40 protein-coding genes are annotated in these 42,113 nt (G+C 67.4%); 20 read left to right on the top strand and 20 right to left on the bottom strand.

Annotation, left to right across the window (positions count from 1 at the left end):
- Positions 1-809: 809 nt before the first annotated feature.
- On the bottom strand, positions 810-2,279 hold the full coding sequence (locus tag AB0I81_RS62205; protein ID WP_360679795.1) for an aldehyde dehydrogenase (NADP(+)): 1,470 nt from the start codon (positions 2,277-2,279) through the stop codon (positions 810-812).
- Between the two features lie 236 nt (positions 2,280-2,515).
- Here AB0I81_RS62205 and AB0I81_RS62210 point away from each other — a divergent pair, with 236 nt between their 5' ends.
- The 3 genes from AB0I81_RS62210 (at position 2,516) to AB0I81_RS62220 (ending at position 5,639) form a co-directional block, all read left to right on the top strand.
- Positions 2,516-3,640: an enolase C-terminal domain-like protein gene (locus tag AB0I81_RS62210; RefSeq protein ID WP_360679799.1), complete on the top strand. Its 1,125-nt coding sequence runs from the start codon at positions 2,516-2,518 to the stop codon at positions 3,638-3,640.
- A 202-nt stretch (positions 3,641-3,842) separates the two neighbouring features.
- Complete coding sequence (locus tag AB0I81_RS62215) at positions 3,843-5,060, top strand: hypothetical protein (RefSeq protein ID WP_360679802.1); 1,218 nt, start codon at positions 3,843-3,845, stop codon at positions 5,058-5,060.
- An 81-nt stretch (positions 5,061-5,141) separates the two neighbouring features.
- On the top strand, positions 5,142-5,639 hold the full coding sequence (locus AB0I81_RS62220) for a DUF402 domain-containing protein (protein WP_360679805.1): 498 nt from the start codon (positions 5,142-5,144) through the stop codon (positions 5,637-5,639).
- 41 nt (positions 5,640-5,680) lie between these two features.
- Here AB0I81_RS62220 and AB0I81_RS62225 read toward each other — a convergent pair whose 3' ends face one another.
- Positions 5,681-6,322 (bottom strand): response regulator transcription factor, encoded by a 642-nt coding sequence (locus AB0I81_RS62225; RefSeq protein ID WP_360679808.1) that lies wholly within the window; start codon positions 6,320-6,322, stop codon positions 5,681-5,683.
- Positions 6,319-7,587, bottom strand: coding sequence for a histidine kinase (locus AB0I81_RS62230; RefSeq protein WP_360679811.1), 1,269 nt, complete (start codon positions 7,585-7,587; stop codon positions 6,319-6,321). The genes AB0I81_RS62225 and AB0I81_RS62230 overlap by 4 nt, the downstream gene beginning before the upstream one ends.
- Positions 7,588-7,655: 68 nt before the next feature.
- Between AB0I81_RS62230 and AB0I81_RS62235 the strand changes: the two genes are divergently transcribed.
- Both AB0I81_RS62235 and AB0I81_RS62240 read left to right on the top strand, forming a co-directional pair.
- Positions 7,656-8,420 carry an ATP-binding cassette domain-containing protein gene (locus AB0I81_RS62235; protein WP_360679814.1) on the top strand — a complete coding sequence of 255 codons (765 nt, stop codon included), beginning with the start codon at positions 7,656-7,658 and terminating at the stop codon, positions 8,418-8,420.
- Complete coding sequence (locus AB0I81_RS62240; protein WP_360679817.1) at positions 8,417-9,196, top strand: ABC transporter permease subunit; 780 nt, start codon at positions 8,417-8,419, stop codon at positions 9,194-9,196. Before AB0I81_RS62235 ends, AB0I81_RS62240 begins: the two co-directional genes overlap by 4 nt.
- Before the next feature lie 403 nt (positions 9,197-9,599).
- Here the strand turns inward: AB0I81_RS62240 and AB0I81_RS62245 are convergent, their stop codons facing one another.
- Positions 9,600-11,285, bottom strand: a complete 1,686-nt coding sequence (locus AB0I81_RS62245) for a ribonuclease J (RefSeq protein WP_360679819.1) — start codon at positions 11,283-11,285, stop codon at positions 9,600-9,602.
- Between the two features lie 54 nt (positions 11,286-11,339).
- Positions 11,340-12,257: a 4-hydroxy-tetrahydrodipicolinate synthase gene (gene dapA / locus AB0I81_RS62250; protein ID WP_360679821.1), complete on the bottom strand. Its 918-nt coding sequence runs from the start codon at positions 12,255-12,257 to the stop codon at positions 11,340-11,342.
- A gap of 1,374 nt (positions 12,258-13,631) precedes the next feature.
- Here dapA and AB0I81_RS62255 point away from each other — a divergent pair.
- The 4 genes from AB0I81_RS62255 to AB0I81_RS62270 all read left to right on the top strand — a co-directional run bounded on the left by AB0I81_RS62255 (position 13,632) and on the right by AB0I81_RS62270 (position 17,044).
- Entirely contained in the window at positions 13,632-14,348 is a 717-nt protein-coding gene (locus AB0I81_RS62255) for a GntR family transcriptional regulator (protein WP_360679823.1), read from the top strand.
- A 667-nt stretch (positions 14,349-15,015) separates the two neighbouring features.
- Positions 15,016-15,144: a hypothetical protein gene (locus AB0I81_RS62260; RefSeq protein WP_360679826.1), complete on the top strand. Its 129-nt coding sequence runs from the start codon at positions 15,016-15,018 to the stop codon at positions 15,142-15,144.
- A 176-nt stretch (positions 15,145-15,320) separates the two neighbouring features.
- Positions 15,321-16,223 (top strand): tyrosine-type recombinase/integrase, encoded by a 903-nt coding sequence (locus AB0I81_RS62265; RefSeq protein ID WP_360679829.1) that lies wholly within the window; start codon positions 15,321-15,323, stop codon positions 16,221-16,223.
- Between the two features lie 239 nt (positions 16,224-16,462).
- Positions 16,463-17,044 carry a DUF6193 family natural product biosynthesis protein gene (locus AB0I81_RS62270; RefSeq protein WP_360679832.1) on the top strand — a complete coding sequence of 194 codons (582 nt, stop codon included), beginning with the start codon at positions 16,463-16,465 and terminating at the stop codon, positions 17,042-17,044.
- On the opposite strand, the gene AB0I81_RS62275 is transcribed toward AB0I81_RS62270, so the two are convergent.
- Complete coding sequence (locus AB0I81_RS62275) at positions 17,025-17,234, bottom strand: transposase (RefSeq protein ID WP_360679835.1); 210 nt, start codon at positions 17,232-17,234, stop codon at positions 17,025-17,027. The genes AB0I81_RS62270 and AB0I81_RS62275 overlap by 20 nt on opposite strands.
- A gap of 205 nt (positions 17,235-17,439) precedes the next feature.
- On the opposite strand from AB0I81_RS62275, the gene radC reads away from it, so the two are divergent.
- The 3 genes from radC to AB0I81_RS62290 all read left to right on the top strand — a co-directional run bounded on the left by radC (position 17,440) and on the right by AB0I81_RS62290 (position 21,253).
- Positions 17,440-18,096: a DNA repair protein RadC gene (radC, locus tag AB0I81_RS62280; RefSeq protein WP_360679837.1), complete on the top strand. Its 657-nt coding sequence runs from the start codon at positions 17,440-17,442 to the stop codon at positions 18,094-18,096.
- A gap of 2,169 nt (positions 18,097-20,265) precedes the next feature.
- Positions 20,266-20,733 carry a GntR family transcriptional regulator gene (locus AB0I81_RS62285; RefSeq protein ID WP_360679840.1) on the top strand — a complete coding sequence of 156 codons (468 nt, stop codon included), beginning with the start codon at positions 20,266-20,268 and terminating at the stop codon, positions 20,731-20,733.
- 40 nt (positions 20,734-20,773) lie between these two features.
- Complete coding sequence (locus AB0I81_RS62290; protein WP_360679843.1) at positions 20,774-21,253, top strand: GntR family transcriptional regulator; 480 nt, start codon at positions 20,774-20,776, stop codon at positions 21,251-21,253.
- A 134-nt stretch (positions 21,254-21,387) separates the two neighbouring features.
- Here the strand turns inward: AB0I81_RS62290 and AB0I81_RS62295 are convergent, their stop codons facing one another.
- The 3 genes from AB0I81_RS62295 to AB0I81_RS62305 form a co-directional block, all read right to left on the bottom strand.
- Positions 21,388-21,795, bottom strand: a complete 408-nt coding sequence (locus tag AB0I81_RS62295; protein WP_360679846.1) for an ASCH domain-containing protein — start codon at positions 21,793-21,795, stop codon at positions 21,388-21,390.
- Positions 21,796-21,804: 9 nt separating this feature from the next.
- Positions 21,805-22,827: a hypothetical protein gene (locus AB0I81_RS62300; RefSeq protein WP_360679848.1), complete on the bottom strand. Its 1,023-nt coding sequence runs from the start codon at positions 22,825-22,827 to the stop codon at positions 21,805-21,807.
- A 743-nt stretch (positions 22,828-23,570) separates the two neighbouring features.
- A complete protein-coding gene (locus tag AB0I81_RS62305; RefSeq protein WP_360679851.1) occupies positions 23,571-24,500 on the bottom strand; it encodes a DMT family transporter in 930 nt (309 codons plus the stop codon).
- Here AB0I81_RS62305 and AB0I81_RS62310 point away from each other — a divergent pair.
- The 6 genes from AB0I81_RS62310 to AB0I81_RS62335 all read left to right on the top strand — a co-directional run bounded on the left by AB0I81_RS62310 (position 24,499) and on the right by AB0I81_RS62335 (position 30,056).
- Positions 24,499-25,917: a PLP-dependent aminotransferase family protein gene (locus tag AB0I81_RS62310; protein ID WP_360679854.1), complete on the top strand. Its 1,419-nt coding sequence runs from the start codon at positions 24,499-24,501 to the stop codon at positions 25,915-25,917. The genes AB0I81_RS62305 and AB0I81_RS62310 overlap by 2 nt on opposite strands.
- A gap of 257 nt (positions 25,918-26,174) precedes the next feature.
- Positions 26,175-26,708 (top strand): CGNR zinc finger domain-containing protein, encoded by a 534-nt coding sequence (locus tag AB0I81_RS62315; protein ID WP_360679857.1) that lies wholly within the window; start codon positions 26,175-26,177, stop codon positions 26,706-26,708.
- A gap of 44 nt (positions 26,709-26,752) precedes the next feature.
- Entirely contained in the window at positions 26,753-27,361 is a 609-nt protein-coding gene (locus AB0I81_RS62320) for a GNAT family N-acetyltransferase (RefSeq protein WP_360679860.1), read from the top strand.
- A 14-nt stretch (positions 27,362-27,375) separates the two neighbouring features.
- Positions 27,376-28,251, top strand: coding sequence for a 1,4-dihydroxy-2-naphthoate polyprenyltransferase (locus tag AB0I81_RS62325; RefSeq protein WP_360679863.1), 876 nt, complete (start codon positions 27,376-27,378; stop codon positions 28,249-28,251).
- Between the two features lie 9 nt (positions 28,252-28,260).
- Entirely contained in the window at positions 28,261-29,259 is a 999-nt protein-coding gene (locus AB0I81_RS62330; protein ID WP_360679866.1) for an adenosine deaminase, read from the top strand.
- Positions 29,260-29,351: 92 nt separating this feature from the next.
- On the top strand, positions 29,352-30,056 hold the full coding sequence (locus tag AB0I81_RS62335; protein ID WP_360679868.1) for a GAF and ANTAR domain-containing protein: 705 nt from the start codon (positions 29,352-29,354) through the stop codon (positions 30,054-30,056).
- A 97-nt stretch (positions 30,057-30,153) separates the two neighbouring features.
- Here the strand turns inward: AB0I81_RS62335 and AB0I81_RS62340 are convergent, their stop codons facing one another.
- The 6 genes from AB0I81_RS62340 to AB0I81_RS62365 all read right to left on the bottom strand — a co-directional run bounded on the left by AB0I81_RS62340 (position 30,154) and on the right by AB0I81_RS62365 (position 36,295).
- Positions 30,154-30,636 (bottom strand): GNAT family N-acetyltransferase, encoded by a 483-nt coding sequence (locus AB0I81_RS62340; protein WP_360679871.1) that lies wholly within the window; start codon positions 30,634-30,636, stop codon positions 30,154-30,156.
- 148 nt (positions 30,637-30,784) lie between these two features.
- The gene (gene dapB / locus AB0I81_RS62345; protein ID WP_360679874.1) at positions 30,785-31,522 is read right to left on the bottom strand and encodes a 4-hydroxy-tetrahydrodipicolinate reductase; all 738 of its coding nucleotides are present in this window, start codon (positions 31,520-31,522) and stop codon (positions 30,785-30,787) included.
- 10 nt (positions 31,523-31,532) lie between these two features.
- Positions 31,533-32,843: a pitrilysin family protein gene (locus AB0I81_RS62350; protein ID WP_360679877.1), complete on the bottom strand. Its 1,311-nt coding sequence runs from the start codon at positions 32,841-32,843 to the stop codon at positions 31,533-31,535.
- The gene (locus AB0I81_RS62355; RefSeq protein ID WP_360679879.1) at positions 32,840-35,167 is read right to left on the bottom strand and encodes a polyribonucleotide nucleotidyltransferase; all 2,328 of its coding nucleotides are present in this window, start codon (positions 35,165-35,167) and stop codon (positions 32,840-32,842) included. The genes AB0I81_RS62350 and AB0I81_RS62355 overlap by 4 nt, the downstream gene beginning before the upstream one ends.
- A 298-nt stretch (positions 35,168-35,465) precedes the next feature.
- Positions 35,466-35,735, bottom strand: a complete 270-nt coding sequence (rpsO, locus tag AB0I81_RS62360) for a 30S ribosomal protein S15 (RefSeq protein ID WP_360679882.1) — start codon at positions 35,733-35,735, stop codon at positions 35,466-35,468.
- A gap of 131 nt (positions 35,736-35,866) precedes the next feature.
- On the bottom strand, positions 35,867-36,295 hold the full coding sequence (locus tag AB0I81_RS62365) for a VOC family protein (protein ID WP_360679885.1): 429 nt from the start codon (positions 36,293-36,295) through the stop codon (positions 35,867-35,869).
- Positions 36,296-36,373: 78 nt separating this feature from the next.
- Between AB0I81_RS62365 and AB0I81_RS62370 the strand changes: the two genes are divergently transcribed.
- Positions 36,374-36,964 carry a TetR/AcrR family transcriptional regulator gene (locus tag AB0I81_RS62370; protein ID WP_360679888.1) on the top strand — a complete coding sequence of 197 codons (591 nt, stop codon included), beginning with the start codon at positions 36,374-36,376 and terminating at the stop codon, positions 36,962-36,964.
- Between the two features lie 187 nt (positions 36,965-37,151).
- Here AB0I81_RS62370 and AB0I81_RS62375 read toward each other — a convergent pair whose 3' ends face one another.
- On the bottom strand, positions 37,152-38,075 hold the full coding sequence (locus tag AB0I81_RS62375) for a bifunctional riboflavin kinase/FAD synthetase (RefSeq protein ID WP_360679891.1): 924 nt from the start codon (positions 38,073-38,075) through the stop codon (positions 37,152-37,154).
- Positions 38,076-38,157: 82 nt separating this feature from the next.
- Here AB0I81_RS62375 and AB0I81_RS62380 point away from each other — a divergent pair, with 82 nt between their 5' ends.
- Positions 38,158-39,177, top strand: a complete 1,020-nt coding sequence (locus tag AB0I81_RS62380) for an SAM-dependent methyltransferase (RefSeq protein ID WP_360679894.1) — start codon at positions 38,158-38,160, stop codon at positions 39,175-39,177.
- A gap of 24 nt (positions 39,178-39,201) precedes the next feature.
- Here AB0I81_RS62380 and truB read toward each other — a convergent pair whose 3' ends face one another.
- Genes truB through AB0I81_RS62400 form a run of 4 tightly spaced genes read right to left on the bottom strand, consistent with a single transcriptional unit; the run spans position 39,202 to position 41,920 of the window.
- Entirely contained in the window at positions 39,202-40,074 is an 873-nt protein-coding gene (gene truB / locus AB0I81_RS62385; protein ID WP_360679897.1) for a tRNA pseudouridine(55) synthase TruB, read from the bottom strand.
- Positions 40,074-41,114, bottom strand: coding sequence for a DHH family phosphoesterase (locus AB0I81_RS62390; protein WP_360679900.1), 1,041 nt, complete (start codon positions 41,112-41,114; stop codon positions 40,074-40,076). The genes truB and AB0I81_RS62390 overlap by 1 nt, the downstream gene beginning before the upstream one ends.
- Positions 41,111-41,569, bottom strand: a complete 459-nt coding sequence (gene rbfA / locus AB0I81_RS62395; RefSeq protein WP_360679903.1) for a 30S ribosome-binding factor RbfA — start codon at positions 41,567-41,569, stop codon at positions 41,111-41,113. Before rbfA ends, AB0I81_RS62390 begins: the two co-directional genes overlap by 4 nt.
- 54 nt (positions 41,570-41,623) lie before the next feature.
- Positions 41,624-41,920 (bottom strand): DUF503 domain-containing protein, encoded by a 297-nt coding sequence (locus AB0I81_RS62400; RefSeq protein WP_360679905.1) that lies wholly within the window; start codon positions 41,918-41,920, stop codon positions 41,624-41,626.
- Between the last annotated feature and the right edge of the window lie 193 nt (positions 41,921-42,113).

Below are 42,113 nucleotides of genomic sequence, written 5' to 3' on the forward strand. Positions count from 1 at the left end.
AGCGTCCGCCGCTCGTCCACACTCAGCACGAGCGGACGTCGTGGTCTGCCCGCCATCCCTCCATTAGATGACGAAACTCAAGACCGGGACACTAGTGCTGCTGGGGGTATCCCTCTAGGTGCGAGAAGTGATCTCCGTAGCGAAAGCCAGGGCCAGACCGGAGCCGTAGGCGGGCCGGGCCCAGGCAGGCCAGAGCCGGAACCACGCCGGACCGGGCCTGAGCCAGCCCAGGGCCAGAGCCAGCAGGGCCAAAGCCAGCAGGGCCAGAGCCACCCAGGGCCAGAGTCGGCCCAGGCCAAAGCTAAGGCCGGACCGAACCAGAGCCAGAACCAGGCCTGGGCCAGGGCCAGACGGGGGCGAGGCCGGGCGCCGGAGCCACGCCGGGCCGGCCGGACCGGGGCAGGGCAAGGCGGGGGCCAGGCCGAGGCCAGGGCCGGAACCACGCCGAGCCGGGCCAGAGCCAGCCCGGGCCGGAACAGGCCAAGGCCAGAGCCGCGCCTGACCGAGGCCAAAGGCCAGAGCCGAGCCGGGCCGTAGCCACGCCGGGCTGGGCCGGGCCGGAGCCAGGCGGGGGCCAGACCGGAGCCAGGCGGGCCGAGGCCAGGCCGGAACCAGGCCAGAGCCGGAGGCAGGCCGCCCCGGAGCCAGAGCCGGGCCAGGCCGACCAAGGACGCCCGCCTCAACCCGTCACCGACGCAAGGACGCCCGCCTTAACCCATCACCCGACACCTCGACCACCGCCAACCTGGAGCCCGGGAACCACTAACCAGACCGCGGCCCCAGGCCCAAGCCTCGGCTCACCCCATCATTCACGCCTGAAGCCGACCATCCACCCTCCGCGGGATGGACAGCGGGTTCCCGTCCTTGAGCTCATCCGGCAGCAGCGCCTCCGGCCAGTCCTGGTAGGCAGTGGGCGCCAGCCACCGACCGATCGCCGTCGCCCCCACCGACGTGTACGACGTCGTGGCAGCAGGCCAGGGACCACCGTGGTGCATGGCCCAGCACACGGCGACTCCGGTCGGCCACCCGTTCCAGATGAGCCGTCCGGCCTTCTTGCCCAGCACCTCAGCGACCTCTCCGGCCTCCTCCGGCACGGTGCTGTGAACGGTCGCGGTCAACGACCCTTCAAGCCGCTCCAGCACCGGGCGCAGGTCCGAAACTTCCCTGTACGTCACTACGATGGCCGCCGGCCCGAAGCATTCCTCACCGATCTGCGGCAGCTTCTCCGCGAACGTGTCGAGATCCGCGGTGAACACCTTGGGCGTGACCGCCAGGTTGCCTTCTCCCGGCTTGCCCTCGGCCAGCAGTCTCAGCTCACCCAGCCGCTCGACGCCCCCGAGGTACCCTTCCCTGATCCGCTCGGCGAGCATGGGTCCACCGCTGGACCCCTCGACGGCCTCCACGAGCGCCTGCCGCAGTTCCTCCCCCTCGGGCACGAACAGGAGCCCGGGATTCGTGCAGAACTGCCCGACCCCCAGCGTCAGCGACGCGGCGAACCCGGTGGCCACCTCCTTCACCGGAGCCGACGGAAGCACGACCACGGGGTTGACGCTGCCAAGCTCACCGAAGAACGGGATCGGCACCTCCCGCTCGTCGATCAGCTTCTGGATCGCCTTGCCCCCGGCCACCGAGCCGGTGAACCCGGCCGCGACCACGCCAGGGTGCTGCACCAGATCCACACCGGCCTGCATGCCCTGAACGAGCCCGAGCAGATCGGGGGACGGCAGCGCCTCCTGAAGGATCTTCGCCACGCGCTCGGAGGTGTTGGGGTGCCCAGGATGCGCCTTGACGACCACAGGGCATCCGGCGGCCAGCGCGGAGGCCGTGTCGCCTCCGGCCACCGAGAACGCGAACGGGAAGTTGCTCGCCGCGAACACGGCCACGACGCCCTGCAGCGGGTTCTGAATCCGGCGTACGTCCGGCCTGGGCGGCGTGAGCGAAGAGTCCGCGTGATCGATGATGGCTTCCAGGTAACCACCATCCCTGATCACCTGGGCGAAGAGCCTGAACTGCCCCGCCGCCCGCGCCACTTCGCCCCGCAGCCGTCCCTCGCCGAGCGCGGTCTCCTGGTCGGCGAGCTGCCAGAGCTCGTCCACGTGAGCGGCAAGCGCATCGGCGACCGCCTCCAGCGCGACGGCCCGCTCGGCAGCCGAGGTCGCCCGCCAGGTCGCTCCGGCGGCGGCCGCAGCAGAAACGATCTTGTCGACCCCGGCGCTGTCGGTCTCGGGCAGGGCGGCGCCCACGGTCTCGCCGGTCCTGGGGTCGTGTCCGTAGATCATCGAATGGCCCTTCGGAGTCTTGACACTTCTTCAACCTGATTCTTACAGTTGCGGCAACTTGTCCACAAATCTGGCAATCGTTCACATACATGGACGGCATGCAAATGATCATTAGGCAGATCCACGTAACACCTGTGGCCTTCCGGGATCCGCCTCTCCTGAACGCTGCCGGAGTCCATGAGCCATGGGCTCTCCGTACCATTGTCGAGGTCGTCACAGATGAGGGTGCGACCGGGTTGGGCGAGACCTATGGTGATCGCGATCATCTCGGCAAGGTGCGGGAATGCGCGCAAGCTCTGATCGGCCTCGACGTTCATGCCCTGAACACCATGTACGCCCGCGTCACCGCGATCGTCGGCGAAACCGTGAGCGACAAGCACGGTCTTACCGGCCTCGCCACCAAGGAGAAGAGCATCGACCGCGTCTTCTCCCCCTTTGAGGTGGCTTGCCTGGACATTCGCGGCAAGGCCGCCGGCATCCCCGTCTCCGACCTGCTGGGCGGCAAGGTCAGAGACGCGGTGCCGTACAGCGCGTACCTCTTCTACAAGTGGGCAGGCCATCCAGGCGACGAACCGGACAGGTTCGGCGCCGCACTTGACGAAGCCGGCATCGTCGAGCAGGCAAGGCTCCTCATCAGCGAGTACGGCTTCGAATCGATCAAGCTCAAGGGCGGCGTGTTCCCGCCGGACCAGGAGATCGCCGCGATCCGCGCCCTGCACGAGGCGTTCCCCGGCGTACCCCTCCGCCTCGACCCGAATGCCGCCTGGTCCGTGGCCACCTCGATCCGCGTAGGCCGCGAGCTCGACGGCATCCTCCAATATCTGGAGGACCCGGCCGCCGGCATCGACGGCATGGCGGAAGTGGCGGCCGCCGTCACCATGCCCCTCGCCACGAACATGTGCGTGGTCACCCCAGAGCATTTCCCGCCCGCGATGGCCTCCCGAGCGATCGGCGTACTCCTCCTGGACCACCACTATTGGGGCGGCCTCACACGTTCCTCGCACATCGCCGCCATGTGCGAGGCGTTCGGCCTGGGCATATCCATGCACTCCAACTCGCACCTCGGCATCAGCCTGGCCGCCATGACGCACCTGGCCGCCGCCACGCCGAACCTCACGTACGCCTGCGACACGCACACCCCCTGGCAGGATGGCCAGGACGTCATCCTGCCGGGCGCCCTGCGTTTCGTGAACGGCGCCGTCCCGGTGCCCACCGGCCCCGGCCTCGGCGTTGAACTGGACCGGGACGCGCTGGCCGTGATGAACGAGCAGTACGAGAAGTGCGGGCTCTACTCCCGCGACGACACGTCGTACATGCAACGCTTCGAGCCCTCCTTCTCGGCGAAGAAACCGCGCTGGTGACCATCGGCGACGAACCTCGACGACGAACGCCAACGCAAGGCCGCCGATGAACCTCAACGAAGAGATCCACCGGTGAACACTCGCGGTAGAACCCCCTGACGAAAACCGGCCAAGCGCCCCACCGAAGCAGTTCACAGCACAACCCGCTGGTATATGCCGGCAAACAGACCAACACCTGAACGTCGGCAAGGAGCCCTCGTTGATGAACGTCGCCTATCTCTACCCCTGGGACGTGGTCGGGGACCCGACAGCCCCCGGCCGTCTGGCAGACCTGGGCGTCCAGACGGTCGCTCTGGCAGCCAGCTACCACTCGACGAGGGCGGCCACGCCGTACCACCCCGCCCACCGCGTGTTGGATGTGCCATACCCGGCCTTTTACCTCCCGATCCGCTCGTCATCCTGGTCCCGCCTGGTCCCCGCCACCCCCACGTGGACTCCCGCCGACGCCTATCTCCAGGCCAGGGATGCCCTGAAGGCCGCCGGCCTCCAGGTACACGCCTGGACCGTCCTCACTCACAACTCCCATCTCGGCTCCGCCCATCCCGACCTGGTCGTACGCAACGCTTTCGGCGACCCGTACCCCTACGCGCTGTGCCCCGCCCACGATGACGTCATCGAGTACTGCGAACGTCTGGTCAAGGAGATCCTCGAAGTAGGCGAGCCGGACGGCCTGATCCTTGAGGCCTGCGGCCCCATGGGCTTCGGCCACCAGAGCGTCCACGAGAAGACAGGCGGCGCGGACTGGACCCCGACGGACGCGGACCTCCTCTCCCTGTGCTTCTGCACCAGCTGCGCCCCCCGCTATCCAGAGGCGACGCAGGACAGGGTCCGTGCCGCGATAGACCGCGCATCGAGCCAGATCGCCCCTTCGGATCACTCCATTGCCGAAAACGCCACTCGCACGACTCCGACACATGCCACATCCACACCAACTGCTGAAACGATCACTACTGCGCAGGGCACCATTGAAGAAGCCCTCGGCTCTCTGACCGACGAGGTGCGCGCCATCCGCACCGACATGACCACCGCTATGCGCCAACGCCTGATCGCGGCCGCCGGCAGCACCGCGCCCGGCGTCCCGATCACGCTGCACGCCAACCCGGACCCCTGGGCCACAGGCGCCTTCGCCCCACTGCCCGCAGGTGAACCAGGAGCGGACGTCCTGGTGGCCAACTGCTGGGGCGACCCGGCCACGGACGCCACCCGCCTCGCCCGGCTGAAGGAGCTCTGCACTCCGGAGCAGCGAGTAGGTGCCTACGTCCTGGCTCTCCCCCCACGCCCGGCCGACCCTGACGTCCTGGCCGATCAGTTGCGGACGTACTCCAAGGCTGGGGCATCGGAATTCCATCTCTACCACGCCGGCCTGGCCTCCCCTCAGCGTCTGGCCGCCCTCTCCGGGGCACTCCGCCTGCTGTCATGAACCACTTCTGGACGAACCGCCCGCGGCCCCTCATGACCAGGGCTTTGCGTGAGCGCCAACCGACATGGATAAGTTCCTCGTATGACTGATGTGCGAATCGTCTTCCGCAAGTACGGCGGCGCACTGCACTGGAATCACCCCGGGCGGCTGCTTGGCGAGGATGAGCACGGCATTTGGGCTGAGGTCCCGGGCGGAACGGTCGCCCGCAAGGGCGAAGGCCCACCCGTCACGTGGGAAACAACCGCGATCATGCTGTTCCCCCGGGATGCCTGGTGGACAGCGTCCTTCAACACCCCGCCGCACAAAAGCGAGATCTACGTCGACGTCACCACCATTCCGGAATGGAGGGACGGCGAGGTCACCATGCTCGACCTCGACTTGGACGTGATCCGGATGAGAGACGGGCGACTCATTCTCGACGACGAAGACGAATTCGCCGAACACCAGGTCCTACTGAACTATCCACCCACAATGATCACACAAGCAGAAGAAACCGCACGCTGGCTACTCGACGCCGTAGGCGAAAGAAAGGGACCATTCGGAGGCGCACACTTGGATTGGCTCGCGAAGTCAGCATAGCCCAACAACAAGAAACTCTTTGCATCGCATGTTCGAATAACTCAGCCGGCGACCGTAACTAATCCGCACTCATACGCCGCAATGACAAGCTGCGCCCGATCCCGCGCCCCCAGCTTGGCCAGCAGCCGGGTGATGTGCGTCTTGACCGTGGCCAAGGTCACCTGCAGATGCGCTGCGATCTCTCCGTTGGACAACCCACGCGCGATCAGCATCAGCACTTCCCGCTCCCGCTCTGTAACCCCTTCCAGCCCTTTCACTTGGGGAAGGGCTGGAGTTCGCGCGAACTCTTCGATCAACCTGCGCGTGACCTTGGGCGCCAGCAACGCCTCCCCACCGGCGACCACCCGTACAGCAGCCAGCAAATCGGCCGGCGGCGTATCCTTCAGCAAAAATCCACTCGCCCCAGCCCGAAGCGCATCATAAACATAAGCGTCGAGATCGAACATCGTTACAACAAGTACCCGAGCGGCGTCCCTTATACGACGGGTGGCCTCAATCCCGTCCATGCCGGGCATTCTTACATCCATGAGCACCACATCCGGCCGCCGTTCCAACACCACCTCAACCGCCTCGGCACCAGTCGCTGCCTCGCCCACCACCATCAGATCAGGCTCGGAGTCGACCAGCACTCTGAAGCTTCCTCTGAGCAACGCCTGATCGTCGGCGATGACCACCCGGATCACTGCGCCTCCTCGTAAGGCAACGTCGCGGACACTCGAAATCCTCGCCCAGGTAGGCTGCCGGCCTGGAGCGTGCCGCCGTACACCATGACCCGCTCCCGCATACCGATCAGGCCATGCCCGGCACCATCAGACGGCATGGTGCGTCTGCCCGGCCCATCATCGGTCACTTCGATCCGCACCTCCCTGCCATCAGCGACTACGGTTACGCGGCAGCGAGCGGGGGCGGCATGCTTGACCACATTGGTAAGCGCCTCCTGCACGATGCGGTAGGCCGACAGCCCCACGCCGTCAGGCAACCGCGCCAATCCTTCTACCTCCCCAAGTCGCTGCCCGCCATCAGGCTCAGGCAACCGCGCCCGCCTTTTCGCCTCCCCAAGCCGCTGCCCGCCGACAGCTTCAGTGCGGAGATCGAGTTCAGTGCGGAGATCAAGCTCCACTTCCACGCCCGCCAGCCGCGCCTGGCTCACCAACCCCCGGATGCCCGCCAGGCCGGGGGTGGGCGCACGGTCGGGCACCTCCGTGGACCGCAGCACACCGAGTAGGTGTCGCATCTCGACCAACGCGCTGCGGCTGGCGGTCTCGATCACGCGCAGGGCATCATGTGCCTCTTCCGGCCTGGTGGCCATGACGTGATTGGCCACCCCCGCTTTGACCGCGATCAGCCCTACGCTGTGCGTGACCACATCGTGCAGCTCGCGCGCGACTCGTAACCGCTCTTCCGCAACCGCCTGCGCCGCCAACCGCTCGCTGTCACGGGCCGCATAGGACCTGCGCTCCTGTACGGCCCGGCCAACCGTCCATGCGCCTCCCAGCGCCGCGATACCCAGAAGCGGCTGGTCAAGGCGGAATAGCCAGCCGGGCGCCTCGTCAGGAGAGGCCCCCGTCATCACCAACCCCACGACGGTGATCAGGCTCACCGCGCCGATGGTCGACGTCGGGATCACGGGGCCGCGCTTTTCGGACAGGGCGACGATATACAAGGCGTACGCGGGAGAAAAGTATGCGAGGCCCACCGTGCCGGCCAGCGCGGCGTAGAGGGCGAGCACCAGCGTGAAGCAGAAGATTGGCAGCGGCCACAGCCTGCGCAGCGCCAGCGGCAACCCCAGCCCGAGAGACAGGGCGATCCGCACCCACGGCGGCAGCGCCGTGGCATGGACCATCGCCGTGAGGAGGATGAACGCCGAGCACACACCTGCCGCCACATCGAGCATGACCAACTGGCGACGGCTCATGCGCCTGACGAAGAAGGGGTGCGTGTCGTCCACGCGTTGAACGGTAGCCGTTGCAGCGGCGTCCACACGTCAAACCAGGGTCTGACCTTGAAGTTCGAACCGTGGTCCGACGCGCCGGCGACCCGCCGCCCCGCATCCTGTACCACGTGATCGAACTCCATCACCTCACAAAGCGCTACGGAAGCACCGTCGCCGTCGACGACCTGTCCTTCCGCGTCGAGCCAGGCCATGTCACCGGCTTTCTCGGCCCCAACGGCGCCGGCAAGTCCACCACGATGCGCCTGACCCTCGACCTCGACGCGCCCACTTCTGGCCAGGCCCTGGTCAACGGACGTCGATACAGTGCACTCCGCCAGCCGATGCGCGAAGTCGGAGCGCTCCTCGACGCCGACGCCGTCCACAGCGGCCGCAACGCCTACGACCACCTGCTCTGCCTGGGACGCACCAACGGCATCGGCGTCAGGCGGGTGACCGAGTTGCTTGAGCAGGTTGGGCTGGCGGGCGTGGCACGCAAGAGGGTGGGCGGGTTCTCTCTGGGCATGAAGCAACGCCTCGGCATCGCGGCCGCGCTACTCGGTGATCCGGGCGTCCTGATGTTCGACGAACCAGTCAACGGCCTCGACCCGGACGGCGTGCGCTGGATCCGCGACCTCATGCGCTCACTCGCCGCCGAGGGCCGGACGGTCTTACTCTCCAGCCATCTCATGAGCGAAATGGCCCTCACGGCCGAGCGCATCGTGATCGTCGGCCGGGGCAAGCTCATAGCCGAGGCCACCGTGTCGGAGCTGACCACCCACTATCCATCGCTCGAAGACGCCTACATGGCCTTGACCACAGGCAGCGTCCAATATGGAGCGGCCCGATGAGAGCTGTTCTCTCCTCCGAATGGCTGAAAATCCGCTCGGTCCGCTCGACCTATCTGATCCTCTGTCTCGGCCTCAGCACAGTCCTCATCGGCCTCACGATCGCCCTGGCGGCGGCCGGCACGTACGATGCCGTATCCCCTGAGCAGCAAGCAGGTGCCCGCATCGCGGATCTGGAGGAAGTGCTCATTGTCGTCCCCCAGCTCTGCATGGGCATCCTCGGCATCCTGGTCATCACATCCGAATACGCAACAGGCTTAATCAGGACCAGCCTCGCTCTCGTCCCCCGTCGCTGGCCCGTCCTCATGGCCAAAGCCACCGTCGTCGGCGCCCTGAGCCTGCTCGTCGGCGCTCTGGCAGTCTTCGGCACCTATCTCGTGGCCGGCAGCGTCCTCGGCGAGCGCTTCTCCGGCGCGTACACCGCGGCGTTCGAAGACCGATTGCCGCTCCTAATCACCCTCACCCTCACCGTGCCGACCTTCGCACTGCTCGGCCTGGGGCTCGGCGCACTCCTGCGATCCGCTGCCGCCGCGACTGCCATCGTCGTCGGCCTCGTCTATGTGATCCCTATCATCATCAACAACGTCCCTGAGCCGTGGAGCGAACGTCTCGGCTCGCTGATGATCAGCGCCCTCCCCCGGCAGATCACCGGCGACCTCATCACCACTTCGGTGTACGGCTCACTCCTACCTCCACCAGTAGCAGCGGCAGTCATGGTCGGGTACGCGTTCATCCCCCTCGTAATCGCCACTTGGCTGATACGCCAGAAAGACGCCTGACATGCGACCCCGACTGCACCGGAGATCCCAACGAGGCGGAGGTCCCAGCTAAGCGGACGCCCTAGCACGGCGAACGTCCAAGCAAGCGAACGTCCCAGGGCGGACGTCCCAGGGCGGACGTCCCAGGGCGGACGTCCCAACGAACGCGGATGCCTCGACGAAGCCAATGGCCCTAACAAGGCCAGAGCTTATGAAGCCGGAAATTCCGACAAAGCCGGATCCTGACAAAGCCGGAGGTCCCGATGAGGCCAGAGGTCCTACCGAGCCGAAGGTCCCGATAAGGCTGGAGGTTTCGATGAAGCCGTGCCACCACCGTCACGACACCGCCATCGCACGCGTGCCCATGCACGCCGCCCTTCCGCAGGTACGGCAGGTGAGGACACCTGCCGTACCCTGCGGAGACTCAGACCTCGAGCACCACGGGAATGATCATCGGTCGGCGGCGATAGGTGTCACTCACCCAGCGCCCCACCGTACGACGTACGACCCGGCGGATCTCCTGCATGTCGACCACCCCGTCTGCGGCCTTCTCCTGAAGAGCGCGTTCGATCTGCGGGATGAACTCGTCGAACTGGATGGGGTCGATGCCCGACCCGCGCGCGTGGATCTCAGGGCCGGCAGTGAGTTTGCCCGTGTTGGAGTCGACCACGATGACCACGGAGATGAATCCTTCGTCTCCGAGGATTCTGCGATCTTTCAGGGACGTGTCGGTGATCTCACCCACCGACGAACCATCGACGTAGACGTACCCGGCGTGAACCGCGCCGACGATCCTCGCGCGGCCATCGACCAGGTCCACCACGACGCCGTCCTCGGCGATCACGATGTGGTCGTCCGGCACACCGGTGAGGGCGGCCAGCTTGGCGTGGGCGCGCAGATGACGCCATTCGCCGTGCACAGGCATGAAGTTGGAGGGACGCGTCAGGTTGAGCACGTACAGGAGCTCGCCCGCGGCCGCGTGTCCGGAGACATGCACCTTGGCGTTGCCCTTGTGCACAACCCGGGCGCCCCACCTCGTCAGTCCGTTGATGACCTTGTTGACCGCGGTCTCGTTCCCCGGCACCAGCGACGAGGCCAGCAGCACGGTGTCGCCGTCGGCGATGCGTATCGGATGATCGCGGTTCGCCATTCTGGACAGCGCCGCCATCGGCTCGCCCTGCGAACCGGTGCAGACGAGGACCACGTCCTGTGGCGGCCACTCCTCGATGTCGCGCGAGTCGACGATCAGCTCCGGCGGAACCTTGAGGTATCCGAGGTCGCGGGCCACGCCCATGTTCCGCACCATGGAGCGTCCGACCAGGGCGACCTTGCGGCCGTGCTTGGCGGCGGCATCCATGACCTGCTGGATGCGGTGCACGTGCGAGGCGAAGCTGGCCACGATGACACGCTGCTCGGAAGTGCGAATCACCTCCTCGATGACCGGCGCGATCTCCCGCTCGCTGGTGACGAATCCCGGCACCTCGGCGTTGGTGGAGTCGGACATCAGCAGGTCGACGCCCTCGGTGCCGAGTCTGGCGAAGCCACCGAGGTCGGTGAGACGGCCGTCGCTCGGCAACTGATCCATACGGAAGTCGCCGGTATGCAGGACAATGCCCGCCGGCGTACGTATGGCTACGGCCAGAGCGTCGGGAATGGAGTGGTTGACCGCGAGAAACTCACAGTCGAAAGGCCCGAAGACGTGCCTCTCACCCTCGACGACCTCGACTTTGGTCGGCTGGATCCTGTGCTCGGTCAGCTTGGCCTCGATAAGGGCAAGCGTGAGCTTGGAACCGATGAGCGGAATGTCGCGCCGCTCGCGCAGAAGATAGGGCACCGCCCCGATGTGGTCCTCGTGGGCGTGCGTCAGCACCACGGCTTCGACGTCGTCGAGCCGGTCCCTGATGTATTCGAAGTCGGGCAGGATGAGGTCGACACCCGGCTGGTCCGGCTCGGGGAACAGCACCCCGCAGTCCACGACCAGCAGGCGACCGTCATATTCGAAGACGGCCATGTTTCTGCCGATTTCTCCCAACCCGCCGAGCGCGACAATGCGCAAGCCGCCTTCCGGCAGCACCGGCGGGGGGCCAAGCTCAGGATGCGGATGGCTCATGCCCGGCCCCCTCGGTCAGATCTAGTTCTCAAAACTCCCAGTTCCTCCCCGTTCCTATGCGTCTGTCAATTTCACCCCGCCGGCCACCAGGCAAGCACGCAGCTCGGCGATTTGCTTCTCCGTCGCCTCCACAAGCGGCAGCCGCACCGGACCAACCGGTACTCCCACCATGCTCAGTGCGGCCTTCGCCATGATCGCGCCACCGGCGCGCAGCATGATCCCGTCTACCACCGGGGCCACCTGACCGTGTACGGCCAAGGCCTGGTTGACGTCGCCGTTCTTATGCAGATGAATCATGCGCGCCAGCTCGGCACCGACCACATGGCCGACCACGCTGACGAACCCTGCCGCACCGAGGGACAGCCAGGCCAGATTGAGCAGGTCATCGCCGGAGTAGAAGGCGAGATCCGTCGAAATCATCACCTGGCTAGCGGCGAACAGATCGCCCTTGGCGTCCTTCACAGCCACAATGCGCTCGTGCTGCGCCAGGCGGATCAGGGTATCGGTCTTGATCGGCACGCCGCTACGACCTGGAATGTCGTACAGCATCACGGGGAGGTCGGTCGCCTCCGCGACGGAAGTGAAGTGCCGGTACAGCCCCTCTTGTGGGGGCTTGTTGTAGTAGGGCGTCACCACCAGCAGGCCGTGCGCACCGACGCGTGCCGCCTGCTTCGCGAGCTCGACACTATGGCGAGTGTCGTTCGTCCCGGCCCCTGCCACCACGGTCGCGCGATCACCGACCGCATCGAGGACGGCGCTGACGATGCGCTGCTTCTCCTCGTCCGAGGTAGTAGGCGATTCCCCGGTCGTCCCGTTGACGATCAGGCCATCATTGCGCTGCTCGTCCACCAGGTAGGTGGCAAGACGTCGCACAGCCACATAATCGACCTCGCCGTCGGGGGTGAACGGCGTGACCATCGCGGTCAGCATACGGCCGAAGGGCGCGTCGGTGGTTCCAGTTGGCGATGCCATAGTGCGAACGCTACCTGGATTCGGAAATCCATTGGACGTCGCCACCCCGCTTCGCCAGCCTGGAGCCGCTTTTTGCCCACATTCACCGGCTTCCGAGCCAACCGGCCAAACGAACTCCGAGCAACTCGACCGGCCCTGGCGACCACACCCGCATCCCCGCAGGCCAGCCAACCCATTCGACTCACGCCGGTACGCGAGGCGCATCGGCAAGGGAGAACCCCGGGATACACACCGCCCGTTCCGGGTAAGCGCTCCGTGTCCAAGACGACCGAATTGTTGGTCCTCAGCGTCACACAGCCACCACGCCCAGAGCATCGCGGCCAACAGAGCACCCAGCATACGGGAAGGGAGCGCACACCCTCCGGCACCACCACGGCCAGGGCACCCATGCGCTTATGAATTCCCCGCACGTGACGCTTGGGGCGCTTCGGTCGTTCTGCCGGTTGCGGCGAACGACGACCACTTTGGGACACATCAGAAAGATGCCCGCGACCTACGACACTACGCCCCGCACCCCGGCACCCCGGCACGCGCCACTCGGGAAGCCCGTCATTGACTGCGCCGCCACGCCTTACCGTCAATAGCCGGCGACCCAGCATCCGAACTCCACCGAGCTTGTTCCGCTTTGACTGGCACGATCGTTGTGATAGTCAGGCCAGATCAAGCACACACCGACATGCCCCAACTCACTTCGCACATCAGCGCCCGCCGTTCGGCACCGCCCTGTGGCCCCCGCCAAGGATCACAACTGCGACTACGACCATGACCCCGATGCCATGACGTCCCCGAAAGCCATGACGGCCACCTCCACCTCGACGGCGACGGCGACGGCGCGTGTTGCCCCCTGGTACACGGACCAACCCCCCTTCTCCCTGTTCGCCCCACTCCCACGATCAGAGTGGGCGCGCGAGCAAAGAGAACCAGCGCGACTCGGGAAGGAACGCACAGAACCGGTGCTGACGTTTGCCAGCCACGGAGCTTGGTCAGACGCACCGACAGACGATGCGCGGACGACAGCAGGACCCCGACTTCCGAGCATCATGCGGTTCGGTGGCACGCCTCGGTTCGAACCGACTCTCGAGACACTCCCGAAGCCCCATCTCGAAACATGCGCCCCACCAGGGCGTTCACAGACTCGATGGTCGCTCGTTCGCGAGGCGGACATGGAAGAGGTCGCCGATATGTGCTCGGGGGTACACACATCGACGACCTCTACCGGAGAATCGGCACCCCTTACATCGGCGTTACAAGGTTTCTCCGATAATTTTCCGCCAACGCAAAGTTGGGGCCCCAGCCATCCTCGATGACGGTCGGTTACCTGCCGAATACGGCAACATGGGGCAACGCCTCACACGAACCCCCAGGGATGGACTAGTGGCCACCTCAGATCCGGTCTACCTGCGCGTTGTCGAAGATATTCGGCGACAGATCACCGACGGCACCCTTCCCCCCGGTGCGCCCATTCCTTCGCGGGCGCAGTTGACCCGCAAGTATCAGGTCGGGGAGACCGCCGCCCGTCACGCACTCCGTGTGCTCGCGGGCGAGGGTCTCATCATCGGCCGCGTGGGCTCGGGTCACTACGTCAGGGAACGCCCCGACCTGACAGCGCTACACCGATGGCGCTTCCTCGATCACCCTGCCCCGTTCGCCGCCGACCTGCAGTCCCAAGGCCGGCGCGTGACGTGGGACTGGCACAGCGAACCGACCGAAGCAGGCCCCGACATCGCCAGACGGCTGCGTCTGCCCGAGTCGGCCACGCTGACCAAAACGCACTACGTCTTCCGCGGAGACGGCAGACCGCTGCAACTCGCCACTTCCTACGAACTGCGGGAGTTCGCCCCTCACACGGAGGAAGAGCGCCGAAGTCTGGTCGCGAGGATGTACGCGCACGGCATCAAGATCACGGAGATCGTCGAAAGCGTACACACGCGCATTCCTCGACCCGTGGAGAGCGACGCGCTGGATCTTGCCGCGGGCGTGCACGTTCTTCATCTCGAACGCACCCATTGGGCAGGTGACCGCCCGGTCGAGACCAGCGACATCGTCATCCCGGGAGATCGGTTCCGGATCATGTACAGCATGCCCCTTTAGGTCGGGGACTCCGGGGGCGATATCATCCCTCCCGGAGTTCCCCGACCTCATCAACACGCGCCGCTCCTGGGCCAGCGGGTAAACCCGGAGCGGCGTGTAGACGGCTCGAATGATCGGTCAGGCCCAGGTCTCACCGCACAGACTATGAGGAGCCGTCGCGTCGGAGGCAAGAGCTGGCCGATCAGCAATATCGCCGTACCAGAGGCCGCAACGACTAACCAGCCAAAGTACCCCCTACCAGCGAGGACCTGCGCCAACCGGTCATGACCGTCGTAGCGGGGCGTCAACGAGCGACCAGTCACGACCACCGCACGTAGGACGCAAGAGCCTGCCAAGCACTGCGCGGGCCGTACGCCGCCACTCCCCCATACGGATGGCTCGGCCTCTCGCATACGGCCGCATGGTTTCTTCCAGGGACGAGTGCGGCGGAGCCAGCAGACGGCAACAACGCCCTGCGGGAAGCCATCGTCCCTACTCCCACCAGCAGCGCTGTCAATCCACCGCGCCCTTTAGATGCCCTAAGTCCGCGCTGGTGACCAGCGGCGCGAGAAGGATCGGCGCCGGCGTCGCGACCGCCTTCCGCGCAGTGGGCGTTTCGGGAGTGGTGCACTCCCCTCGCGAACGAGCCCGGTCGTGGCGTGGCCAAGCCCGAACAAGCCAAGCCGTTGTGTGGCAGGCGTGGCAGGCGTGGCAGGCGTGGCAGGCGTGGCAGGCGTGGCAGGCGTGGCAGGCGTGGCAGGCGTGGCAGGCGTGGCAGGCGTGGCAGGCGTCGGAAATGGTGACGGCCATCGCGTGATCCTTCAAATGGTGTGCAATCCATAATCGAAGGAGGGCAGGCGATGGCCGCAGACACAGTTTGGCGTCCGCGAGGTGGCTGGCGCAGCAAAACGAGACCAGGGGCCCCGACTTGTTGCGTTCCATGACGGACCCATGGCCGAAGGATTGGTGGTCAGTTGAGGCGGCACCCATTCGATGCTGCATATGGGGAGTTCCAGCGACTCCGATGAGGTCCTGGCCCGGGACGCCGTCTGCCTGCTCGACGTCCCCACCCACAAGACCGGCACCGCGTTCACCAAGCTCGTCGACCTGCTGCTCTGCCAGGCCATGGCGGCCTGGCAGGCCGTCCGGCCTACCCAGCCGAAGCTCCTGGACCGCAAGACCGGCGAGCAGGTCGACTTCTTGTTCGTTTTCCGCGCCCGCGGCGTCTCCAAGACCCACATCAACGACAGCATCATCCCCATGCCCTGCGCGAAGGCCGGTGTTCCCGCGGCAGACGTCCGCGGCAACATCACGAGCCACCGGGCCCGCTCCACCATCGCCTCGCAGCTCTACAACCCCAAAGAACCGATGACCCTGTTCGAGTTGCAGGCCAGGCTCAGGCACCGTGACCTCAGCACCACCCAGCGCTACGCGAAGATCACCCCGAACACTCTCTCGAAGGCCTACCGGGACGCCGGCTACTTCGAACGCAACGTCCGCACCATCGAGATCCTCATCGACCGCAACGCCGTCACCTCCAGCGCCTCTGCCACCGGGCGAGCCCTGGCAGTACTACGACCTCGGCCACGGGTTCTGCACCTTCTTCGGGCAATACGCCCACCGCATGGCCTGCGCCGAATGCGACTTTCTACCCCCAAGGACAGCTCGAAGGCCCGACTCCTCGAAGCCAAGGCCAACCTGCAACGCAGGCTCGCCGCCATCCCCCTCACCGACGACGAACGGGCCGCAATCGACGACGGCCAGGCCGCCTTGGACAAGCTACTCGGCCAGCTTGCCGACATCCCCATGCCAGCCGGATCTACGCCCCGCCGGATCAGTGCCCCCTCAACCGCGACTCTCCTGCCGAGCATCCATGCCCGGGAAGGTCCTGCCTGATCATCTGGGTGAGCGTCGATCAGTCCAGAATCAGCAGTGCTACGGCAGAGTTGAAGCCGTGAGCCGGCAGCCGCGAGACACCTACGCCCGCCTCTACCCGGAAATCGGACTGGCGGGAAGTCTCCAGGCCGCCATGCAGACCGTGCTCGACCAAGCAGCCTATGAGCTGACGGCGCTGCCGCCCAGCGCTCCTGGTTGGTGGGACTGTGCAACACGAGTCGGGCATGATTCGCCGGTATGTGAACACCCTCGCGGCCAGCGAGGACCGGAGGTTCCTGATGGAATTCTGGGATCGGGGCGTCAGGTTGGCCAAGGCCGGGACCGGCGACCTGCCCGGGGCGGCTCGGGCTACGGCTTTGTGGCAGGGAGGCGCGCAGCTGCGTGAGTTGAAGGCTGGCTGCCCGTTCGTCGAGTACTGTCCAGTCGCTGAAGCACATGAACGCGGCGAGGCGGTCGAAGCCACGTGGGCGATCTACCGCACCGCCTCAGCCCGCCACGTCGATCATGACCTGATTGAGGCGGCCTATGCCGAGCCGCGACTGCGGGCGCTGTTTCCCTTCCACAGCCACCGGACGCTGCACTTCAGCCGCTGCACCGGATTCCCCTATACCCATGACCTTCCCGTGATCGATCCCCGGCCAGACGGGACCTACCGCGTCGTGTGGTGGCACGATCGCTCGCCCGACGGACCCATCATCAGAGAAGCCGACACCCCCCATGACGCCGTCGCCTTGATCATCGCCTACCTCCCTGACAGGGTTGGGCCAGCAGTCGTCGGCACCGCCAACGACCTTGACAGCCTCACCGCAGACTCCCCATAAAGGGCGGCAGATCGGTGGGCAGGTACCGCCAGGGGCATCCCGAGCGGACCACGTACAGGATGGCGTTCACAATCTCCCCGTGTGGGTGCTTTCGGGAAGGCCGCCGCCGTTCCGGCTCGGGCAGTAACGGCTCGATCAGCTCCCCACGCTGTGCGTCGGTCACGTTCGAGGGGTAACGCTCGGGGGGCATCGGGCCACCATGACGACATTCGTTCCATCCGTCACGCCGCCACACCGAATATGAATGATCTTCTCACACACAATTTAGACATCGTGGGCGAACGAATTCTGAGGGGATATTGAGCGCTCAGGCTGACAAAAGGGTTTCTTGAATTCGGTTGGGCTTGGGGCGGGATTGTCGGTGGGGGTTGATAGAACGGGTGCGGAGGTTGCAGATGCGAGTCAAAGACCTGTCCAAAGGCGACCGGCCGCGTGAGCGGCTTATGTCCGTCGGCGCTCCAGCGCTGGCTGACCGGGAGCTACTGGCCGTGCTGCTCGGCTCCGGATTTCACGGGGCGAGCGCCCTCGACCTGGCTACCCAAGTGATCGAGCATTGCGGAGGTCTCGATGCCCTCAGTCGCTCCGGGCCGCACCGGTTACTGACCTTGCGTGGCATCGGTCCCGCCAAGGCAGCGCGAGTGGCAGCGGCCTTTCATCTCGTACGCCGAGCTGAGGCATGGCCCGAGCGCGAGCGCATCACCAGTACGTCCGACCTGGCCAACGCGTGTGCCCCGCTGCTGCTCGAGCGGACTCATGAGCGGCTGGTCATGGTGGTGTGCGATACCGGTGGGCGAATCCTGAAGCGTGCGGCTTTGACCGAGGGTGGCAGCGACCACACCGTGATACCCATACGCGAGGTGATCACTGAGGTGCTCATCGCGGGTGGGGCGATGTTCGGCCTTGCTCACAATCATCCCGGCGGCTCTCTGGAGCCCAGTTCTGAGGACCTGGAGGCCACGGCCCGACTGCTTGAGGCCGCAGAGACCGTCGGGGTGCGGTTTCTCGATCACTTGATCATTGCGGGCAAGTCTTGGAGGCGGATTTCCCTATAAATCCATTCCGTGGCGGATTACGAACCCAGCTCGCCTCAAATGGCATGATCTCATCTATAGCGCCGAACGGCAGTTTTCAAAGGACGACCATGAGAACCTAATGACGCGGGTAGGCCGTAATGGACGTCAGCCGGCTACTACTCGCCATGGCGTGGTCTCATGCCCCGGAAAGCGCGGGGCCACGTACATGGTTCGTGCTGGTCTTGGATGAGGTCCGCTCCTCGAATGAGGATCCGGCAGGCGCGTCGCTCGAAGGGACCAGCGCGGACGGACGGTGCGTCATCTACGGTGCTTGGTTGCGCCATCGCTAGCGGTGTCCGGTTCGCATGCGCGATGGCTATGGCGCAACCAGGTATCTGGCGCAACTGTGTCGCCGAGCGGGAGTCACCACCCGCCCGGCGACACTGCGGCGCTGAAGGGTTCACACGGTGTCGTAAATAAAGTCGGAGCCACCGGTCAGATAACCCTTCCGTGACTGGTGGGCCAGACGCCAAACTGTTGTCTGCGGCCATCGCGCTTGATATCCCTCGAAGCTGCGTCTCCAAGGGATCGCGATGGCCGTCACCATTTCCCTACGCGATCGCCGTGTCCGTTCTCGCCTGTACGCGGCCCATGCCCATGTTACTGACGGTCGCGTGGATGTCGATTTTGATGTGGCGTTGTTGAGAGCGGCGTCGCTGGGCCCAAGGACAGCAGGTTCTGGCAGGGTCTGGCTAGCGGTTGCTGCTGACGGGTGGGCATTGAGTGTCGTTGATACCGTCTTCGGGTCCAGGAGTCTCTGGGCTCGGTTGATCCTCGGGCATGGTCATCCCTGGTGGGGATGCCGAACCTGTCCATCGGATCTGTCGCGTCGAACCCGTCTCATCGGATCTGTCGCTCCGGTCATCGAATCTGTCGCTCCGGGTACAGGTGCCGAAGCCGAGGGCCGAAGCCAGGTGCCGGGTACGGGGTGCCGGGCAGGGCGGGCGCGGGGCGCCGAAGCCAGGGGGACGAAGGCGGGGCCAAGGGCTCCGGATCCGCGCGTATGTCACCACTGCCGGAGATGCCGGACCTGTTGCATCGGACCTGTCGCGCCGGGTACGGGGTGCCGAAGCCGGCGTGCCGAGTATGGGGTGCCGGGTAAGGCGGGCGCGGGGCGCCGAAGCCGGGGGTCGAAGCCGGGGGTCGAAGCCGGGCCCAGAGGCTTCAGGTTGGAGGGGCTTGGCGCAGTGGGGAGTCCCGACTGCGTGCAATCTTCACGGCCGCGCTGACCTGGGTGGGCATGCCAATCGGGATGCTTGTCGTGGTTTGCAACGTTGGGGTCGGCCAGGGTTGCGTCCGAGAGTACTCAGGCGTCCGGATCGAAATGGCCTGGTTCGAGAAGGTGGAGGCTGAGCCGTGAGATTTCAGCCGATTCGACACCCTTTATTGGGAGCTGGATGCGAAGGAGAAGAGCCCTGCGGATCCGAAATATCTGGCAGCGACTTTGACAGAGGAACGCGTTCGCTAATCTTGAGATCCGTGCATGCCACTGAATTTGGGCTTTGCAGTGGTTTGGTAGAGCCCTGGGTAAGAGTTGCGCCAGCCAGGGTGGCGCGGCCATCACGCGTTTCCTCGAGGGCTAGTCGAGATCGAAGAAGAAACAACGCGATGGCCGCTGGAATATTGTGATGCATGGAGGAGGTACGAAGGAGTGGGAATCGATATTGGGGACTCCTACTTTGCCGACGCGCGGAGCAGTGGGCGACGTCTTTTCGGTAGGCATGGGCTGCGGGTGCGCATTTAGGTTGGTTATGGGACGGATGCGATCGTCGTCACTTAGGCTGGTTGCGAGGGTGTAGACGCTTGGCGCGAACCCGAGCGGTGCGGTGGATGGACGATGCCTGGCTTGATTTGCCCGCTTGGTCTGGCTGCGGGAGAAGCAGGGGATCGCAACCGTTAATGCGGGCATGCCGCCGACTGACGGTTATGGTCAGGACCTATAGCGGTGCCCGTGATGCTGCGGTGCCCGTGATACTGGCGGCGCCAGAGAACCCCGGGGGCCAGTTCGCTGAGGTGGCGGGACGCTGAGCGCCAGGGCCCTGAGGTGCCGACGGACGGTTCTGGGGCGGCGGTGCGGTGGGTGTGAGCGTTTGGGGTGGGATGTGGTGGTTCGTTTAGACTCCCCGGGTGCTAGACCGTGAAGGGCCCGTGCCCATCTACAAGCAGGTCGCCGATATGGTTCGTGATCAGATCGAACGGGGCGAGCTGGGAGCCGGTGATCCGGTGCCCAGTGAGGCGGGTCTTGAGAAGCGGTATGACATCGCGCGGACGACTGCGCGGAGGGTGGCTCGGGAGTTGCGGGATCGGGGGCTTGCGTACACGGTTCAGGGCGAAGGGACGTTTGTGGGGCAGCCGGGGACGCCTCGGTCGCCTGGGAGGACGCCGATTTATCAGAGGATCGCCGCAGAGGTTGTTGATCGTATCCAGCGGGGTGAGATCGCGCCCAATAGGGCCATTCCCGGAGAGAAAGCTATGATGCGGCAGTATGGCGTCGCGAAGGTGACTGCACGTCAGGCGGTTGCGCGGCTTCGGGAGCTGGGGTGGGTGTTCACGGTGCCATATCGCGGTACATACGTGACCGACCCTGAAAAATGGCCCATAAAGCAGGGTTCTTGATTGCCCCTCTCGTGACCGTGCCTTTGGATACCCTTAGGGCGTGCCGAATCACGAGGGCGGGGCCCACCTATATCTCCAGATCAGCGAGGTCCTCCGGGCGCGCATCGTCGCCGAACTCTCGCCCGGGGATGTTGTGATCAGCGAGGCGGAGATCCAGCGGGAGTTCAAGGTCGCACGTACGACCGCGCGCAGGGCCATACGCGTTTTGCGAAACCAGGGACTGGTGCATACGCGGCAAGGCGAGGGAACATTCGTCAATGCTCCCGGGCAGATAGGGCCCATGGGGCGGCAGTCGCCGTTCTATCGACATATCGCCGGCGAGGTCCGGGAGCGGATTAAGAACGGCGAGTTGGTTTCCAGTCAGCAGATTCCGAGTGAGGTCGTGCTGGTTCGTGAGTACGGTGCCGCGCGAGAGACCGTACGGCGGGCCATCGCGCTGCTGCGGGAAGAGGGATGGGTGTACAGCATTCCGCATCGGGGCAGCTTCGTTTCTCCGCAGGAGCAGTGGCCGATTGGTTGAGTCCGACAACCGGCCTGTCTCACCTGGTTGAGGTGGCGGTGGGCCCTTCCTCAACCTGGTGAGCCAGGAAGCCTTCCTCAATTTTGGTGAGGCAGGAAGCTGTAGGTGTGGCCGCCGCCGCATTAAGGGGACGCTCAGGCGGTTGTGAAGGGCACCAGGCGGTACCAGAGGCAGACCACCGTAGTGGTGTCGTCCACCTTGTAACCCTGCTGCTCCCAATATTGGCGATGCGTGTCCCGCCAGTCCGCCGTTGACTTGTACCCTTCGCCTTCTGCCTCGGCGAACTCCCAGGTGACGTCCGCGAACGGTGTCAGTTCCACCCGGGTTATCTCGATCTCGGCCACGCGGGCATGGGAGTCGTCGACGAGGACGAGTCGTTCGCCGACGCGCTCCACCTCCTCGCCCTCGGCCTCGTAGTCGAGCGGCAGCAGACCGGCGGTAGCCCTTTTTGCGCCCGACAGCGCCAGATCGGTCAACCAGGTACGGACTCTGCCGGGAGTGCCCAGTTCCATCACTCTGAGTCCGTCAATGCGCGGCCACATGATGCCATGTTAGAAGACCGGAATGATTTCTTCAGGGTCGATGATGTCGACCTCGACCCCTTCCAGATCCAGTTCGGGGATGGCGGGGAAGGCGATTCCCCAGCGTTCGACGATCGCGCGGACTCGGGCCATCGCCACGCGCCAGTTCTCCGCCTGCTCCTCGTACGACAGCACGCCCAGCCCCGCCTGCCTGGCATGATCCATGAGGACGCGGTGGTTGGACAGGAAGTACGGCGGCAGTTCCCAGAAACCCTCGGGCGGCTCCCAGAGAATCATGCTGAGGAAGACGAAGCCCGCTCTAAGCTGGCGGGTGATGAGGCTACGGGTGTCGTCCGTGAGCCCCGGCCACTCGTTCTCCAGAATGGTCATGCAGATCTGCAGATGCCGGGACTCGTCGCGGCCGATCCGCTGGAACATCTCGCTGAAGACCGGGTGCGTGGTGCCCGATGACATGCCTCTGAACAGGGTGGAGGCGGCCATCTCGCCCATCATGAAACTCGTGAACAGCACCGGCAGCGAATACTTGCCGACCGCCGAGGTGTAGCCGGTCCAGTAGCGGCCGCCGTTGTGATAGAGCCAGCCGATGTTGTTGTGTGCGGCCTTCTCCAGGTCGTCGGACGGGGTCCAGTTGAGCGGGCCGCCCGGCCAGAGCTTGGCGATGGTGCGCTGGCAACATTCCTCGTGGTTCATCTCGTCGCGGGTTATCGAGAAGAAGCACTTCCTGACCGGGTCCTCTTCGTGTTTCTCGAAGGCCTGGATGGTGGCGCGGGCGAACACCGCCGGTCCCGAGGCGTCGAAATTCGCCAGCACCGCGAACCAGTACATGATGCCCAGGCGCTGCTCCCGCGTGAAGTCGTCGGGGCTCAGGCCGTCCCAGGGGAGGTCGGCCGGGTTCCAGAGCATGCGTTTGGACTTCTCGTAGATGGCGGCGAGCTTCTCCGTCTCCACGCGCCATTCCATGGGGTAAATGTTGGGCTGCGGGATCTCCGGCGCCGGCCAGAAGCCGCCCTCTGGGATCGTGAGGTCCGCCATGATGTGACACCTCCACTGCCATCCTGCGTGGCGGCGTCACGGCTTTCAAGTACACACACGGGCGCAGTGCGCAGTGCTCAGTTTTGGGAGGGCGCGGAGCTCGGAAAAGCTGAGCGCTGGAGGGTGATGACGGATCTGCGAGGGCGGAGGATCCGGGAGGGCGGAGGATCCGGGAGGGCGGAGGATCCGGGAGGGCGGAGGATCCGGGAGGGGTTGTGCTCTTGGGAGGACTGAGCTCCGGGAGGGCTGAGCTCTGGGAGGGGCTTGGCGTTGGGAGGGGCTTGGCGTTGGGAAGGGCTTGGCGTGGCAGGAGGTGTGATGGGTTCGCCTCAAGCGAGCGCGACGGGTCGGGCAGGCGGGCGGGCGTAACAGGCTGGGCCTCAGGTAGGCGCGGCATGCCGGGGCGGACCTGACGGTTTCGGTCTCGGGCTGGCGCGGCGTGTCGGGCAAGGCTTGGCCGGATTCGGCGTCGCTCGGTAGGCGGGGGCGAGATTCGGCGTTGAGGCGGGGCGAGGGCAGGGATCGGCGTTGAGGCTGGGGCTGGGGCGAAGCGGGGATTGGCGTTGAGGCGAGGGCGGGGATCGGTGTTGAGGTGAGTGTGACGGGTGGGGTGGGTGTGACGGGTGGGGGGGTGACGGGTGGGGTGGGTGTGACGGGTGGGGGGGGTGACGGGTGGGGGGGTGACGGGTGGGGTGGGTGTGACGGGTGGGGGTGGGTTTCTCGTGTTGGGGCGACTGCCAGGGTCAGGTACGTGCGCGCTGCGTAACCGCCACACACACCAGCACCCCCAAGGCCGCCGCCATGGTCGCAACCCCGAACCGCTCCCCCATCAGGAACCACGCCCACACCAGGGTAAGCAGCGGCTGCGTGAGCTGAGTCTGCCCGGCCCGCGCGATCCCGCCCCTGGCCAGACCCGCATACCAGGGTATGAACCCCAGGAACATGGAGATCGCCGACACATAAGCGAACCCCGCGACCACCTCGCCGCTGAGGGCGATCGGAGTCGTGAAAGCGAGGATCCCCGTGACGGGCACGGTCAGGGGGAGCGAGAGTACGAGGGCGTAGGAGATGACCTGCCAGCCCGGCGTGTGCCTGGACAGCCGGCCGCCTTCCGTGTACCCGACCGCCGCGGACAACAGGGCCCCCACCAGGAGCAGGTCAGGCCAGGACGGACTGCCGCCGTGCTGGATGAGGGTGAAGGCGGTGATGGCCACGGCGCCGGCCGTACAGGCTGCCCAGAACAGGGGGCGGGGACGTTCGCCGGCGCGCAGGGCGGCGCAGGCGGCGGTGGTCGCGGGGAGGAGGCCAATGACCACGGCGGCGTGGGACGTGCTTGAGCCCAGGTGCAGGGCCAGGCTGCTGAAGATGGGGAAGCCGAAGACCACGCCCAGGGAGATCAGGGCGTAGGCGGGCCAGCGGGCGCGCGGCGGGATGAGAGGGTGGCCCGCGGCTTTCAGGCAGATCAGGGCCAGCACGCCCGCGATGACGGCCCGGCCCGTCGCCACCAGCCAGGGATCGAGACCGCGCATCGCGTAGACCGTGGCGGGCATCGTGCCCGAGAACGCCAGCACGCCCAAGAAGGCCAGGGCCGTACCGCTTCGGCGGTGCGAGCGCGAGTCCTCGTCAAGGACCGCTACTCCACCAACCACAGTAGCGCTATTCTCAGCTTTCATGGAAAACGATAGCAGTATCGTTCAGATCGCCGCGATACTGCGTGAGGAGGCGGACAGGCTCGGGCCGGGGGCGCGGTTGCCGTCCAGCCGGGAGATCATGCGCAGGCACGGCGTGAGCCCGGTGACCGTCTCCAGGGCCATCGGTCAGCTCACCGCGGAGGGGCGGGTGGTGACGCGGCCGGGCAGCGGGGCCTTCGTGGCGCAGCGCGTCAGCCAGGGGCAGGACGCGCCCGATCTGTCCTGGCAGACCGTCGCTCTGGGCGATCGCACGATCGATGAGGGCCCCGTGACGGTGCTGCTGGGGACCGCGACCGAGGGCATGGTGCCGCTGACCGGCGGATATCTGCGTCCGGGGCTGCGGCCCGACAGGCAGCTCGCCACCGCGGCGGCGAGGGCCGCGCGCAGGCCGGACGCCTGGGCCATGCCGCCGCTGGCGGGGCTGCCGGAGTTGCGGCGGTGGTTCGCGACGCAGGCGGGCGGCGAGGCGACGGCCGCCGACGCGCTGATCGTGAGTGGCGGGCAGGCGGCGCTCACGCACGCGTTCAGGGCGCTGGCCGCGCCGGGCACGCCCATCCTGGTCGAGACGCCCACCTACCCGGGCGCGCTGGCGGCGGCCAAGGCTGCGGGGTTGCGGGCCACGGCCGTACCGATGGACAGGGACGGTGTACGTCCCGATCTGCTGGCCGAGGCCTTCGCCGTCACGGGAGCGCGGGTGTTCTTCTGCCAGCCCACCCTGCACAACCCCACCGGCGCCACGCTGCCGGTCGGGCGCAGGGAACAGGTGCTGCAGGTGGCCAGGGCGGCGGGTGCGTTCGTGGTCGAGGACGACTTCGCCCGGTACCTGACCCAGCAGCCTCCCCCGTCCCTGGCCTCCATGGACCGGCACGGCACCGTGGTGCACATCGGCTCGCTGACGAAGATCCTCTCGCCGAGCATGCGGGTGGCGGCCGTGATCGCCAGGGGGCCGGCCGCGCATCGGCTGCGGGCCTGCCAACTCGTGGAGTCGTTCTTCGTGGCGCGGCCCCTGCAGGAGACGGCGCTGGAGTTCGTGGGGTCCCCGGCCTGGCGGCGGCATCTGACGGCCGTGCACGCCGAGATCGCCACCCGCCGCGACACGCTCGCGGCGGCGCTCGCCGAGCTCCTGCCGGACGCCGAGCCGCATCTGCTGCCCGCGGGCGGGATGCACCTGTGGGTACGGTTGCCCGCCGACGTCGACGAGCACGCCCTGGTGGAGCAGGCCAGGCAGAACGGGGTGCTGGTGAGTCCCGGCAGGATGTACTACCCGTCCGAGCCCCCGGGGCCCCGGATCCGGCTCACACACATGGCCGCCGCCCATCCGGCGGAGCTGCGCGAAGGCGTACGACGACTCGCCGAAGCATTGAACGCCCAACGATCAAGCAACCCCGCGAGGCCATGAACGTCCAGCAGTCAAGCAACCCACCGAGACCATGAACACGCCCGAAAGATCAAGCAACCCCGCGAGGCCGTGACCGTCCAGCGGTCAAACAACCCACCAAAGCCATGAACGCCCGACAATCAAACAACCCGCCGACGACATGAACGCCGTACAAGAAGCCATGAACGCCGTACAAGGCAGACAGGCCGTACAGCCAGGCGGGCAAGCACCTCCCCGAGCCACAAACGCCCGCGATCACAGCCCACTACAGTGACACCATGCAGTTCTCCGCGGAGCTCATACGAGACTTCGTGAACACCTTCGACGTAGAAGCCCAAGCGGACGAGCTGTCCTCCCCCGCCGACCTGGCCGTGTGGCTGCGCGAACGGGACCTCATAGGCCCGCTCGACCGCGCCACCGACGAGGACCTCCAAACCGCCCACCAGTTGCGCGAGGGCCTCAGAGCCGCCCTCAGACGCGAGAGCGCCGATCTCCCGGCGCTTGCGGTGCAGGTCAGGGTGGGGGCGGGCGAGCGGCCCGAGCTGGTTCCCGCGGTGGAGGGCGTGCGGGGCGGGCTGGCCAGGATCGCGGCGGCGGTGGCGCTGGCCGCCGCCGGGACGGCGCGGGAGTGGGACCGGCTCAAGGTGTGCGCGGAAGAAACGTGTCAATGGGCGTTCATCGACTCGTCAAAGAACCGTTCCCGCTCGTGGTGTTCGATGCGGGTATGCGGCAACCGCACCAAGACACGGGCTTACCGGGCGAGGAAGCGGGGTTCGCGTCGTCTCCAAGGCTCAAACACCGATACGGTGTAACTCGTGCCTTGTGGCATGGACAGCAGGCGAAGGAGCGGGCCGAGATGGCAGACGTAGGCGTCCGGGCGGCCCGGCGCGAGGATGTGCTCCAGGTTGCGAACACTCAGGTCCGCGCCTGGCGCTACGGCTATCGAGACTTCCTCCCGGAGGGCCCACTCGAGCAGATGACCGGCACGGCGGCCGAGAAGATGTGGCTGCGCCAGTGGGACGAGGCGATCGTCGCACCGCCGAGCCCCATGCACCGGGTGCTGGTCGCGGTGGAGACCATCCTCGACACCGAGGGCTTTCCCGCGCTGGGTGCGGGTGGCAGCGCCGCCCTCGTGACCCCCAGGGGTGGCGAGCGCGTGGTCGGCCTGGCCTCCCATGCCCCCGCCGAGGATCCCGACCTCGACCCCGGGGTGGCGGCCGAGATGCTGACCCTGCTGGTTGACCCCGATTTCGTACGCCGCGGGCACGGCAGCCGCCTGCTCAACGCCACGGTCGACTACCTGCGCGAGGACGGCTTCCGGCAGATCGTCACCTGGGTCTTCGCCGACAACTACGCTGTGCTGGGCTTCCTGGAGTCGGCGGGCTGGGGCGAGGACATGGCCGAGCGCGTCCTCGACATGGGCCGCCCGATCAGGATGGTCAGGCTCACCACGGACATCAGCTAGAGGTAGACAACGGTATGGCAACCCCCGCTCAATGGATCGCCGGCGCTCGCCCGCGTACCCTCCCCAACGCCATCGTGCCCGTCATGGTCGGCAGCGGCGTGGCGGTCGGCGAAGGCGGTTTCGTGTGGTGGCGGGCGCTGCTGGCGCTGCTCGTGGCGCTGTCGCTGCAGATCGGCGTCAACTACGCCAACGACTACAGCGACGGCATCCGCGGCACCGACGACCAGCGGGTCGGCCCGATGCGGCTGGTCGGCTCGCGCGCGGCCACGCCCCGGCAGGTGCTGACGGCCGCGCTGGGCTGCTTCGCGCTGGCGGCGGTGCTGGGGCTCGTCCTGGTGCTGGTCACGCAGGCGTGGTGGGTGCTGGCGGTGGGCGCGGCGGCGATCGCGGCGGCCTGGTTCTACACCGGCGGCAAGAGCCCCTACGGCTACCGCGGGCTGGGCGAGGTGGCCGTGTTCGTCTTCTTCGGGGTCGTGCCCGTGGTCGGCACCGCGTACGTGCAGACCGAGCAGCTGAGCTGGGCGGCGCTGCTCGCCTCGATCCCGGTCGGGCTGCTGTCGTGCTCGATGCTGGTGGTCAACAACCTGCGTGACGTGGGCACCGACGGGCAGGCGGGCAAGCGCACGCTGGCGGTGCTGCTGGGGGCCGAGCGCACCCGTACGCTCTACGTCGCCTGTCAGGTGGTGCCGTTCGTGGTGGCGCTGGCGATGATCCCGATCACGCCGTGGGCGGCGCTCGTGCTGCTGGCCGCGCCGCTGGCGATCTCCCCCATCAGGGCGGTGCTGGGCAAGGCGGTCGGCCCGGCGCTCATCGCGGTGCTGCAGCAGACGGGCAAGCTGCAGATGGCGTACGGGCTGCTGTTCTCGGTGGGTCTGGCCATCATCTTCTAAGGTGGACCGGTGAAGGATTTCATCGCCGGTCTGCCCAAGTGCGAGCTGCACCTGCACATCGAGGGCACCCTGGAGCCCGAGCTCAAGTTCGAGCTGGCCAGGCGCAACGGTCTGGAGCTGCCGTACGCCACGGTGGAGGAGATGCGGGCCGCCTACACCTTCGACAGCCTGTCCTCGTTCCTGACGATCTACTACGAGGGCATGCGGGTGCTGCGCACCGAGCCCGACTTCTACGACCTGGCCATGGCCTACCTGCGCAAGGCGGCCGAGCAGAACGTCCGCTACGCGGAGATCTTCTTCGATCCGCAGGCGCACACCTCGCGCGGGGTGCCGTTCGACGTGGTCATCAGGGGGTTGCGGCGGGCGCTCATGGACGCCCATGCGCAGCTCGGGGTGCGGGCGCAGCTCATCCTGTGCTTCCTGCGGGACTTCCAGGCCGAGTACGCGATGGCGACGTTGCTGGAGTCGCTGCCGTACAAGGAGTGGATCGCCGGCGTCGGGCTCGACTCCGACGAGAGGGGCAACCCGCCGAGCAAGTTCGCGGCGGTGTACGAGCGGGCCAGGCAGGAGGGTTACCTGCTGACCATGCACTGCGACGTGGACCAGGACAACGCGATCGAGCACATCCGCCAGGCCATCGAGGACATCGGCGTCAACCGGATCGACCACGGCGTCAACGTCCTGGAGGACCAGCGGCTGGTGGAGGTGGTGCTGGAGCGCGGCATGGGGCTGACCTGCTGCCCGATCTCCAACGGCTACGTCACCGAGTCGATGCAGGCCGAGGGCATCCGCAAGCTGATGGACCTGGGCGTGCGGGTGACGGTCAGCTCCGACGACCCGGCGTACTTCGACGGCTACGTGCTGGAGAACATCCTGGCCCTGCAGGACGCCCTCCAGCTCACCCGCGAGGAGCTGGCCCAGCTCCAGCGCAACGCCTTCGAGATCACCTGGCTGCCCAGGCATCTCAAAGACGCATACCTGGCCGAGGTGGACGCCTACGTCTCGTGACGACGCCGTTCGAGCGGGTAGCCTAGGAGGACCCGTAAGGACCTGGCAGACCGACGCGGCGATCGCGAGGGATCGTGCTGAACCGGCCGACTGTGCCCACCGACATCGAAGAATTCGAGCGGGCACTCGCTGAATGCGTCACCATCGCTGGGCGGACGATGCCCGGCTCCACGATGATCAGCGTCGCCCTCTGCACGGACGACGGCATCCGCACCGCGGCCCGTTCGCACGCGCGGGCCGAACTGCTCGACGGACTGCAGTCGGCCATCAAACAGGGGCCGGTGCTCGACGCCATCGACACGGGGCAGCGGGTGACGACCGGCGACCTGGCGGCCGACTCCCGGTGGCCGCGCTTCACGGACGAGTCGGCGCAGGTCCGCGGCGTTTACTGCGAGCCGCTTGAGTCGGAGGGCACGCTGCTCGGCGTGCTCACGCTCTACTCCGGCCGGGCGGGCCCCTTCGCCGACGAGACGCTGATCGTCATGAGCCTGACCGCCGCCCACATCGGCGTGCTGTTCCGTACGTCGCTGGACGCGGCCCGCATGCGGGAGGTGGCGGCGCAGCTCAAGGAGGCGCTCACCACCCGCGCGATCATCGATCAGGCGCTCGGCATCGTGATGGCGCAGCGGCGGTGCACCGCCCAGCGCGCCTTCGAGATATTACGTCACGTCTCCCAGGACAAGAACGTCAAGCTGCACCAGATCGCCGCCTCGATCGTGGAGAAGGTGAGCGGCGAGCCGCCGCAGCGTTCCCGCTTCGAGGAACCTCCCCAGTACATCGCCCGCCGCCGGACATAAGGGGCCCTGCGCCCGGCTCAGAGCGCTCCTGCGGGTCCCGGCCGCGCCGCCGCATGCAGGGGGAGGGCGCTCAGTACAGCGGCCCTTCAGGGGCGAGTCACACCGCGCGGCTCATCACCACACGCGGCGCGACCTCGATGCCCAGGTCCCGTTCGTGCGCGACGAGCGCCCGCAACTCCGGCCCCCACTGTGCCTCGGGCACCACGCGGAAGCCGTGCCGCTTCTCGTACCAGGGCGCGTTCCACGGCACGTCGCGGAACGTCGTCAGCGTCACGGCCGGCGCGCCGGCCGCGCGGGCGTGATCGATCACGGCCGTCATCAGCCGCCCCCCGATGCCCTGCCTCATGTCGTCGGGACGCACGGCGAGCTGTTCGAGGTGCAGATTGCCATCCACCCACCCCATCAGCGCGAACCCGACCGGCGGAGTTCCCTCCACCAGCACGGCGCCCGGGTCGTCCACCTCTTCGATCATGGTGGTGCCGGGCGGGAACACGATGCCCGCCTGCTCGAACATGCCATCCGCGGCCAGCTCCACGGAGACCAGCCCGGACAGTTCGCCGGCTTCGGCCCATCGCACCATGCCGACACGATCCCACGTTTCCGGAGGATCTCGCAGCTGGTATTAGGGTTGATGATCGTAGGCCCGGCTGTGCGGAGCCGGGACCCTCTCCTCACGGCGTGCCCACGCCCGCGTGCGGACGTGGGCACGCCGTGTGCACCTACAGGTCCTACAGGTCCAGCAGGGGTTCCAGGCCCACGGTAAGGCCGGGCGTCTCGCGCACCCTGCGCACGCCGAGCAGCACCCCGGGCGTGAACGCGGACCTGCTCATCGTGTCGTGCCTGATCGTGAGGATCTCGCCGTCGCCGCCGAGCAGCACCTCCTGGTGCGCGATCAGCCCGGACAACCGCACCGCGTGCACGTGCACCCCGCCGACGTCGGCCCCGCGCGAGCCCTCCAGCGCGGTGCTCGTCGCGTCGGGCATCGCGCCCATCCCGGCCTTGGCCCGCGCCTGCGACACCAGCTCCGCCGTACGGCGAGCGGTCCCGGAAGGAGCGTCGGCCTTGTTGGGATGATGCAGCTCCACGATCTCGGCGGACTCGAAGTAGCGGGCCGCCTGCTGCGCGAAGTGCATCATGAGCACGGCCGCGATGCCGAAGTTGGGCGCGATCAGGCAGTTGGTGCCGGGGTTGCCCGCCAGCCACCCGCGTACGGTCTCCAGCCGCCCCTCGTCGAACCCGGTCGTGCCCACCACGGGGTGGACGCCGTGACCGATCGCCCATTCGAGGTTGCCCATGACCACGTCGGGATGGGTGAAGTCGACCACCACCTCGGCGCCTTGGAGCCCCTCGATGGAGTCGTCCTTGTCGAGCGCGGCCACCAGCTCCATGTCGGTGGCCGCCTCGACTGCCTTACACACTTCAACGCCCACGCGCCCCTGGGCGCCGAGCACACCTACCCTGATCACGCGGCCAACTCTAGCGAACGGCGTCGCCGAAGTCCTTGTCGCCGTACGGCCCGATCACTGCCAGTGTGAGCGGCCGGTTGAGCACGTCGCGAGCCACCTCGGAGATCTCCTCGGGGGTGACGGACTCGATCCGCGACAACACCTCGTCCACCGACATCAGCTCGTCGTAGACCAGCTCGTTCTTGCCGATGCGCGACATGCGCGAGCCGGTGTCCTCCAGGCCGAGCACGAGCCCGCCGCGCATCTGCCCCTTGCCGCGCATGATCTCATCTGCGCTCAGGCCGTCGGCCACCACCCTGGACAGCTCGTCCCGGCAGATCTTGAGCACGTCGTCGATCTTCGACGGCAGGCAGCCCACGTAGATGCCGAACTGCCCGGTGTCGGCGTAGGCCGAGGTGTAGCTGTAGGCGGAGTAGGCCAGGCCGCGCTTCTCCCTGATCTCCTGGAAGAGCCGGGAGGACATGCCGCCGCCCATGGCCGCGTTGAGCACGCCCAACGCGAACCTGCGGTCGTCGGTACGGGCCAGCCCGGTCGTGCCGAGCACCAGGTTGGCCTGCTCGGTCGGCCGGTCGAGCACGGTGACGCCGGAGTGGGTCGCGGCGCCGGGCCCGCTGGTGCGCGGCGGCGCGAACTCGGCGGGGCCTACGAGCGCGCCCGCCCGCTCGTAGGCCCGGGCGACCAGCTCGACGACCTCTTCGTGCCGGATGTTGCCGGCCACGGACACGACCGTCGTGCGGGGCCGGTAGTAGGTGCGGTAGTACTCGGCGATCCGCTCCCGCCCGAGGGCGTTGATCGATTCGACCGTTCCCAGGATGGGCCGGCCGATCGGCGAGTCACCGTAGAGCGCGGCGGCGAACTGCTCGTGCACCACGTCGGAGGGGTCGTCGTCGTGCATGGCGATCTCTTCGAGGATCACGCCCCGCTCGGACTCGACGTCCTCCTCGGCCACCAGCGAGCTGGTCACCACGTCGGCGAGCACGTCCACCGCGATCGGCAGGTCCTCGTCGAGGATCCGCGCGTAGTAGCAGGTGTACTCCTTGGCGGTGAAGGCGTTGATCTCACCGCCGATGCCTTCGACTGAGGCGGAGATCTCCATCGCATCGCGCGTGGGCGTGCCCTTGAACAGCAGGTGTTCAAGGAAATGGGTGGCCCCCATGTGCTCGGGGGCCTCATCACGCGAGCCGATGCCGACCCACATGCCGACCGCGACGCTGCGCACGGTCGGCATGGTCTCGGTCACCACGCGCAGCCCACCCGGGAGGACGGTGCGCCTTACCACCCCGGCTCCGTCCTTGCCGGGGTGCAGCGTGGTCGTCGTCACGAGTTCCGGTCGTCTCCCTCGGTGCGGGTGTTGCGCACGCGCGTACGGGTGCGGCGGGGCCGGTCGGCCTTGTCGTCGGCGGCGGCCTCGGGCTGTGCGGGAGCCTCGGCGGGAGCGTCGCCGGACGCGCCCTTCGCCTCCTTCTCGGCGGCCTCCTTCTCGATGACCTCGACCGGCACCAGCGAGAGCTTGCCCCGGCCGTCGATCTCGGCGATCTCGACCTGGATCTTCTCGCCGACGCTCATGACGTCCTCGACGTTCTCGATCCGCTTGCCGCCGTGCAGCTTGCGGATCTGGGAGACGTGCAGCAGGCCGTCCTTGCCCGGCATGAGCGAGATGAACGCGCCGAAGGCGGCGATCTTGACGACCGTGCCCAGGTAGCGCTCGCCGACCTCCGGCATGTGCGGGTTGGCGATCGCGTTGATCGCCGAACGGGCGGCCTCGGCGGAGGGCCCGTCGGTGGCGCCGATGTAGATCGTGCCGTCGTCCTCGATGGTGATCTCGGCGCCCGTGTCGTCCTGGATCTGGTTGATCATCTTGCCCTTCGGGCCGATGACCTCGCCGATCTTGTCCACGGGGACCTTGATGGTGATGATGCGCGGCGCGGTCGGGTTCATCTCCGCCGGAGAGTCGATCGCCTCCTGCATCACGTCGAGGATCGCCAGGCGGGCGCCCTTGGCCTGCTTGAGCGCGCCGGCCAGCACGCTGGCGGGGATGCCGTCGAGCTTGGTGTCGAGCTGCAGGGCGGTGATGACGTCCTTGGTGCCGGCGACCTTGAAGTCCATGTCGCCCATGGCGTCCTCGGCGCCGAGGATGTCGGTCAGCGTGACGTAGCTGTCACCCTCGCCGATCAGGCCCATCGCGATGCCCGCGACCATCTCCTTGAGCGGCACACCGGCGTCGAGCAGCGCCATCGTGGAGGCGCAGACCGAGCCCATCGAGGTGGAGCCGTTGGAGCTGAGCGCCTCGGAGACCTGCCGGATGGCGTACGGGAACTCCTCGCGCGTGGGCAGCACCGGGATCAGCGCCCGCTCGGCCAGCGCGCCGTGACCGATCTCGCGGCGCTTGGGCGAGCCCACGCGGCCGGTCTCGCCGGTGGAGTAGGGCGGGAAGTTGTAGTTGTGCATGTAGCGCTTGGTCCGCTCGGGGTTGAGCGTGTCGATGACCTGCTCCATGCGCAACATGTTGAGGGTGGTGATGCCCAGGATCTGGGTCTCACCGCGCTCGAACAGGGCCGAGCCGTGCACCCGGGGCACCACGTGGACCTCGGCGGACAAGGCGCGGATGTCCTTGGTGCCGCGGCCGTCGATGCGGATGCCCTCCTTGATGACGCGCTCGCGCATGAGCTTCTTCATGACCGAGCGGAACGCGGCGGAGATCTCCTTCTCGCGGCCCTCGAACTCGGTGAGGAGCTTCTCGGCGGCCAGCGCCTTGACCCTCTCCAGCTCGGTCTCGCGCTCCTGCTTGCCGGCGATGGTCAGCGCGGCGGCCAGCTCGGTCTTGATCGCGGCCTCGACGGAGGTGTAGACGTCCTCCTGGTACTCCAGGAACACGGGGTACTCGGCCGTCTCCTTGGCCGCGACCTGCGCGATGCGTGACTGCGCCTCGCACAACACCTTGATGAAGGGCTTGGCGGCGTCGAGGCCCTGCGCGACGGTCTCCTCGGTGGGCGCGACGGCGCCCTCGGCGACCAGCTTCAGCGTGTCCCTGGTGGACTCGGCCTCGACCATCATGATCGCGACGTCGCCGTCGGCGAGCACGCGGCCGGCCACGACCATGTCGAACGTGGCCCGCTCCAGCTCGGGGTGCGTCGGGAAGGCCACCCACTGGCCGTCGATCAGCGCGACGCGCACGCCGCCGATCGGCCCGGAGAAGGGCAGCCCGGCGAGCTGGGTGGACAGCGACGCGGCGTTGATGGCCACCACGTCGTAGAGGTGGTCGGGGTTGAGCGCCATGACGGTGGCCACGACCTGGACCTCGTTGCGCAGGCCCTTGACGAACGACGGGCGCAGCGGCCGGTCGATCAGGCGGCAGGTGAGGATGGCGTCCTCGGAGGGACGGCCTTCGCGGCGGAAGAACGAGCCGGGGATGCGGCCCGCGGCGTACATGCGCTCCTCGACGTCCACCGTCAGCGGGAAGAAGTCGAACTGTTCCTTGGGCGACTTGGAAGCGGTGGTGGCCGAAAGCACCATCGTGTCGCTGTCGAGATAGGCGACGGCGGAACCCGCCGCCTGACGCGCGAGCCGGCCGGTCTCGAACCGGATCGTGCGCGTGCCGAACGCGCCGTTGTCTATGACGGCTTCAGCAGTGTGGACACCCTCCACGGGGGACCTCCTTGTGGTCGGTCTCCCGCGCCCTTTTCTCACCGGCACCCTCGTTAGGTGCAGCGCCGGTCTTCGATCGAAGCGCCCGGTCAAGTGCGTCACTTACCGGAAGCCACTACCGAGGACCGGCCCGCAGGCGTCGCGGGTCGCATGGTGCTGAGCGGACGCGGGGGCTGTGTGTCTCGGATCTTCAGTTGTACGTCAGGCGCCGGGGTCTTTTCCGACGCCACGCGCCTGACCGTATGGGGTCCTACCCCAAATGGAAAGGGAGCGGCGCGAACGCCGCTCCCTTTTCACGCTATCGGCGCAGGCCGAGCCGCTCGATGAGCGAACGGTAGCGCTGGATGTCGACCTTCTGCAGGTACTTCAGCAGGCGGCGCCGGCGCCCGACGAGCAGCAGCAGGCCACGACGGCTGTGGTGGTCGTGCTTGTGCGTCTTCAGGTGCTCGGTCAGCTCGCTGATGCGCTTGCTGAGCAGCGCGATCTGCACCTCGGGCGACCCGGTGTCGCCTTCGACCGTCGCGTACTCGCTGATGATGGTCTTCTTGGCAGCGGTGTCGAGGGACACGGCTCTCCTTCAATCTACGGACACGCGCGAATGAGATTAAGGGCGCGAACGACCGTGCGTGCCTACAGTCGCCGCGTGAAGGCCGTCATGGGCAGCGCGCAGCGCCGCCGCTACAGAGCCGACATGCAAGGTTACCACCTCGTGTCCAGTGCGGCGTCCCGTGTGTACGCGGCGGCGAACTCTTCGGACGGGGCGATGGGCGTGATGACGTCCACCAGCACGCCACTGGGGTCGGCGACGATGAAGTGCCGCTGGCCGAAGTCCTCGTCGCGCAGCGCCAGCTCGGGGGTCAGGCCCTCCCCCTCCACCAGTCTGGCCCATTCCGCGTCCACGTCGTCCACCTCGAAGTTGAGCAGCAGGCCCGCGACCGGCCTGCGGTGGGCGGCGGGCAGGGTCGGGTGCGTGTGGTCGAGCAGCGCCAGCTCGTAGGGGCCGCGGCGCAGGCTCACGTACCAGTCGGCCTCGAAGGCCACCTCGAACCCGAACAGGCGCACGTAGAAGTCCCTCGTTTCGACGACCTTGTCGGTGCAGATCACCGGATAGAAGCTGCTGAGTCTCATGATCCTGCCTTTCACATACCGTCGGTATGTGGCGGTACGCTAGTTCGCATACCATCGGTATGTCAAAGAGGGGTGCATTTGACCAGCAGGGCCGAGCAGAAGGAGCGGACCAGGCAGACGCTCGTCGCCGAGAGCAGGCGGTTGTTCGCCGCCAAGGGCTACGCAGCGGTGGGCCTGGCGGAGATCGTGCGCGAGTCGGGGGTGACCAAAGGGGCCCTTTACCACCACTTCGATGGCAAACCGGCGCTGTTCCGCGCCGTGCTGGAGCAGGTGCAACAGGAGGTGGCGGCGCGGGTGGTGGCCGCGGCGGAAGCGACGGACGATCCCTGGGACCGGCTGTGCAACGGCTGCGCGGCGTTCGTCGAGGCGGGCACTGATCCCGAGGTGCAGCGCATCATGCTGATCGACGGGCCCGCGGTGCTGGGGTGGAGCGAGTGGCGCGCCATCGACGAGACCACCTCGGCCGCACACCTGGCGGAGGCGCTGACCGAACTGGTGGCCGACGGCACGATCACACCGCAGCCGGTGGCCCCCCTCACGCGGCTACTGTCGGGCGCGATGAACGAGGCCGCACTCTGGCTGGCCCAATCCACCGGCCCGACAGACCTGGAGGACACCCTGACGGCGCTCTCCCAACTGCTGGAGTCGCTCCGCTACCGAAACCAATGAGGTCGGTGAGGTTGGTGAAGCGGTGGGTGAGATCAGCGAGGCCACCGAGAGGAAAACCACGTGGCCGGGTAACTGGGGCTCGCGTGACGGTGGCGCGCCACTGACCGGTCAGAGGCCGTTTCCCTGGACAGCCGCGAGCCGGCGACGGTGGGTGGGAGGCCACGGCAGCGCGTAAAAGATGGAGGGCTTATGTGAGGCGGCGGGTGGCATCGACGTCGGCGTGGATCTGGGCGATGAGGGCCTCGATCGAGTCGAAGCGGGTGTTGCCGCGCAGGCGGGCCGCGAACTCCACCGCCACGTGCACCCCATAGAGCTCCAGGTCATCGCGGTCCAGGGCATAAGCCTCGACCGTACGCGGAACGCCCTCGAACGTCGGATTCGTGCCGACAGAGATCGCCGCGGGCCAGCGCTCGCCCGCGTACACGACCGGCAGGTTGGCCACCGGCACGCACTCCATCCACCCCGCATACACCCCGTCCGCCGGGATCGCCGTGTACTGCGGCGTCTCCACGTTCGCGGTGGGAAAGCCGAGCTGGCGGCCGCGCTGGTAGCCGCGCACGACCACGCCCTCCACCCGGTGCGGCCGGCCTAGCCGGTTCCTGGCCTGCGCCACGTCGCCCTCGACGAGCAGCTCGCGGATCGAGGTCGAGGAGACGTCGTCGAGCAGCGGCAGGACTTCCACCTCGAAGTCGTATATTTCGCCCAGCGTCCGCAATGTCTCGATGTTGCCCTTGGCGCCCTGGCCGAACGCGAAGTTCTCCCCCACCACCACGACCGCCGCCCGCAGCCGCTCGGCCAGCACGTTCTGCGCGAACTCCTCGGGAGTCGTCCGCGACAGGCCGAGCGTGAACTCCACCACGTCGATCTCGTCGATCCCCAGCTCCGTCAGCAACTCGGCCCTGCGCCGCGCGCCGGTCAGCCGGTGGGGATGCGACCCGGGCCGCACGACCTCCTCGGGATGCGGCTCGAACGTCACGGCCACACTGCGCAGCCCCCGCTCGCGGGCGACGGCCACGGTGCGCTCGACCACCCGCTGGTGCCCACGGTGAACCCCGTCGTACACGCCGATGGTGACGACGGCCCTCTCCGAACCCTGCACGCTAGGCCCCATTCGCTCGTCCCCGGATCAACCCGTACAAGCCTGCCATGCGCCGCGCCATTCCCCCCAATCGAGGGGACTATCATCGGGCATCATGCCTCGTTACGCGCTTCTGATCTTGCCCGCCTTCAACCGGGTCTACGGTGAGAGCTCCATCCGGCTGACCCGCGCCGAGCTGGCCGTCTTCAGCGAGCGCGCCCTTGACGGCGAGGTCCTGGACAGCGCGGAGCAGCGGATCGGCGGCGTGCCGTACGTGACGTTCGAGACCACGAGCCCGCTGAGCGAGCCCGACGTCCGGCTGCTGTCCAACCTCTCCTCCGTCTACGCCGTCTTCGGCATGGAGGGAGAACTGCTGCGGCCCCTGGCCATGCAGTCGCGCGACCGGCTGAGCAGCGACCTGATCACGATCCAGAAGTACGCGGGCAAGACCAACGAGCACTTCACCAAGCTGCTGCTCAACGTCACGGCGCTGGCGGGCGACAAGGGCCTGGCCGACGGATTGTCGGTGTTCGACCCGCTGTGCGGCCGCGGCACCACCCTCAACCAGGCCCTCATGTACGGCTACGACGCCTACGGCCTCGACGTGGACGGCAAGGACTTCGAGGCCTACAGCGGCTTCATCAAGACCTGGCTGCGCAACAGACGGCTCAAGCACACCGCCGAGACCGTGCCGGTGCGCCGCGAGCGGGCCCTGGTCGGGCGGCGGCTCAACGTCACGTTCGGCCAGTCGAAGGAGGCCGTCAAGGCCGGTGACGTGCAACATCTGACCGTGGTCAACGCCGACACCCTCAAGAGCCGCGAGTTCTTCAAGCCGCGCTCGTTCGACCTGCTGGTGACGGACGCGCCCTACGGCGTCCAGCACGGCAGCAAGGGCGGGGCCGGCCTGTCCCGCAGCCCACTGGAACTGCTCGGCAAGGCCGTGCCCGGCTGGGCCGAGCTGCTGCGGCCCGGCGGCGCGATGGGCATCTCCTGGAACACCTACGGCGGCAAGAGCGCCGAGCTGGCCAGGATCCTCACGGACGCCGGCCTCGAAGTGCTGGACTATCCCGACTTTGAACACTGGGTGGACCAGGCGATCGTGCGCGACATCATCGTCGCCCGCAAGCCCGCCTAACCGACCCCGCCTAACCGACCCCGCCTAACCGACGAAGACCGCCAGCGGTTTGGCGACCCGGCCCTGCTCCTCCACCAGCGCCAGCAGCTCGCCCTCCGGCCCGAACACCCCGATCGGCCCCGTGCCGAGCCCCGCGGCGGGCAGCCGTCCGCCGTGCCCGATCACGCGGGCCTCCTCGGCCGTGACGTCCCTGCGCGGGAACGCCGCCGCCACCGCCTCGCCGATCGGCAGGATCACGAACTGCTCGGCCAGCTGCTCGATGCTCCTGGCCAGGGACAGGTCGTAGGGCCCCACCCGGGTGCGCCGCAACCGCGTCAGATGCCCGCCCACGCCAAGCGCCGCGCCCAGGTCACGGGCCAGCGAACGGATGTAGGTGCCGCTGGAGCAGGTCACGACCGCGTCCACGTCCACGACGTCACCGCCGGCGCGCAGGTCGAGCACGTCGAACCCGCGCACGGTGACGGGCCTGGCCCGAAGCTCGACCGTCTCGCCCGCGCGGGCCATCTTGTAGGCCCGCTGCCCGTTCACCTTGATCGCGCTGACCTGCGGCGGGATCTGCATGATCTCACCGGTCAGCGCCGCGACGCCCTTGTGCACCTCGGCCGCCGTGACCTCCGACGCCGAGGCCGTGGCGGTGACCTCGCCCTCGGCGTCGTCGGTGTTCGTGCTCACACCGAGCCTGATCGTGGCCTCGTACACCTTCTCGGTCAGCGTCAGGTGCCCCAGCAGCCTGGTCGCCTTCTCCACGCCGACCACCAGCACGCCCGTCGCCATCGGGTCGAGCGTGCCCGCGTGGCCCACCCGGCGGGTGCCGGCGAAGCGCCGCATCTTGGCCACGACGTCGTGGGAAGTCCACTCGCCCGGCTTGTCGACGATGATCAGACCGCTCTCGGCCATCAGGAAACCTTCCCCAGCTCGCGCCGGAACTTGTCCATGGTCTCCTCGACCGTGTCGTAGGAGGTGAAGCCGGCCGCGTTGTGATGACCGCCGCCGCCCAGCGCCGTGCACACGGCCGCCACGTCGGCGGTGCCCTTCGACCTCGTGGAGACCTGCCAGTCGCCGTAGTCGTCCTCCTTGAGCACGACCGCGACCTCGGCCTCGTCGGTGCGGCGCACGATGTCGATGACGCCTTCGAGCTCGGAGTACGGCAGCCCGTACGCGGCCCGGTCCACCCGGGACACGTACGTCCACACCAGCCCGCCCTCCAGCGTCACCCGCTCCAGCGCGTTCGCCAGCACCTTGAGATAGCCGAACGGCGAACGGTCCCACAACTCGCGGGCGATCTCGTCGGTACGCAGCCCGGTCGCCACGAGCCTGGCCGCCATCTGGTGCACGGCGGGCGTGGTCGAGGAGTGGCGGAAGGACCCGGTGTCGGTCACCAGCCCCGCGTACAGGCAGGTGGCGATGTCCAGGTCGAGCCGCCCGCCGAGCCGGTAGACGAGCTGCTCGGCCAGCATGGCGGTGGCCGCGGCGTTGGCGTCGATGAGGTCGAGCGAGCCGAACCCCGAGTTGGACGGGTGGTGGTCGACCACGATGACCTCGCGTGCCGAGGCGGCGTTGGCGCCCAGCAGCCCGACCCGCTCGAACGTCGAGCAGTCGAACACGATCATCAGCTCGGGCGCGGCCGGATAGTCCTCCGGCGGCACGAGCATCTCCTGGCCGGGCAGGAACCGCAGCAGCCTGGGTACCGCGAAGTGCCGGTCGCCGAACGAGGCCACCACGCGCTTGCCCATCGAGCGCAGCACGAACGCCACGGCCAGCATGGACCCGAGCGCGTCACCGTCGGGCGTGACGTGGCAGGCCAGCGCGACCTCGTCGGCCTCGCCGATCAGCCGCAACGCCCGATCCCACGACGCTTCGGGGATCGGGCAGTGGTCCGCGGGCCGCCGCTCCAGCCGGGGCGAGTGCTCGGCCCGGTCGCGCACGTCGGGCGTCACGCCTTGTCTTCCCTGGCGACCTCGGAGTCCTCCTCCTCGTCGGGCTTTCTGTACGGATCGGCCTCACCGGCGTAGGCGGCGTTCTCGGCCTGCCGCGCCACCTCGGCGTCGCGCGCCCTGGCGGCGTTGATCAGCTCGTCCAGGTGGCGCGCGCTGTCGGGCAGCGGGTCGTGCGTGAACGTCAGTGTCGGGGCGAAACGCACCCCGGTCTGCCGGCCCACCTCGGAACGGATGATCCCCTTGGCGCTTTCGAGGGCGGCGGCGCTGTCGGCCCGCTCCGCGTCCGACCCGAACACCGTGTAGAAAACCGTCGCGTCGCGCAGGTCAGCGGTGATACGCGTGTCGGTCACGGTGATGAAGCCCAAACGCGGATCCTTGATCCGGCGCTCCAGCATCTCGGCGACGATCTGCTGGATGCGGTCGGCGAGCTTGCGCGCTCGTGCTGCATCCACCATGTTCGCTCCCCCTCACGCACGTCCTGGCCGTGCAGTCGTTCAATCTGCTATCAGTCAATCTTCGTCGTTGTAGAGCCGGTGCCGGGCCGACAGCAGCTCGATCTCGGGGCGGAACGCCACCATCCGCTCGCAGGCGTCCAGCACCTCCTTGCAGTTACCCGCAGAAGCGGAGACAACCGCCAAACCGACCTCCGCTCTGCGATGAAGGTCGAGATGGCCGGTCTCAGCCACGGCGATGCTGGGATAACGGCGCTGCAGCTCGGCGATGAGCGGCCGGATGACAGAGCGCTTCTGCTTCAGCGATCTGACGTCGCCGAGCAGGATGTCCAGGGTCAGAGCACCCACATACATCGTTGGTCACCACCGCTTGGCCTGGTGAGGTGAACGCACGCCCGGCCTGCTGCGGTGGGAACCAGGCCATGGCGTGCGAGAGGCGCCCGGCGGATGTCCCGCCGATGACGTGGGCCTGGCTGAGCAGTTCCGGGCATCGCGCGATCGCCGAGGACGCGGGCTGGCTCGCGCGGGTGCCCGAGACGCAGGTCGC

It is taken from the genome of Nonomuraea sp. NPDC050404 (genome assembly GCF_040655495.1).
GTDB lineage: Bacteria > Actinomycetota > Actinomycetes > Streptosporangiales > Streptosporangiaceae > Nonomuraea.

Coding starts and splice junctions, on each gene's coding strand:
- AB0I81_RS62205 (WP_360679795.1), bottom strand. CDS start 2,279: ATGATCTACGGACACGACCCCAGGACCGGCGAGACCGTGGGCGCCGCC.
- AB0I81_RS62215 (WP_360679802.1), top strand. CDS start 3,843: ATGAACGTCGCCTATCTCTACCCCTGGGACGTGGTCGGGGACCCGACA.
- AB0I81_RS62220 (WP_360679805.1), top strand. CDS start 5,142: ATGACTGATGTGCGAATCGTCTTCCGCAAGTACGGCGGCGCACTGCAC.
- AB0I81_RS62240 (WP_360679817.1), top strand. CDS start 8,417: ATGAGAGCTGTTCTCTCCTCCGAATGGCTGAAAATCCGCTCGGTCCGC.
- AB0I81_RS62245 (WP_360679819.1), bottom strand. CDS start 11,285: ATGAGCCATCCGCATCCTGAGCTTGGCCCCCCGCCGGTGCTGCCGGAA.
- dapA (WP_360679821.1), bottom strand. CDS start 12,257: ATGGCATCGCCAACTGGAACCACCGACGCGCCCTTCGGCCGTATGCTG.
- AB0I81_RS62265 (WP_360679829.1), top strand. CDS start 15,321: ATGCTGCATATGGGGAGTTCCAGCGACTCCGATGAGGTCCTGGCCCGG.
- AB0I81_RS62275 (WP_360679835.1), bottom strand. CDS start 17,234: ATGCCCCCCGAGCGTTACCCCTCGAACGTGACCGACGCACAGCGTGGG.
- radC (WP_360679837.1), top strand. CDS start 17,440: ATGCGAGTCAAAGACCTGTCCAAAGGCGACCGGCCGCGTGAGCGGCTT.
- AB0I81_RS62295 (WP_360679846.1), bottom strand. CDS start 21,795: ATGTGGCCGCGCATTGACGGACTCAGAGTGATGGAACTGGGCACTCCC.
- AB0I81_RS62300 (WP_360679848.1), bottom strand. CDS start 22,827: ATGGCGGACCTCACGATCCCAGAGGGCGGCTTCTGGCCGGCGCCGGAG.
- AB0I81_RS62310 (WP_360679854.1), top strand. CDS start 24,499: ATGGAAAACGATAGCAGTATCGTTCAGATCGCCGCGATACTGCGTGAG.
- AB0I81_RS62305 (WP_360679851.1), bottom strand. CDS start 24,500: ATGAAAGCTGAGAATAGCGCTACTGTGGTTGGTGGAGTAGCGGTCCTT.
- AB0I81_RS62315 (WP_360679857.1), top strand. CDS start 26,175: ATGCAGTTCTCCGCGGAGCTCATACGAGACTTCGTGAACACCTTCGAC.
- AB0I81_RS62320 (WP_360679860.1), top strand. CDS start 26,753: ATGGCAGACGTAGGCGTCCGGGCGGCCCGGCGCGAGGATGTGCTCCAG.
- AB0I81_RS62325 (WP_360679863.1), top strand. CDS start 27,376: ATGGCAACCCCCGCTCAATGGATCGCCGGCGCTCGCCCGCGTACCCTC.
- AB0I81_RS62340 (WP_360679871.1), bottom strand. CDS start 30,636: ATGGTGCGATGGGCCGAAGCCGGCGAACTGTCCGGGCTGGTCTCCGTG.
- AB0I81_RS62365 (WP_360679885.1), bottom strand. CDS start 36,295: ATGAGACTCAGCAGCTTCTATCCGGTGATCTGCACCGACAAGGTCGTC.
- AB0I81_RS62375 (WP_360679891.1), bottom strand. CDS start 38,075: ATGGGGCCTAGCGTGCAGGGTTCGGAGAGGGCCGTCGTCACCATCGGC.
- AB0I81_RS62380 (WP_360679894.1), top strand. CDS start 38,158: ATGCCTCGTTACGCGCTTCTGATCTTGCCCGCCTTCAACCGGGTCTAC.
- truB (WP_360679897.1), bottom strand. CDS start 40,074: ATGGCCGAGAGCGGTCTGATCATCGTCGACAAGCCGGGCGAGTGGACT.
- rbfA (WP_360679903.1), bottom strand. CDS start 41,569: ATGGTGGATGCAGCACGAGCGCGCAAGCTCGCCGACCGCATCCAGCAG.
- AB0I81_RS62400 (WP_360679905.1), bottom strand. CDS start 41,920: ATGTATGTGGGTGCTCTGACCCTGGACATCCTGCTCGGCGACGTCAGA.